Origin of the sequence: Pseudonocardia kujensis, from assembly GCF_021283305.1 — a bacterium.
GTDB classification, from domain to species: domain Bacteria; phylum Actinomycetota; class Actinomycetes; order Mycobacteriales; family Pseudonocardiaceae; genus Pseudonocardia; species Pseudonocardia kujensis.
Genome location: NZ_JAJSOK010000027.1, coordinates 1 through 56,296, shown reverse-complemented (window position 1 = coordinate 56,296; position 56,296 = coordinate 1). Strand labels below are relative to the sequence as shown.

The 56,296-nt window shown below is 72.1% G+C and carries 55 protein-coding genes (1 of these 55 cut by a window edge); 14 read left to right on the top strand and 41 right to left on the bottom strand.

Annotated elements, in window-relative coordinates:
- The 3 genes in view from LWC35_RS19945 to LWC35_RS19935 are tightly spaced (each overlapping or abutting the next) and all read right to left on the bottom strand, a layout consistent with a single transcriptional unit that may run on beyond the window.
- On the bottom strand, positions 1–178 hold the beginning of the coding sequence (locus tag LWC35_RS19945; protein WP_232871676.1) for a zinc-dependent alcohol dehydrogenase. It extends 998 nt beyond the left edge of the window; 178 of the gene's 1,176 nt are visible here — the first part of the coding sequence; the start codon lies at positions 176–178; its stop codon lies beyond the left edge, outside the window.
- Positions 175–657: a hypothetical protein gene (locus tag LWC35_RS19940; protein ID WP_232871675.1), complete on the bottom strand. Its 483-nt coding sequence runs from the start codon at positions 655–657 to the stop codon at positions 175–177. Before LWC35_RS19940 ends, LWC35_RS19945 begins: the two co-directional genes overlap by 4 nt.
- Entirely contained in the window at positions 654–830 is a 177-nt protein-coding gene (locus tag LWC35_RS19935) for a type 1 glutamine amidotransferase family protein (RefSeq protein WP_232871674.1), read from the bottom strand. The genes LWC35_RS19940 and LWC35_RS19935 overlap by 4 nt, the downstream gene beginning before the upstream one ends.
- Before the next feature lie 279 nt (positions 831–1,109).
- On the opposite strand from LWC35_RS19935, the gene LWC35_RS19930 reads away from it, so the two are divergent.
- On the top strand, positions 1,110–2,177 hold the full coding sequence (locus LWC35_RS19930; RefSeq protein WP_232871673.1) for a glycosyltransferase family 4 protein: 1,068 nt from the start codon (positions 1,110–1,112) through the stop codon (positions 2,175–2,177).
- A gap of 193 nt (positions 2,178–2,370) precedes the next feature.
- Here LWC35_RS19930 and LWC35_RS19925 read toward each other — a convergent pair whose 3' ends face one another.
- Positions 2,371–3,378 carry a LysR family transcriptional regulator gene (locus tag LWC35_RS19925; protein WP_232871672.1) on the bottom strand — a complete coding sequence of 336 codons (1,008 nt, stop codon included), beginning with the start codon at positions 3,376–3,378 and terminating at the stop codon, positions 2,371–2,373.
- Positions 3,379–3,582: 204 nt separating this feature from the next.
- On the opposite strand from LWC35_RS19925, the gene LWC35_RS19920 reads away from it, so the two are divergent.
- Positions 3,583–4,602, top strand: coding sequence for a helix-turn-helix transcriptional regulator (locus LWC35_RS19920; RefSeq protein ID WP_232871671.1), 1,020 nt, complete (start codon positions 3,583–3,585; stop codon positions 4,600–4,602).
- 474 nt (positions 4,603–5,076) lie between these two features.
- Positions 5,077–5,784, top strand: a complete 708-nt coding sequence (locus LWC35_RS19915) for a 4a-hydroxytetrahydrobiopterin dehydratase (protein ID WP_232871670.1) — start codon at positions 5,077–5,079, stop codon at positions 5,782–5,784.
- A gap of 31 nt (positions 5,785–5,815) precedes the next feature.
- On the opposite strand, the gene LWC35_RS19910 is transcribed toward LWC35_RS19915, so the two are convergent.
- The 11 genes from LWC35_RS19910 to LWC35_RS19860 all read right to left on the bottom strand — a co-directional run bounded on the left by LWC35_RS19910 (position 5,816) and on the right by LWC35_RS19860 (position 17,881).
- A complete protein-coding gene (locus tag LWC35_RS19910; RefSeq protein WP_232871669.1) occupies positions 5,816–7,534 on the bottom strand; it encodes an FAD-dependent oxidoreductase in 1,719 nt (572 codons plus the stop codon).
- Positions 7,531–7,803, bottom strand: coding sequence for a UBP-type zinc finger domain-containing protein (locus LWC35_RS19905; RefSeq protein ID WP_232871668.1), 273 nt, complete (start codon positions 7,801–7,803; stop codon positions 7,531–7,533). Before LWC35_RS19905 ends, LWC35_RS19910 begins: the two co-directional genes overlap by 4 nt.
- On the bottom strand, positions 7,800–8,264 hold the full coding sequence (gene trxA / locus LWC35_RS19900; RefSeq protein WP_232871667.1) for a thioredoxin: 465 nt from the start codon (positions 8,262–8,264) through the stop codon (positions 7,800–7,802). Before trxA ends, LWC35_RS19905 begins: the two co-directional genes overlap by 4 nt.
- Positions 8,261–10,885: an ATP-dependent chaperone ClpB gene (gene clpB, locus LWC35_RS19895; protein WP_232871666.1), complete on the bottom strand. Its 2,625-nt coding sequence runs from the start codon at positions 10,883–10,885 to the stop codon at positions 8,261–8,263. The genes trxA and clpB overlap by 4 nt, the downstream gene beginning before the upstream one ends.
- Complete coding sequence (locus tag LWC35_RS19890; RefSeq protein ID WP_232871665.1) at positions 10,876–11,268, bottom strand: chaperone modulator CbpM; 393 nt, start codon at positions 11,266–11,268, stop codon at positions 10,876–10,878. Before LWC35_RS19890 ends, clpB begins: the two co-directional genes overlap by 10 nt.
- On the bottom strand, positions 11,265–12,266 hold the full coding sequence (locus tag LWC35_RS19885; protein WP_232871664.1) for a DnaJ C-terminal domain-containing protein: 1,002 nt from the start codon (positions 12,264–12,266) through the stop codon (positions 11,265–11,267). The genes LWC35_RS19890 and LWC35_RS19885 overlap by 4 nt, the downstream gene beginning before the upstream one ends.
- A 3-nt stretch (positions 12,267–12,269) precedes the next feature.
- Complete coding sequence (locus tag LWC35_RS19880; RefSeq protein ID WP_232871663.1) at positions 12,270–12,863, bottom strand: nucleotide exchange factor GrpE; 594 nt, start codon at positions 12,861–12,863, stop codon at positions 12,270–12,272.
- A 9-nt stretch (positions 12,864–12,872) separates the two neighbouring features.
- Positions 12,873–14,756, bottom strand: a complete 1,884-nt coding sequence (gene dnaK / locus LWC35_RS19875) for a molecular chaperone DnaK (RefSeq protein ID WP_232871662.1) — start codon at positions 14,754–14,756, stop codon at positions 12,873–12,875.
- Position 14,757: 1 nt separating this feature from the next.
- On the bottom strand, positions 14,758–15,288 hold the full coding sequence (locus tag LWC35_RS19870; RefSeq protein WP_232871661.1) for a YflT domain-containing protein: 531 nt from the start codon (positions 15,286–15,288) through the stop codon (positions 14,758–14,760).
- Positions 15,289–15,497: 209 nt separating this feature from the next.
- Positions 15,498–16,496 (bottom strand): cytochrome d ubiquinol oxidase subunit II, encoded by a 999-nt coding sequence (locus LWC35_RS19865; RefSeq protein WP_232871660.1) that lies wholly within the window; start codon positions 16,494–16,496, stop codon positions 15,498–15,500.
- The gene (locus LWC35_RS19860) at positions 16,493–17,881 is read right to left on the bottom strand and encodes a cytochrome ubiquinol oxidase subunit I (protein ID WP_232871659.1); all 1,389 of its coding nucleotides are present in this window, start codon (positions 17,879–17,881) and stop codon (positions 16,493–16,495) included. Before LWC35_RS19860 ends, LWC35_RS19865 begins: the two co-directional genes overlap by 4 nt.
- Before the next feature lie 389 nt (positions 17,882–18,270).
- Here LWC35_RS19860 and LWC35_RS19855 point away from each other — a divergent pair, with 389 nt between their 5' ends.
- The gene (locus tag LWC35_RS19855) at positions 18,271–18,648 is read left to right on the top strand and encodes a DUF2267 domain-containing protein (RefSeq protein WP_232871658.1); all 378 of its coding nucleotides are present in this window, start codon (positions 18,271–18,273) and stop codon (positions 18,646–18,648) included.
- Positions 18,648–18,944 carry a DUF2795 domain-containing protein gene (locus LWC35_RS19850; RefSeq protein WP_232871657.1) on the top strand — a complete coding sequence of 99 codons (297 nt, stop codon included), beginning with the start codon at positions 18,648–18,650 and terminating at the stop codon, positions 18,942–18,944. The genes LWC35_RS19855 and LWC35_RS19850 overlap by 1 nt, the downstream gene beginning before the upstream one ends.
- A 40-nt stretch (positions 18,945–18,984) precedes the next feature.
- Here LWC35_RS19850 and LWC35_RS19845 read toward each other — a convergent pair whose 3' ends face one another.
- From LWC35_RS19845 to LWC35_RS19830, 4 genes are all read right to left on the bottom strand, one after another.
- Positions 18,985–19,224 carry a hypothetical protein gene (locus LWC35_RS19845; RefSeq protein ID WP_232871656.1) on the bottom strand — a complete coding sequence of 80 codons (240 nt, stop codon included), beginning with the start codon at positions 19,222–19,224 and terminating at the stop codon, positions 18,985–18,987.
- A gap of 97 nt (positions 19,225–19,321) precedes the next feature.
- On the bottom strand, positions 19,322–19,954 hold the full coding sequence (locus LWC35_RS19840) for a DUF1345 domain-containing protein (protein ID WP_232871655.1): 633 nt from the start codon (positions 19,952–19,954) through the stop codon (positions 19,322–19,324).
- A gap of 67 nt (positions 19,955–20,021) precedes the next feature.
- Positions 20,022–20,600 (bottom strand): type 1 glutamine amidotransferase domain-containing protein, encoded by a 579-nt coding sequence (locus tag LWC35_RS19835; protein WP_232871654.1) that lies wholly within the window; start codon positions 20,598–20,600, stop codon positions 20,022–20,024.
- 1 nt (position 20,601) lies between these two features.
- Entirely contained in the window at positions 20,602–21,756 is a 1,155-nt protein-coding gene (locus LWC35_RS19830; RefSeq protein ID WP_232871653.1) for a glutathione-independent formaldehyde dehydrogenase, read from the bottom strand.
- 282 nt (positions 21,757–22,038) lie between these two features.
- On the opposite strand from LWC35_RS19830, the gene LWC35_RS19825 reads away from it, so the two are divergent.
- Entirely contained in the window at positions 22,039–22,329 is a 291-nt protein-coding gene (locus LWC35_RS19825) for an ANTAR domain-containing protein (protein ID WP_232871652.1), read from the top strand.
- A 124-nt stretch (positions 22,330–22,453) separates the two neighbouring features.
- Here LWC35_RS19825 and LWC35_RS19820 read toward each other — a convergent pair whose 3' ends face one another.
- The 5 genes from LWC35_RS19820 to LWC35_RS19805 all read right to left on the bottom strand — a co-directional run bounded on the left by LWC35_RS19820 (position 22,454) and on the right by LWC35_RS19805 (position 27,518).
- Complete coding sequence (locus tag LWC35_RS19820; protein WP_308194604.1) at positions 22,454–24,052, bottom strand: amylo-alpha-1,6-glucosidase; 1,599 nt, start codon at positions 24,050–24,052, stop codon at positions 22,454–22,456.
- Positions 24,053–24,118: 66 nt separating this feature from the next.
- Positions 24,119–24,622, bottom strand: coding sequence for a glycogen debranching N-terminal domain-containing protein (locus LWC35_RS40365; RefSeq protein WP_308194603.1), 504 nt, complete (start codon positions 24,620–24,622; stop codon positions 24,119–24,121).
- A 294-nt stretch (positions 24,623–24,916) separates the two neighbouring features.
- Entirely contained in the window at positions 24,917–26,002 is a 1,086-nt protein-coding gene (locus LWC35_RS19815) for a VOC family protein (protein WP_232871651.1), read from the bottom strand.
- Between the two features lie 299 nt (positions 26,003–26,301).
- Entirely contained in the window at positions 26,302–27,072 is a 771-nt protein-coding gene (locus LWC35_RS19810; protein WP_232871650.1) for an SDR family NAD(P)-dependent oxidoreductase, read from the bottom strand.
- The gene (locus tag LWC35_RS19805) at positions 27,069–27,518 is read right to left on the bottom strand and encodes a tautomerase family protein (RefSeq protein WP_232871649.1); all 450 of its coding nucleotides are present in this window, start codon (positions 27,516–27,518) and stop codon (positions 27,069–27,071) included. Before LWC35_RS19805 ends, LWC35_RS19810 begins: the two co-directional genes overlap by 4 nt.
- A 179-nt stretch (positions 27,519–27,697) precedes the next feature.
- Between LWC35_RS19805 and LWC35_RS19800 the strand changes: the two genes are divergently transcribed.
- The 3 genes from LWC35_RS19800 to LWC35_RS19790 are packed head-to-tail and all read left to right on the top strand — an operon-like array spanning position 27,698 to position 31,079.
- On the top strand, positions 27,698–28,579 hold the full coding sequence (locus LWC35_RS19800; protein WP_232871648.1) for an acetaldehyde dehydrogenase (acetylating): 882 nt from the start codon (positions 27,698–27,700) through the stop codon (positions 28,577–28,579).
- Complete coding sequence (dmpG, locus tag LWC35_RS19795) at positions 28,576–29,625, top strand: 4-hydroxy-2-oxovalerate aldolase (RefSeq protein WP_232871647.1); 1,050 nt, start codon at positions 28,576–28,578, stop codon at positions 29,623–29,625. The genes LWC35_RS19800 and dmpG overlap by 4 nt, the downstream gene beginning before the upstream one ends.
- Positions 29,625–31,079, top strand: a complete 1,455-nt coding sequence (locus LWC35_RS19790) for an aldehyde dehydrogenase (RefSeq protein WP_232871646.1) — start codon at positions 29,625–29,627, stop codon at positions 31,077–31,079. Before dmpG ends, LWC35_RS19790 begins: the two co-directional genes overlap by 1 nt.
- A gap of 267 nt (positions 31,080–31,346) precedes the next feature.
- Here the strand turns inward: LWC35_RS19790 and LWC35_RS19785 are convergent, their stop codons facing one another.
- From LWC35_RS19785 to LWC35_RS19745, 9 genes are all read right to left on the bottom strand, one after another.
- The gene (locus tag LWC35_RS19785; protein WP_232871645.1) at positions 31,347–32,387 is read right to left on the bottom strand and encodes a 2Fe-2S iron-sulfur cluster-binding protein; all 1,041 of its coding nucleotides are present in this window, start codon (positions 32,385–32,387) and stop codon (positions 31,347–31,349) included.
- A 49-nt stretch (positions 32,388–32,436) separates the two neighbouring features.
- Positions 32,437–33,651 carry a cytochrome P450 gene (locus tag LWC35_RS40360; RefSeq protein ID WP_232871644.1) on the bottom strand — a complete coding sequence of 405 codons (1,215 nt, stop codon included), beginning with the start codon at positions 33,649–33,651 and terminating at the stop codon, positions 32,437–32,439.
- Between the two features lie 163 nt (positions 33,652–33,814).
- Entirely contained in the window at positions 33,815–35,077 is a 1,263-nt protein-coding gene (locus tag LWC35_RS19775) for an acyl-CoA dehydrogenase family protein (RefSeq protein ID WP_232871643.1), read from the bottom strand.
- Between the two features lie 181 nt (positions 35,078–35,258).
- Positions 35,259–35,456, bottom strand: a complete 198-nt coding sequence (locus tag LWC35_RS19770) for a tautomerase family protein (RefSeq protein WP_232871642.1) — start codon at positions 35,454–35,456, stop codon at positions 35,259–35,261.
- Position 35,457: 1 nt separating this feature from the next.
- The gene (locus LWC35_RS19765) at positions 35,458–36,255 is read right to left on the bottom strand and encodes a 2-keto-4-pentenoate hydratase (RefSeq protein WP_232871641.1); all 798 of its coding nucleotides are present in this window, start codon (positions 36,253–36,255) and stop codon (positions 35,458–35,460) included.
- A 4-nt stretch (positions 36,256–36,259) separates the two neighbouring features.
- Positions 36,260–37,054 carry a 2-keto-4-pentenoate hydratase gene (locus LWC35_RS19760; RefSeq protein WP_232871640.1) on the bottom strand — a complete coding sequence of 265 codons (795 nt, stop codon included), beginning with the start codon at positions 37,052–37,054 and terminating at the stop codon, positions 36,260–36,262.
- A gap of 44 nt (positions 37,055–37,098) precedes the next feature.
- The gene (locus LWC35_RS19755; RefSeq protein ID WP_232871639.1) at positions 37,099–37,914 is read right to left on the bottom strand and encodes an IclR family transcriptional regulator; all 816 of its coding nucleotides are present in this window, start codon (positions 37,912–37,914) and stop codon (positions 37,099–37,101) included.
- A gap of 167 nt (positions 37,915–38,081) precedes the next feature.
- Complete coding sequence (locus LWC35_RS19750) at positions 38,082–39,074, bottom strand: AraC family transcriptional regulator (protein ID WP_232871638.1); 993 nt, start codon at positions 39,072–39,074, stop codon at positions 38,082–38,084.
- 583 nt (positions 39,075–39,657) lie between these two features.
- A complete protein-coding gene (locus LWC35_RS19745) occupies positions 39,658–40,107 on the bottom strand; it encodes a GreA/GreB family elongation factor (RefSeq protein WP_232871637.1) in 450 nt (149 codons plus the stop codon).
- A gap of 913 nt (positions 40,108–41,020) precedes the next feature.
- Between LWC35_RS19745 and LWC35_RS19740 the strand changes: the two genes are divergently transcribed.
- From LWC35_RS19740 to LWC35_RS19730, 3 genes are all read left to right on the top strand, one after another.
- Positions 41,021–41,434 (top strand): hypothetical protein, encoded by a 414-nt coding sequence (locus LWC35_RS19740; protein ID WP_232871636.1) that lies wholly within the window; start codon positions 41,021–41,023, stop codon positions 41,432–41,434.
- A gap of 151 nt (positions 41,435–41,585) precedes the next feature.
- On the top strand, positions 41,586–42,032 hold the full coding sequence (locus LWC35_RS19735) for a DUF1931 family protein (protein ID WP_232871635.1): 447 nt from the start codon (positions 41,586–41,588) through the stop codon (positions 42,030–42,032).
- Complete coding sequence (locus tag LWC35_RS19730; protein ID WP_232871634.1) at positions 42,032–42,991, top strand: AraC-like ligand-binding domain-containing protein; 960 nt, start codon at positions 42,032–42,034, stop codon at positions 42,989–42,991. The genes LWC35_RS19735 and LWC35_RS19730 overlap by 1 nt, the downstream gene beginning before the upstream one ends.
- A 313-nt stretch (positions 42,992–43,304) precedes the next feature.
- Here LWC35_RS19730 and LWC35_RS19725 read toward each other — a convergent pair whose 3' ends face one another.
- Both LWC35_RS19725 and LWC35_RS19720 read right to left on the bottom strand, forming a co-directional pair.
- Positions 43,305–44,078 (bottom strand): SDR family oxidoreductase, encoded by a 774-nt coding sequence (locus tag LWC35_RS19725; protein ID WP_232871633.1) that lies wholly within the window; start codon positions 44,076–44,078, stop codon positions 43,305–43,307.
- Positions 44,075–45,091: a polysaccharide deacetylase family protein gene (locus LWC35_RS19720; protein ID WP_232871632.1), complete on the bottom strand. Its 1,017-nt coding sequence runs from the start codon at positions 45,089–45,091 to the stop codon at positions 44,075–44,077. The genes LWC35_RS19725 and LWC35_RS19720 overlap by 4 nt, the downstream gene beginning before the upstream one ends.
- 109 nt (positions 45,092–45,200) lie before the next feature.
- Here LWC35_RS19720 and LWC35_RS19715 point away from each other — a divergent pair, with 109 nt between their 5' ends.
- Entirely contained in the window at positions 45,201–46,400 is a 1,200-nt protein-coding gene (locus LWC35_RS19715; RefSeq protein ID WP_232871631.1) for a PucR family transcriptional regulator, read from the top strand.
- Here LWC35_RS19715 and LWC35_RS19710 read toward each other — a convergent pair.
- A complete protein-coding gene (locus tag LWC35_RS19710) occupies positions 46,387–47,376 on the bottom strand; it encodes an NADP-dependent oxidoreductase (RefSeq protein WP_232871630.1) in 990 nt (329 codons plus the stop codon). The genes LWC35_RS19715 and LWC35_RS19710 overlap by 14 nt on opposite strands.
- Positions 47,377–47,485: 109 nt before the next feature.
- On the opposite strand from LWC35_RS19710, the gene LWC35_RS19705 reads away from it, so the two are divergent.
- On the top strand, positions 47,486–49,096 hold the full coding sequence (locus LWC35_RS19705; RefSeq protein WP_232871629.1) for an AMP-dependent synthetase/ligase: 1,611 nt from the start codon (positions 47,486–47,488) through the stop codon (positions 49,094–49,096).
- A 133-nt stretch (positions 49,097–49,229) separates the two neighbouring features.
- Here LWC35_RS19705 and eutC read toward each other — a convergent pair whose 3' ends face one another.
- From eutC to LWC35_RS19680, 5 genes are read right to left on the bottom strand one after another with little or no spacing between them, the layout of a single operon-like run.
- Positions 49,230–49,991, bottom strand: a complete 762-nt coding sequence (eutC, locus tag LWC35_RS19700; protein WP_232871628.1) for an ethanolamine ammonia-lyase subunit EutC — start codon at positions 49,989–49,991, stop codon at positions 49,230–49,232.
- Complete coding sequence (locus LWC35_RS19695) at positions 49,988–51,403, bottom strand: ethanolamine ammonia-lyase subunit EutB (RefSeq protein ID WP_232871627.1); 1,416 nt, start codon at positions 51,401–51,403, stop codon at positions 49,988–49,990. Before LWC35_RS19695 ends, eutC begins: the two co-directional genes overlap by 4 nt.
- Positions 51,400–53,727, bottom strand: a complete 2,328-nt coding sequence (locus LWC35_RS19690; protein WP_232871626.1) for a penicillin acylase family protein — start codon at positions 53,725–53,727, stop codon at positions 51,400–51,402. The genes LWC35_RS19695 and LWC35_RS19690 overlap by 4 nt, the downstream gene beginning before the upstream one ends.
- Positions 53,724–54,749 carry an ABC transporter permease gene (locus LWC35_RS19685; RefSeq protein WP_232871625.1) on the bottom strand — a complete coding sequence of 342 codons (1,026 nt, stop codon included), beginning with the start codon at positions 54,747–54,749 and terminating at the stop codon, positions 53,724–53,726. The genes LWC35_RS19690 and LWC35_RS19685 overlap by 4 nt, the downstream gene beginning before the upstream one ends.
- Entirely contained in the window at positions 54,746–56,239 is a 1,494-nt protein-coding gene (locus LWC35_RS19680; RefSeq protein ID WP_232871624.1) for a sugar ABC transporter ATP-binding protein, read from the bottom strand. Before LWC35_RS19680 ends, LWC35_RS19685 begins: the two co-directional genes overlap by 4 nt.
- Positions 56,240–56,296 lie beyond the last annotated feature (57 nt).

Below are 56,296 nucleotides of genomic sequence, written 5' to 3'. Positions count from 1 at the left end.
GCCCGAGCACGTCCCCCGCGCGCATGGCCGGGATGTAGCCCCCCATCAGGTGCAGGTCCGAGCCGCAGGTCGCGCTCAGCCCCACCTCCACGATGACGTCGTGGCTGTTGAGGATCGTGGGCTCGGGGACGTCCTCGACGCCGATCTCGTTGACCCCGCGCCAGGTCACGGCCTTCATCGCACACCTGCCTTCGGTGCCACCCTGGTCCACATCTCGAGGAGCGTCCCGCCCGGAGTCGGCGTCCGCTCGCCGTGCGGGGCGGGATCGACCGCCAGCACCTCACCCACCTCGATGAGCTGCTTGGCCCGCCGGAGCGCGGAGCGCAGATCCGCCTGCGGGTCGCTGCCGCTCAGCCGGCTCGCCGCGGTGCCCGACGACTGCCGATCACGTCGCCGGGCCGCCACCTCCGTGCCCTTGCCGTCGGCGGCCGGGCGGACACGGATCTCGATCTGCTCGCCGAACTCGGCCAGGGGAGGCTTGGCGGTGTCGATCTCGGACGGCTCCCGGAACACGGTGACCACGAGCCACCCGGACGCCGGCTGAGCCGCGCCGGCCGGCCGGGCACTGGACGGGTCGAGGGCCGATCGCACCTGGCGGACGACGCTTCCACCGGCGCGGGCGGCGAGCGACGCCACGTTCCCGAGGGCGGCGGTCATGCCCGACCTCCCGCACCTGCGGGCTGCCGGGCGCCGGCGCACTCCTGCGCGATGCCCTCACAGCAGGCCGGCAGGTCGTCGGGCGAACGGCTCGTCGTGATGTTGCCGTCCGTGACGACCTGCTGGTCGACCTCCTCTGCCCCGGCGTCGCCCTCGTAGACCGCTGCTCTCACGCTGCCTCCCTCTTCGTGGCTGGGTGCCCTCCCGCTCAGGGCACCGGGGGACCCCATTGCACCGGGCGGAGCGTGGGCCGGGAAATCGGCAGACATGCCGATTCCGTGTGCGTCCTGAGCGAACGACTGCCCGGGCGGACGTGCCCGGAGTACAGCGACGACCGTCGCCGGAATGGGTCGCTCTGCCGATGGCCGGAACGGTCACCGAGCGTTGCCATGGAGACCGTATCCGCTCCGCCGCGAGCCACGGCCCGCGCCACTTCTCGAGGACGTACCTCCATGCGCATCGGTCTCATCGCCCCTCCGGGCGTCCCCGTCCCCCCTCTCGCCTACGGCGGCACGGAGTCGGTCATCGATCGGCTGGCCCGCGGACTGGTTCGCGCCGGTCACGAGGTGCTGCTCGCCGCCGCGGCCGACAGCGCCTGCCCGGTGCCACGGGTGGGAGGAACCGACGAGGCCGGGAAGGCGGGCCCCGTGTGCGCCGACACGGTGACCGAGCTGCGCCACGCCATCACGAGCTACGCCGCCATGAGCGACGTGGACGTCGTGCACGACCACACGTTGGCCGGCCCGCTGTACCGGCGTCCTCCGACCCGCACGCCCGTGGTGACCACCGCCCACGGCCCCTTCGACGCGACGTCGGGCCCGGTCTACCGCGCGATGCGCGGAGTCGCCGTGGTGGCCATCTCGCACCACCAGGCGGCCACCGCCGACGGGGTCCCGCTCGCCGGCGTGATCCACCACGGCCTGGACGTGGAGTCGGTCCCGGTGGGCCGCGGGGACGGCGGGTACGCGAGCTTCCCGGGGCGCATGTCCCCGGAGAAGGGACCTCGCGAGGCCGCCCTCGTGGCCCGGGCGGCGGGCGTCCCGCTGCGGATGGCCGCCAAGCTCCGGGAGCCGGGCGAGCGCGAGTACTTCGACGCGCAGGTCAAGCCGCTGCTGTGCTCGGACGTCGAGTTCCTCGGGGAACTGGGCTGCGCCGAGAGGCTGGAGCTCGTCGGGGGCTCGTTCGCCCTCGTGAACCCCATGCAGTGGGCGGAGCCGTTCGGTCTGGTGATGATCGAGGCACTGGCCACCGGTACCCCCGTCGTCGCCACGCCGGTCGGTTCCGCCCCCGAGATCGTGGACGAGGGGGTCACCGGTTTCCTGCGCTCGGGCGGCCTCCCGCTGGCCGCGGCGCTCCTGGACGCCTCGCGGCTCGACCGCGCGGCCTGCCGGGCGGTCGCTGCCCGCCGCTTCAGCACCGGGCGAATGGTCGCCGAGCACATCCGGCTCTACGAGGAACTCCTGCTCGGTCCGGCGCCCTGCTACCGGATGATCAGCAGGCCGTCGGTTCCCGCGGCCTGAGCGCCGAGGAGCCTCGCGGAGCACCCCGGCGCTCCGGGCACCCCGCGACGCGCTCGTCCGCCCGCGCATGCGCGACCATGCGGTGGCACCCCGTCGCGCCGCCCGCCCTCCTGTCAGGCCTGCCCGGCGGCCCCGCGTCTCCGGAGCACTCGTGGCCGGCCCCTGATCGGGTTCTCGCACGGCGACGAGGTCATCAGAACACGGCGTACGGCTGCGAGAAGGTGGCCGCGAAGCTGAGGCCGCCCCCGCCGCGGGGGCTGGGGCCCCCGCCCCCGCGGGGGCGACGAGGAGCCGAGACGAGGACCTCCGGGGCGTCGACCGCCGCGGCGAGGAAGTCGACGAGGCGGCGGACGGCCGGGCGGGCCGGCCGGCGCCAGACGACCTCGAGGTCGACGAACAACGGAGGATCGAGCGGCAGCACGACGATCCCGTTGACATCCATGTGCTCGGCGACCCCGAGGATCCCCGGGGCGACGCCGGACCCCGCTGCGACCGCTCGCACCATCGCCTCGGGACTGTTGATGAGGTTCGACTCGACGAGGACCTGTCCCGGCTGCGCTCCACTCGGCAGCAGATGGTCCACCGTGCGCTGCCAGATGCCGGCGAAGGGCGACCAGGGGAACATCACCACGGGTTCGTGATCGAGACTCTCCACCAGGATCTGCGTCCGGTCGGCGAGCGGGTGCCCCAGCGGCAGGACGACGCCGAACAGCACCGAACCGAGGACGACACCGTCGAGGTCACGGTGCTCCTGCGGCCGGAGCCAGACGACCGCCGCATCGGCCCGTGCCTGCCGGACCGCCTCGACGGCATCGTCCCCCGGACTGGACGTCACGAAGACCTCGACGCCCGGTATGGCGAGTCCCACCGCTCGTAGCGGGCCACCGAGGACCCGGTCGGCCATGGTGCAGACCCGCAAGGTCACCTGCTCCCGCCCCGAGGGCCTTGCGGATCGGACGTCCTCGCGGGCCCGGTCGACCTCGGCCAGGATCACTCGCGCCCGCTCCGCCAGGACGTGCCCCGCCGGCGTCAGCTCGGCCCCGCGAGGAGTGCGATCGAAGAGCGTGACGCGCAGGTCCCGCTCCAGCGCACGGATCTGCTGCGAGAGCGACGGGGCGGCGACGTGCAACCGGCGCGCCGCAGCGGAGAAGCGCCGCTCCTCGGCCACGGTGAGGAAGTACCTGAGCTGCCGCAGGTCCACAAGGCAGGCTACCGCCGGAGACAGGGTCCGCCGGGACGTGTAGAGCCGCGCCTCACGGGCATGTGGTTCTACGTCATTGCGCACGCGGTAGTCGGACGGCTTCCTAGGGTATGGATTGCCTCGGTGTCCTCCCCGCCCATTCGGCAGCCGTTCCGGTGATGGCCGGGCTCGGGCCCCTCAACGCAGAGTTCGTTTGGAGGACACATGTGCTCGCACCGGGCCGGTGAGCTGCTGCTGGCCGAGACCGCCGCCTCGTCCGCCACCACCTCCGAGCGCGCGCAGGCCATGCTCGAGGTCCTCCGCCGGCTCGTCCCGTTCGACGGTGCATGGCTGGCGCTCGCCGACCCGGTGGGCCACGGCTACCACTCCCTGGCCAGCGTCGACCTCGACGGCCCGACCGTGGAGTTCCTCTCCGGCCCGCTGAATGCGCGCGACATCGAAACGACCGGCACCAACCGGGCACGTCCGCCGTTGAGCCCCTCGGACCTGCCCTACCCGGCCCAGGAACTGCGGACCTGGGCCGAGTGCCTGATCCCGTCCGGGATCCACGAAGCACTGGCCCTCGGCCTTTTCGCACCATCGGGACGGCACGTCGGCTTCCTCGCGCTGCTCTCCGGCGACCGGCGCCCACCGTCCCCGCACCTGCGCCGCAGGCTCGGACGGCTCGGGCCGGTGCTCGCGCACGGCATCGACCCGATGCGTTCACTACTCACCGCCGCACGCCTGGTACGTGGCGCCACCGCCGGCGTGGTGCTCTGCACGGACGAAGGCTGCCAGGCGCTGCCGGGCCTTCCCGCGGACGAGCTGCTGACCCCGTCCTCCCCCGTCCTGGCCGCCGCCCGCGAACGGATCGGCGACGGGCACGTCTACTCCTCGTTCCTCTGGCCGATGGGTGGCCCCCACGCCCCCGGCGGACACGTGCGCGTGACCGCCCTGGCCGCACCCGAGGACACCCCCCCGAGGCTGACCGGTCTGGCCCTGCTGTCACCGGCGACCGAGCTCCGCGGGCTCACCCCACGGGAACTGGAAGTGCTCGGCCTCCTGGTCGAGGGGTGCTCCAACCAGGAGATCGCCCGCACGCTGGTGGTGGCGCCACGGACCGTGGCCGCCCATCTGGAGCACGTCCTCGGCAAGCTCGGGGCACCGACGAGGACACTCGCCGCGGTCCGCGCAGAACGAGACGGCCTCTACGTTCCGGCCCCTCTCGCCGGCGGGCATGCATGAGTCGGCGCCGCAGCACGGGCCCACCGGTGCCACCCTCCACACACCGGAGGACCGGACCGGCGGTGCAGGGCTCGTGGAAGTGGGAGTGCGGACGACATCGGCCGATCGACCGATGTCCACACCCCTGGACGGGCCCTAGCGTCGGAGCGGCGGTCGCACGACCGAATGCCTACGGCCGAATCCCTACGACCGGCGTTGGACGGCGCCTCCGGGAGCAGACATGGCCGACGTGACGGTTCACGCGGACCACGGCCGAGCGGGCCGGGCTGCCCCAGGAGACGGGGGAGCGCATCGAGTCGCGGAGCGGAACCGCCGCCGCACTGACGACGGTGCGGGGGCCGGTCAAGCTCGAGAAGCTCGACGACGTCCCGTCCCGGCGACCCCACGAGCACCGGGAGCTGGTCGGGCCGATGGCCTGAGCCCGCCGGCGCCGAGGCACCGGCGGAGACGCCGCACCCGATCGGGAGGAGCCCGATGATCCAGTACGCGACGTTCGTCCGAACCGTGGGAGAGCAGGCCGGCGCGGCCGACACCGAGGAGGCCCGGCGCGCGGTGGAGGCGGTCGTCGTCGCCGTGGCCGCGTCGCTGGAGGAGTCCGACCGCGACAGGTTGGCCGCGGTCCTGCCCGGCTCCCTCCAGGGCGCCGCCGTGATCCGGGGGCCGGCCCTGCACCCCGACAGCGGCGCCGCCCTGGTCTCCGCGGTGAGCACCAGGCTCGGATGCCCGGCCGAGCGGGCCCGCTTCTACACCCAGGCGGTCCTGTCCACGCTGGCCGGCTCCGAACCGGAACTGGCCGGCGTCCTCGCCCGGCGACTGCCGGACGGTGAGGAGCTGTTCTCACCCATCGACCAAGGGGTTCCGCCGCGCGGTTCCGGGGTGCCGACCGCGCTGACCCCGCGACTGCTCGAGCGGGAGGAGATCGACCGCGCGCTCGCTGCCCTGGAGGGCTGGGAGGGCGACGAACACCGCCTGCGCCGCACCGTCGTCCTCCCGCCCGAGCGCCAGCGGCCGCTGCGCGATGCCGTCGCCCGCGCCGAGCGCGACATGACCCACCACGCGCGCGTCGAGCAACTGCAGGACGCAGTCACCTTCGAGGTCTGGACGCATTCGCTCGACCGCGTGACCGACATGGACGTCGAGCTCGCCCGGCGGATCGACGCGGCGATCGCCGCGCTCGGCTGACCCGCCCGCCGACGGGTGGGGGGCTCGTCGGTCACCGGGCCTTGGCGAGGTGCTCGTGCACCATGCGGACCGCCATCGCGCCCTCCCCCGCCGCCGAGGCGACCCGCTTCACCGAGCCGCTGCGCACGTCACCGGCGGCGAAGACGCCGGGCAGGCTGGTCTCGAGCAGCAGCGGATCGAGCCCGCCGGACACCCCCCGCTGCGCCGGCCGGCGCGTTTCCGGCCCGGTCAGCACGTAGCCGCCGGAGTCCAGGGCGACCGAGTCCGGCAACCACGACGTACTGGGCTCGCCCCCGATGAACACCATGAGGTCGCGCGCGGGCAGACGCTGCTGCTCGCCGGTCACCGCGTCCGTCACGACGACGGCCTCGAGGCGGCCACCCTCGCCCTCCAGGTCCTTCACCGTGGTGTGCAGGTGCACCTCGATGCGCGGATCCTGGACGATCCGGTCGGCGAGGTAGCGCGACATGTTCTCGTCGAGTTCGTGTTCCCTGACCACGAGGTGGACCTCGGCCGCATGGCCGGCGAGGAAGACCGCGGCCTGGCCGGCCGAGTTGCCCCCACCCACGACGACCACCGGGTCTCCGACGCACTGCTGGGCTTCGAGGGGCGTGGCCGCGTAGTACACGCAGGTGTCCTCGAACTGCTCCAGTCCGGGAACCGGGAGCCGGCGGACGCGCACGCCGGACGCGACGATCACCGTGCGGGTGGCCAGCTCACCGCCGTCGGCGAACCGCAGCACGTGGTTCCCTTCCCGCTCCTCCAACCCCACCACCTCCGACGGGACGGACCGCCGCGCCCCGAACTTCTCCGCCTGCAACACGGCGCGCTCGGCCAGCTCGCCCCCGGAGATCCCGGAGGGGAAGCCGAGGTAGTTCTCGATGCACGAGGTCCGCGCCGCCTGCCCGCCCGGCGCGACGCCGTCGAGCAGCGCGGTGTCCAGGCCCTCCGAGGCGCCGTACACGGCCGCCGCGAGCCCGGCAGGGCCGGCCCCCACGACCACGAGATCGCAGATCTCCCGGCCGTCACCGATGTCGCGGAGTCCGAAAATCGGCGCAAGTTCGGTGGTCGCGGGGTTACGCAGCAGCCGGTCCCGGTACAGCACGATCGGCGTGTCGCCGGGACCGAGCCCGAGCGAGCGGAGCAGCTGCTCGGCCGTGGCGTCGGTCTCCAGGTCCAGGAACCGGTGCGGCAGCCGGTTGCGGGCGGCGAACTCGCGCAGCTGCCTGGTGGTGGCCGAGTACCTGGAGCCGATGATCCGGAACCCGATGCCCTCGCCCAGCGTCAGCCATCGTCGGACGAGGTAGGCCCGCAGCACGAGATCACCGAAGGCATGGTCCCGGGCCGCGAGGGCACGCAGCCGCTCGGCCGGAACCGCCAGGACCTCACCCGGGTCGACGACGACGTCGCTCAGGAAGGCCGGCTGCCGCGTGAGGACACCGAGCTCGCCGAGGAAGCGGCCGGGCCCGTGCAACCGCGCCACACGCTGGTCGGGCGTCCCGAGCGCTTCGACGACGGCGACCCGGCCGGAGAGCAGGACGTAGAAGGTGTCCTCCGCCTCGCCCTCGGCGACGAGCACGTCCCCGCGTGTCGTGGGCCGACGCTCCCCCCACGCCTCCAGCTCCCGGAGGCGCGTCTCCTCGAGGCGGGGGAAGGCCCCGGACACGTCCGGCGTCTCCCCGGGCGGCACGTCGGCCAGCAGTCGCTCGACGCCGGGGCTCTTCCGGTCGGCCGACTCTCGGGCGGTCACACCGGTGCCTCGTCGACGAAGCACCAGCGCCAGTCCTCGCCCGGCTCGAACGACCGGATGATCGGGTGGCCGACCAGGCCGGCGTGCCGGCGCGCATGCCTGCCCGGGGACTGGTCGCAACAGCCGACGTGCCCGCAGGTCAGACACAGCCGCAGATGGACCCAGGGGGATCCGATCCGCAGGCACTCCTCGCATCCCTCGGGCGTGCGGGGCTCGACGTCGTCGCGGACGAAGGCCAGGTGCGGGTCGAGCCCGACAGGAACGTTCATCGGTCGCCGGTTCCCTTCGAGAGCAGAGCCTGGTCCAGCCAGCTTCGCAACGCCGGTTCCGGAGCGGCTCCGGGCTGGCGGGCGAGTACCTCGCCGTCCCGCAGGACCATCAGCGTGGGGACGGCGCGCACCTCGAACCGCTGGGAGAGCCGGGGCGCCCGGTCGACGTCGACCTTGACCAGCTTGAGCTCACCGGCTCGCTCGGTGGCCAGCCGTTCGAGGACGGGACTCACCATCCGGCACGGGCCGCACCAGGTCGCCCACAGATCCACGAGTACCGGGACCGGGGCCCGCTCCGCGACCTCGGCGAAGTCGTCGTCGCCCGAGTCGGCGATCCAGGGCAGGAGCTGGTGGCAGTTGCCGCACTTCGGCACCGAGCCTGCGGACACCGGTACCCGGTTCCGCTTCCCGCAGTGCGGGCAGGCGATGGTGCTCGTCCGCGCCGTCGCCGAGGCGCTCACGCCTGCGCCCCGACGGGCTCGTGGGAGACGACGAGCTGGTCGTCGCCCACGTCGACCCGCACGGTGGACCCTTCGATGGCCCCGTCGCGCAGCAGCGCGCGGGCGACCTGGGTCTCGACCTCGCGGGCGATGAACCGGCGCAGCGGACGGGCCCCGTACACCGGGTCGTAGCCCTCGTGCGCGATGAAGCGACGGGCGCCCTCGCCGATCTCCATGGTGATGTTGCGCTCGGCGAGCCGCACGCGCAGGTCGGACAGCATGAGCTCGACGATGTTCTCGATCTCGCCCTGGCTCAGCGGCGTGAACAGCACGGTGTCGTCGACCCGGTTGAGGAACTCGGGCCGGAAGTGGGCCCGCAGCTCGGCCATCACGAGATCACGTGCCTCCGGCTTGAGCCGGCCGTCGTCGGTGACGCCGTCGAGCAGGTGCTGCGACCCGATGTTCGACGTCATGATGATGACGGTGTTGCGGAAGTCGACGGTGCGCCCCTGCGCGTCGGTGAGCCGACCGTCGTCGAGGACCTGCAGCAGGGTGTTGAAGACGTCCGGGTGCGCCTTCTCGATCTCGTCGAAGAGGACGACGGCGTACGGACGGCGGCGGACCGCCTCGGTGAGCTGGCCGCCCTCCTCGTAGCCGACGTAGCCGGGCGGGGCGCCGACCAGCCGGGACACGGTGTGCCGCTCCTGGTACTCGCTCATGTCGATCCGGACGATGTTGTCCTCGGAGTCGAACAGCGCCTCGGCCAGCGCCTTGGCCAGCTCCGTCTTCCCGACACCGGTCGGGCCGAGGAAGATGAACGAGCCGGTCGGCCGTCGCGGGTCCTTCACCCCGGACCTGGCCCGGATGATCGCGTCCGCGACCGCCTGCACGGCCTCGTCCTGGCCTACCACCCGCCGGTGCAGCACCTCGTCGAGGCGCAGCAGCTTCTCCCGCTCGCCCTCGGTGAGCCGGGCGACGGGGATGCCGGTCCACACCGAGACGATCTCTGCGATCTCCTCCGCCGTCACCACCTCGCGCAGCAGCCGGTGCTCGCCCTGCTTCTCGACGAGCCGGTGCTCCTCCGCCTCGAGCTTGCGCTCGAGGTCGGCCTGCTTCGTGAAGCGCAGCTCCGCGGCGCGGTTGAGGTCGTAGGCGCGCTCGGCCTCCTGGATGTCGTGGCGGACCTGTTCCAGCTCCGCCCGGAGCTCCTGAACCCGCTTGATCGCCTGCCGTTCGGCATTCCACTGGGCGCGCATGGCGTCGGCCTCGCCGCGCAGGTCGGCCAGCTCACGGCGGAGCTGGTCGAGCCGCGCACGGGATGCGGCGTCCTCCTCCTGGGCGAGCGCCGCCTCCTCGATCTCCAGCCGCATCACCTTGCGGGTGATCTCGTCGAGCTCGGCGGGCATGGAGTCGATCTCGGTGCGCAGCCGGGCGCACGCCTCGTCGACAAGGTCGATGGCCTTGTCGGGCAGGAAACGGTCGGTGAGGTAACGGTGGCTCAACGTGGCCGCCGCGATCAGCGCCCCGTCGAGGATCCGGACGCCGTGGAACACCTCGAACCGCTCGCGCAACCCGCGCAGGATGGACACCGAGTCCTCGACGGTGGGCTCGTCGACGAAGACGGGCTGGAACCTGCGCTCGAGCGCGGCGTCCTTCTCGACGTGCTGGCGGTACTCGGTGAGTGTGGTCGCACCGATCATGTGCAGCTCACCGCGGGCGAGCATCGGCTTGAGCATGTTGCCGGCATCCATCGATCCCTCGGACGCCCCTGCACCGACGACGTTGTGCAGCTCGTCGACGAACAGCAGGATCCGGCCCTCCGCCGCCTTGACCTCCGACAGCACCGCCTGCAGCCGTTCCTCGAACTCGCCGCGGTACTTCGCCCCGGCCACCAGCAGCCCCATGTCCAGGGCGAAGATGGTGCGTTCGCGCAGGCCTTCGGGAACGTCCCCGTCGACGATGCGCTGGGCCAGACCCTCGACGATGGCGGTCTTGCCGACTCCGGGCTCGCCGAGCAGCACGGGGTTGTTCTTCGACTTCCGGGACAGGATCTGGACGACCCGGCGGATCTCGGCGTCGCGGCCGATCACCGGGTCCAGCCGACCGGAGCGGGCCGACTCCACCAGGTCCATCCCGTACTTCGTCAAGGCCTCGTACGACCCTTCCGGAGTGGCGGAGGTGACGCGCTGGTTGCCGCGTACCTGCGTCAGCGCGGCGAGGAAGGCCTCGCGGGTGACGCCGTGCCGGGCGAGCACCCGGCCCGCACCGCCGGCGGACCCCTCGTCCGCCAGCGCCACGAGCAGGTGTTCGACCGACACGTACTCGTCCTTCATCCGCCGTGCCTCTCGGTCGGCGATGTCGAGCACGTTCGCCAGCCGCCGGGTGACCGCGACCTGGCCCGGTTGGGGCCCCGGCCGGGTCGTGCGGGGCTTGCGGCCGAGCTCTTCCTCCAGGTCGGAGCGCAGCGCCCGGACGTCGACGCCCATCTCCCCGAGCAGGCGGGGCACCAACCCCTCCGGTTGGTCGAGGAGGGCGGCCAGCAGGTGCTCGCTGTCGACCTCGGTGTGGCCCGCACGGATCGCCAGGTCCTGCGCGTCGGACAGTGCCTGCTGGGACTTCTGGGTCAGGCGGTTCAGGTCCATCGCTGACTCCTCTCCGGTCGGTCGACGGTCGGTCGCTGGGTGGTGGCGCGTCGCCGCACCGGTTCGGCGCGCCCGCGAACGCGCAGGGCCGTCTCGAGCTCGGTGATCCGGTCGAGGAGGTCGCACACGAGTCCGAGGGCGGCGTAGTTGAGCGGCAGGGCGGCGCGCAAGCGCTGCAACCGTGCGACGGCCGGTACCTGCGCCGGGCTGAACCAGAGGGATCCGTCGACGCGACGCCCGGCCGGGATCAGCCCCAGCGCCCAGAACCGCCGCACCAGTTCGGGGTGCAGGCCGCAACGCCGGGCGAACTCCTCCTCGTCGAGCAGGGCGGGTCTCGGACTCCGGACCAGCGGGTAGTGAAGCGGACGACTCTGTGGGTTCATCGGCGGCGCCTCGCGTCCTCGGTCGTGGCGCGGCGCGGATCGAACGTCGACGACGAGGCGAGTTCGGAGTACAGCTCGCGTTCGCGATCGCTGAGCCGTGCCGGCACCATGATCCTGATCTCGGCGAACAGGTCGCCCGGGTGCCCGGCCGGGTCCGGCATGCCCTGTCCACGCAGCCGGAGGCGTCGTCCCGACGAGGAGCCGGAAGGCACGGTCACCTTGGTCTCGCCCCCGGGCGCGGCAACCGGGACGGTCGCGCCGAGCGCCGCCTCCCACGGGGCGAGCTTCAGGTCGACGTGGATGTTCCGGCCCTCCAGGCGGAAGAGCGGGTGCGGCAACAGCCGCACCACCAGGTAGAGGTCTCCGGCCGAGCCGTCGCCGAGCCCCCGCCCTCCCTCGCCGGCCAGCCTGATCCGCCGGCCGTCGGTGACGCCGGGTGGGATGGTGACCGTGTAGCTGCGCGGGCCCTCCGGACCGTTGAGCGTGATCTCCTTGCGTCCACCGCGATAGGCCTCCTCCACGGTGAGGGGGAGCTCGGCCTCCTGATCCGCTCCCGCGGTGCGGGCCACCCGCGGGCCGCGGCCACGGCCCCGGCCACCGAACATGCCTCCCAGGAGGTCCTCGATGTCGATGCCGTCGAAGCCGTCGAAGCCCCCGCCGCCGAATCCCGCGCCGACGTCGGCGCCCTCCGTGGTCCAGGTCGCCCGGCGACCACGACCGGCCCGGCCACCGGATCCGCCCGCCCCGGCTCCGACGCGCTCCTCCCAGTCCTCGGGAACCCGCCGGAAGTCCTCCCCGAAACGGTCGTAGCGCTTGCGGAGCTCCGGGTCCGACAGCACGGAGTACGCCTCGTTGATCTCCTTGAACCGCTCCTCCGCCCCCGGATCCTTGTTCACGTCCGGATGGTTCTGCCGCGCCAACCGCCGGAACGCCTGCTGCATCTCGTCGGCGCCGGCGTCCCGGGACACCCCCAGGACCTCGTAGAAGTCGCGGGCCATCGGTCAGCTCCCCTGCCGCTGCGCCACGGTGACGGCAGCTGGCCGGAGCTGACGTCCCGGGGCGCCGTAGCCGGGCCGGACCACGGAGGCCACCGAACCGGGCGGGGTCCCGGCCCCGTCGGCGTCCACCACCCCCACCACCTCGTGCCGCGCCGGGTCGAACGGCACTCCGGGTTCGTCCTCCCGTCCGTAGCCGAGCCCCGAGACGACCGCGAGAGCCTGCTCACGGAGGGTGCGGATGCCCTCGACGATGGATTCGGGGTCCGCCGCGGCGTGTTCGAGCGCGCGGTCGATGGTGTCGAGCACCGGGAGGAACGCCGACGTGACCAGCTCCCGCTCGATCTCGCGCTCGCGTGCGACCTCCCGCGCGTAGCGCTTGCGCAGGTTGTCCAGGTCTGCCGCGGCGCGCCGCCAGCGGTCCTCGGCGGCGTCGAGCGCGCGCTGGGTGGGGCCTGCCGTCGCGCCGTCCGCCGACGGGGGCGCCGCCTCCCGCGGAGGTCCGCCCTCCGGGTGAGGCGGTGCCTCGGAGACCTCCGCGTCCGCAGCCGGTCCACCCTCCGGCCGGGCGAACGGCGTCTTCGGTCCGGGCTCTCCCATCGCCAGGGCTCACTTCCGGTCGAACTCGGCGTCGATGACGTCGTCGTCCGCGGCCGCCCCGTCGCCGTCGGTTGCCTCACCGGCGCCCGCGGCAGAGTTGGTCGCCGCCGCCTGGAGCCCGGCCACCACCTGCTGCAACTCGCCGGTCAGCTCGCGGACACGATCGAGCGGCGCCTGATCGGCGACCGCCTGCCGGGCCTCGGTCACCAGCATCTCGGCCCGAGCCCGCTCGTGCGCTGGTGCCGAGTCGCCCAGCTCGTCGAGTCGGCGTTGCACCTGGTAGGCGACGCTGTCCAACTGGTTGCGCGCGTCGACCTCCTGCCGGAGTTGCTGGTCCGAGGCCCTGTTCCGCTCGGCCTCCGTGACCATCCGCTCGACCTCGGCGCTGTCCAGGTTGGCGCTCTCCGAGATCGTGATGCCCTGCTCGGCGCCGGTGTCCTTGTCGCGGGCCGTCACGTTGACGATGCCGTTGGCGTCGATGTCGAAGATGACCTCGATCTGCGGCTCCCCGCGTGGCGCCGGTCGGATGCCGGTGAGCTGGAACCGCCCGAGCACCCGGTTGTCCGCCGCGCGCTCGCGCTCCCCCTGCAGCACGACGACGTCGACGGCAGGCTGGTTGTCCGCGGCCGTCGAGAAGACCTCGCTGCGCCGGACCGGGATCGTGGAGTTCCGTTCGACGATCTTGGTCATCAGCCCGCCCTGGGTCTCCACCCCCAGGGACAGCGGCGTGACGTCGAGCAGGAGGACGTCGGAGACCTCACCCTTGAGCACCCCCGCCTGGATCGCGGCGCCGACCGCCACGACCTCGTCGGGGTTGACGGTCATGTTCGGTTCCTTGCCACCGGTCAGCCGGCGCACGAGCGCCTGCACCGCCGGTATCCGGGTCGACCCGCCGACCAGGATGACCTCGTCGACGTCGTCCGCCCCCACCTTGGCGTCCGACATGGCCTGACGCACCGGCCCCATCGTCCGCTCCACGAGGTCCGCCGTGAGCTGCTCGAACTTCGAGCGCATCAGCGTCATCGTCAGGTGCTTCGGCCCGTTGGCGTCCGCGGTGACGAAGGGCAGGTTGACCTGGGTCTGGCTGACCGAGCTCAGCTCGACCTTCGCCTTCTCGGCGGCCTCGTACAGCCGCTGCAGCGCCTGCGGGTCCTTGCGCAGGTCGATGCCGTTCTCCTTCTGGAACTCCTCGGCGAGGTGGTCGACGATCCGCCGGTCGAAGTCGTCACCTCCGAGGTGGGTGTCACCGGCGGTGGCACGCACCTCGACGACGCCGTCGCCGACGTCGAGGACGCTGACGTCGAACGTCCCGCCGCCGAGGTCGAACACCAGCACCGTCTCGTGCTGGCCCTTCTCCATCCCGTAGGCGAGCGCCGCGGCGGTCGGCTCGTTGATGATCCGCAGGACCTCGAGGCCGGCGATCTTCCCCGCATCGCGGGTTGCGGTTCGCTGCGCGTCGTTGAAGTAGGCGGGGACGGTGATCACCGCCTCGGTGACCCGCTCGCCGAGGTGCCGTCCGGCGTCGTCGGCGAGTTTGCGCAGGATCAGCGCGGAGATCTCCTCGGGCGCATAGAGCTTGTCCCGCACCTTGACCCGGGCGAGCCCGTTCGCATCGGGAACCACGTCGTAGGTGACCTGACCGGCCTCCTCCTCGACCTCCTCGAACCTGCGGCCGACGAACCGCTTGACCGAGTAGATCGTCCCCTTGGGGTTGAGGATCGCCTGCCGGCGGGCCAACTGGCCGACCAGACGCTCCCCGTTCTCGGTGAACGCCACCACCGACGGCGTCGTGCGAGCCCCCTCGGCGTTGGGGACGACCGAGGCCTCACCGCCCTCCCATGCGGCGATGACCGAGTTCGTCGTCCCGAGATCGATACCCACCGCGCGCGCCATCTCAGACCCTCTCTGCAAGCAGCCGGGCGGCCTGGTCGGCCACCTCGTCGTCGACAACCAGTTCGAACCGCTGGGGACGCATGAAGGCCACCGACGCGAAGTCCCGGCGACCTCCCTGGAGCGCGTAGACGATCACCGCGATGATCGCTCCGATCACCGCTCCGATGAGGAGTCCGTAGAGGGCGAGCAGAAGCCCGCTCACCAACGGATCGGCCCAGCCGAAGAGTCCGAAGATCCAGCCGAGCAGCGCGCCCGGGACGGCACCGCTCACCGCACCCCGCCAGGCGGCAGTGGGATAGTCCAGCTTTCCGGTCACCTGCTCGACGGTCTGCAGGTCCTGGCCGACGATGGCGACCCGCTCGACCGGGAAGTCGAGGTCGGCGAGCCGGTCGACCGCACGCTCGGCGTCCGCGTAGTTGGTGTAGGAGGCGACGGTCCGCCGCGCCGAGCGGGGCGAGGCGCCGGGACTACCGGGAGACCACGGGTGGACAGCGGCACCTCCCCGGGAGCCGGTCGGGTCCTTCAGAGTCACGGATCGTTCCTCCTGCCGCAGAGAGGTCAACGGTGAGCCGCCGATCGCGCGGTGGCCACATCGAAGTCCGGCCGCACTGTGCCGTCCACGCTCGCCTGCCGCCCCGACGACGGCAATCGGTCGTTCTGCCAATGGGGTGGCACGCGGTGGGGCCGGACCATCGAACGTGCGCCCCGTGCGGTCCTCCGGTACGTCCCGGGGGCGTATCGCTACGGGGCTTTGCCCAGACGCCCGCGCTGCTGCAACGCGAACAGCAGCCCCATGGACGGCACCACGAGGACCAGCGCCGCGGCGGCGACCACGGTCAAGGCGGACAGCGTGGGAGTCGGGGCCGCGGCGGCAGCGATCGGGAGGTGGGTTCCCAGCAGGTAGGGGTACTGCGCGACCCCCCAACCCAGAATGATCGTGGCCGCGGCTCCCGCGGCGAGACCCTGCAGCACCCGCGGGGGCAGCCGCCATAGCAACAGGACGGTGACGAGCACGAGGCCGGCCGACAGCACGACCAGCGCCAGCCCCCGGGTGAGCAGCTCGTGGAAGAGCCGGGGCGCGTCGGCGCGGAGGATGCCGATCCCGGCCAGCGCCACGGCGCCGGCGCCCGCCGCGGCCAGCCGGGCCCGGCGGGCGAACCACCGGGCCAGTGTCGCATCGCCGCGGCGGCTCGCCTCAGCGGTCAGGAAGACACCGGCCACGAGAGCGGCCACGAGCACGGCGAGGACACCTCCGAGCAACGAGGTCGGGTTGACCCAGCTGTGCACCGGGTCCCCGTTGCCGGCGGACGGGACCCGCCCGGATGCGAGGGCACCCGCCACCGTCCCGAGGAAGAACGGCACCAGGATCGAGGACACCGCGAACGCAGCCCCGGCGACCCGCTGCTGGTCGGTCCGGACCATCACGGAGCGGAAGGCGAACCCGCAGCCGCGCACGACGACGCCCAGCGCGGCCAGCCCGAGCGGGATGTACAGCGTCGTCATGATCGCGGCGAACGCCTGCGGGAAGCCGGTCCAGAGCATGACCAGGCAGAAGATCAGCCACACGTGGTTGGCTTCCCACACGGGGGCCAGCGCCTCGTCCACCAGGTGGCGGGGACGCCGACCCCGCGCTGCACCGCCCGCGGTGAGGTCCCAGAAACCGGCACCGTAGTCGGCGCCGCCGAGGACGGCGTAGGCGAGGACGCCGAGGAACAACACAGCGGCCGCGAACGTGCTCACGACCGGCCGCCGATCGGGGCCCGACGCTCCGGGGTCCGCGAGGGGCCGTAGGGGACGGAGGAGACAGAGCCCTCGCCGGCCGGTTCGCCGTGTCCGGCCCAGCGCCGCCGCAGCAGCCGCAGTGCCATCACCGTGCCGTAGGCCACGGCGGCGTAGAGCGCCAGAGTGCCCACGAGCAACGGCCATGGGTTCCCGGCGGTGGTCACCGCGTCGCGGGTGAGGAGCAGACCCACGACCGTCCAGGGTTGCCGGCCCACCTCGGTGGTCACCCAGCCGGCCTCCAGGGCGATCACCGCCAGCACACCGGCGATCGCGGTCAGCCGCAGGAACCACCGGCTGGCCGGGGAGCTGCGCCGCCGCCACCACGACACGGCGAACCACAGCGACAGCGCCAGCAGCAGGAAGCCGATCCCGACCATGACGTCGAAGGACAGGTGGACCATCGACACGAGGTCGTCGCGGGGCCGCACGTCCACCGGGACCGCGTCCAGCCCTCTGATCACCGTCGACGGGGAGGAACCCGACAGGAGGGAGGCGGCCGCCGGAACGGGCAGCCCGTAACGCTGCTGCCCGTCGACCAGGACGCCGCCCAGCACCTCCGGAACGTGGCTGCCCGTACGTGGGAGGAGTTCGATCGCGGCGAACTTGGCCGGCTCCCGGTGGAACACCTCCCGGGCGGCGACGTCACCGACGAGGATCTGCAGCGGTGTCATCGCGGCGGCCACCGTGAACGGAATGATCAGGCCCAGCCGGTGGTAGCGGTCCCGTCGCCCGCGCAGCAGGCCGACGGCGTAGACGCCGGCGACCACGAAGCCGGCGACCATGTAGCCGGCCAGCAGCATGTGCAGCGCCTCGAACCAGAAGGCTCCGTTGAAGTAGACCTGCAGGGGATGCACCGCGGCCACCTGCCCGCTGCGCAGCACCACCCCCGCCGGCTCGTTCATCCAGCCGTTCGCGGCGACCACCGAGCACGTACCCCCGATCCCGGCCAGCGGGACCGGTACCCCGCTCCAGAAGTGCGTCCACCCGCGGAGCCGGCCCCACCCGTAGATGTAGATCGCCACGAAGATCGCCTCGAGGAAGAAGAAGAGTCCCTCGACCGCGAAGGGGATGCCGTACGCGGCCCCGAACCGGCCCATCAGCCCGGGCCACAGCAGTCCGAGTTCGAACGAGAGCACGGTCCCCGAGACGGCGCCGACGGCGAACAGGACCCCGGCCACCTGCGACCACCGACGGGCCAGCAGCAGCGCCACGTCGTCCCCTTGCCTGATGCCCCGGTACTCCGCAATCAGCATCAGCACCGTGAACGCCATCCCGAACGGCACCAGGATGATGTGGAAGCCGAGCGTGAACGCCATCTGCTCCCGGGCCGGCAGCAGTTGCATCGGCTCGCCCAAAGGATTCACCACCCACAGCCCGCGAGGTTCCGACGGCGGGTGCAGACCGCCCGTGACGCCAGCGGGAGCACGCGGCCACCTCCCCTCGTCGCACAGACTCAACCGCCGAGGTGGGTGGCACGGCATCACGGTGCGGAGCCGCTGAGGGATCGCCCGCTTGCGTCCCCGGCCGGCCGCCGGTCCTCCAGGGTCCTCGGGCCGGTGCCCGGCGTCGTCGGCAGAACTGCCCATCTTCGTCAGCGCCGGCAAGGCGGGCGCTGACGGAACCGGGACGGTGGAGCGGGGAGATATCGGCAGTTCTCCGGATGGACCCGCGCCTGGTCCGAGGCTTCGATGGGACCGGCAGCGGGGGCAATCGCATCCCACGAGGAGGGCATGTGCAGTACGAGGAGTTCATCGGAGCCGCTTCGGCCCGCACCGGGCGGCCGCCGGAGATCGCCGAATCGCTGACGCACGCGACGCTGCGGGTGCTGGCGGAGCGGCTCACCGGCGGGGAGGCCAAGGACCTCGCGTCGCAGCTGCCGAAGGAGCTGCAGCCCGACCTGATCCCGCCGACCCAGGAGGCGCAGCCGCTCGAGACGCAGGACTTCGTGCGCCGGGTGGCGGAGCAGGCGCGGGTCGACGAGGGCGAGGCCCGGAAGGCCGTGGCCGCGGTTCTCACGACGACACGGGAGGCCGTCAGCCCCGGCGAGTGGGAGGACGTCGCCTCGCAGATGGGGCGGGAGCTGGACGTCCTCATGGCCGGGGCGCGGTAGTGGCCGCCCCGTTGACCCCGGAGCAGGTCCTCGACTACCTGGCGGAGGTCGACTACCCGGCGGACAAGGACGCCCTCGTGAGCGCCGCCGAGCGGGCGGGGGCGCCCGACGAGGTGCTCCGGAGCCTGCGAGCCATCCCGCCGGTCGACTACCGCAGCCGCGCGGAGGTCGTGCGCTCGGTGCGAGTGGACCCGGCCCCCCGGCGCCCGTCCGGCCTGGCTGCCGAGCAGGCGCGCACCGACGCACCTCCGCGCGTCGCAGAGCACATGCGCACTCCGCGAGAGGACCGGGCGTGAGCCGGTTCCGGGCCGGAGGACCGGAACCCTGCGGGCGGAGTCAGGTGCGGGGCGCGAGTTCGTAGAACGGCCCCAGGTCGGTCCGACCGGTGTCGGGGACCTCGTGCAGGATCTTCGGCTCGCTGTGCAGGAGCCGATGAACGGCCGTGCGGGTCGCCTCCAGGCTCAACCCTGCCTGGCGGGCGATGTCCTGCAGATGGGGCGCACCCGCGCCGACCTCCCGCTCGGCAACGGCGCGGTACACGGCGGCATCCGCTCCTGACAGATCTTCTGCACGCATGCCCTCTCCTCCGGTCGGCCGCCGCGGCGGCGTCCAGCTCCACGACGATCGGTCGCGAGCGCCCCGTTTTGAAGCCGGATACCACCCCGGCGCAGTGTCACAGGTTGGTCAGCAGGCTGACGGCGACGGCGATCACCACCGTCCCGAACAGGTAGGACAGGAGCGCGTGCCCCAGACCCACCTTGCGCATCTGCGTGGTCTCCAGCCGGGTCTCGGAAACGGCGTAGGTCATACCGGTGGTGAACGCGACGTAGGCGAAATCGGCGTACACCGGCGGCTCGTCCTGGCCGAACTCGATGCCGCCGTCGTTGCCCGCGAAGTAGAGCCGTGCGTACTTGAGGGCGAAGACCGTGTTCACCAGCGCCCAGGACAGGATCGCGTCGACGACGGCGAGGACGACGACCGCGACCGCCACCGCGTCGTGCTGGCTGGCGCTGGCGACGGCCTGGAGAACTGCGACCAGGCTCGCCAAGGCCGCGACGAGAACCGCCGTGTCCGTGACGTGGGACCGCCCCTCTTCCTCCGCCAGGCGCTTGGTGCCCCGCTGGTCCTGCGGCCAGCTGATGCGGCTGACCCACACCAGTACGACCGACGCGGCAACGGCCCAGCCGACGAGGACCGCCAGCCGGGCCGGGCCGAGCAGGGCCACGGCGACCGCAGCCGCGGCGCCCGCGGCGAGCGACACCGCCAGGCGGCGCCAGGAGATGATCCGGCGTTCCGGCCCTCCCACCGCCCCGGCGGGGCTCGCCGCGGAAGCACCGCGACCACCCGGGCCGCCCCCACCCGACGCTCCCGGCTCAGGAGGACGAGTCACGCCCACCGGCCGACGCGCCCGCACCGGCGAACTCCTGGACGATGCGCTCGCAGAAGGCGGGCAGGTCGTCCGGCGAGCGGCTGGTCGTGATGTTGCCGTCGGTCACGACCTCCTCGTCGACCACCTCGGCGCCGGCGTTGCGCAGGTCGGTGCGCACGCTCGGCCAGGAGGTCAGCCGCCGGCCGCGGACGCGGTCGACCTCGACCAGGCTCCACGGTCCGTGGCAGATCGAGGCCACCGGCTTGCCGGAGTCCACGAAACTGCGGACGAAGCTCATCGCGGTCTGGTTCATCCGCAGCTGGTCCGGGTTCACCGTGCCCCCCGGCAGCACCAGGGCGTCGAAGTCGTCCGGTGACACATCCCCGACCAGCTTGTCGACGGTGAACGTGCCGGCGTCGTCGAGGTCGTGGTCGCGTGCCGCGATCTCGCCGTCGTGGATCGAGAGCAGCGTGGTCGCAGCCCCGGCCCGGTCGAGGGCCTGTCGCGGCTTCTCGAGCTCCACCCGCTCCACACCGTCGGCCGCGAGGACGGCGACCCGCCGTCCGTCCAGCTCGCCTGCCATGTCAGGCCCCCGCCATCGCCGGCTTGAGGACGACCTTGGTCCAGCCCTCGTCCCTGGCATCGAAGTGCTTGTACGCCTCCGGCGCCTCGCTCAGCGGCAACTCGTGGCTGACGATGAACGACGGCTCGGCCTTGCCCGCGGCGATCAGGTCGCGCAGCTGCCGGTTGTACCTCTTCACCGGCGCCTGGCCGCTGCCGATGTGCTGGCCCTTGAACCAGTACATGCCGTAGTCGAAGGCCACCTGGCCGTTCTTGGCCAGCTCGTCGGGACCCCCGGGGTCCTGCGGCACGAAGACGCCGATGGAGCCGATCCGGCCGGTGAAGCGCACCGACTTCACCAGCTTGTTCAGGGTGTCGTTCGGGTGCTCGTTGCCCTCGGGGTCGTGGGCCTGGTAGCCCACGCACTCGCAGCCGTTGTCCGCACCGAGACCCATCGTCTGCTCCAGCACGGCCTCCACCGGGTCGACCTTGGAGTCGTCGATCGGGATCGCGCCGATCGATTCGGCCAGCCGCAGCCGGTCGGGATGACGGTCGACGACCATCACCTTGCTGGCCCCGCGGATGGTGGCCGAGAGTGCGGCCATCAGCCCGACAGGGCCGGAGCCGTAGATCACCGTCTGGTCCCCGGGTGAGACGCCGGCCAGCTCGGTGGCGTGATAGCCGGTCGGCCAGATGTCGGCCAGCATCACGTAGTCGGAGGCCTTCTCGTCCGCGTCCTCCCCCAGACGCAGGCAGTTGAAGTCGCCCCAGGGCACCCGGAGCAGTTCGGCCTGGCCACCGGGCCACGGTCCCATGTCGGCGAACCCGTAGGCGGCGCCGGCCCACTCCTTGACCGGCTGGGCGGTCAGGCAGTAGTTCGTCAGGCCGCGCTCGCAGTTCTTGCAGTGCCCACAGGCCACGTTGAAGGGGAGGACGACACGCTCGCCCACCTGGACCTTGTCGACGCCGTCACCGACCTCGACGACCTCGCCCATGTTCTCGTGCCCGAACCATCGACCCTGCTCGAAGTCCGTCCGGCCCTCGTACATGTGCAGGTCGGAGCCGCAGATGTTGGTTGTGGTGATCCGCACGAGCACGTCCGTCGGTCGCTCGATACGGGCATCCGGAACATCCGTGACGCTGACCTTACGGGGTCCGTCATAGACGACTGCCTTCACGTTGCCTCCTCGTCGCTGTCGGTCCTTGGGCGGCGCCGAACATCGCCGCAGTGGCGACGCCGGGCGCTGATCCATCCGACCCCAGGCGCAGACGAAGCGGTATCGGCAGACATGCCTATTCCGGACCGCGGCGTCCGCGGATCGGTCGCTCTGCCGATGTCGGACGGCCGAACGCACCCGCACCCTGGACGTCCGAGGCACAGACGTTCACGGGAGACCGGCGACGACGGCGCACCGGCCGGTCCGCACACGTGGGCCTACGAGGAGGAGGACCAGGACTCGATGACCCTCAGCTTGCCAGCGGAGGCACCGGCCACGCCGGCGCAGCGCTCCGACGTCCGCATCGAGCTCGACCAGCTGCAGGCGCGGGCCAGGTCGGCGGAGGACAGGGCGGACAACCTGGAGCGCGCGCTGGCCACCAACCGACGGATCGGCATCGCGATCGGCATCCTGATGTGCCAGCGCCAGCTCACGGACGACCAGGCCATCGCGACCCTCAAGGCCGAGAGCCAGCACCGCAACATGAAGGTACGAGAGCTGGCCGAGACGGTGATCTCCACGGGGACGCTCTGAGAAGTCTTCGGCGTCGATCTCACGGCGGCCACGGTGCGGGCCCTGCGCGGCGGGGTACGCATTCCGCCCGCGATGACGGGAGCGACCTGAGCCGGCCCGGCGCCGACCGGGAGCCGACTCGGCGTCACGCAGGGAACGAGTCCTCCAGCAGACAGGGCTCGCAGCGCAGGTCGACGCCTGAGGGCACGCCCTCCACCAGCGTCTCGGCACCGGTCACCTCCACGCTGAGGCGGCCGGCCCCGAGGGCCACCCCCTCGACCCGCAGCGGGGCGAAGGCCCGGGGGAGCACGGGGTCGACCCACAGCCGCCCCCGGGGAAGCTCCGGGTCGAACCGCAGCAACGTCCGGACGAGCTGGACCGGGGTGGCCGAGGCCCACGCCTGCGGCGAGCAGGAGGTCGGGTAGGGCACCGGCTCGGGGAACTCACCGCGGTCGAAGCCGCAGAACAGTTCCGGCAGCCGGCCCCCGAAGTGCTCCGCCGCCTCGAGAAGCGCCTCCGCGATGCGCTGCGCCGACGCCACGAAGCCGTAGCGCATGAGCCCGGCGACGACGAAGGCGTTGTCGTGCGGCCAGACCGAGCCGTTGTGGTAGCTGACCGGGTCGTAGGCACCCATGGCGCTGCTGAGCGTGCGCACACCCCAGCCCGTGAACATCGCCGGGGAGACCAGGTGCTCGGCAACCAGGGGTGCCTTGTCGGCGTCCACGATGCCGCTCCACAGACAGTGACCCATGTTCGATGCGCAGGCGTCGACCGGGTTCTTGTCCCGGTCCAGGGCCAGGGCGTACCAGCCCCGCTCCGGTAGCCAGAACCGCTCGTTGAAGGCCGTCTTGAGTGCCGACGCCCGCTCGGACCAACGCCGCGCCCCCGCCTCGTCGTCCAGCCAACGGGCGAGCTCGGCGCGGGCGCGGAAGGCGTCGTAGGCGTAACCCTGGACCTCGCAGAGCGCGATCGGTGCCTCGGCCGGGCGGCCGTCGGCGAACGTGATCCCGTCCCAGGAGTCCTTCCAGCCCTGGTTCTGCAGCCCGCGGTCGGTCGCCCGGCGGTATTCGATGAACCCGTCCCCGTCGCGGTCGCCGTGGTGCTCCATCCACGCCAGCGCCCGGTCCGCGTGCGGCAGCAGCTCCTCGACCGACTGCCGCTCGCCGCCCCACCGGGCGAACTCCCCGAGCAGCACCACGAACAGCGGCGTGGCGTCCACCGTCCCGTAGTAGATGCTGCCGCCCCCCAGGGACAGACCGGAGTCCACGCCCGGTCGCACCTCGTGCAGGATCCGGCCGGGCTCCTCCTCGGTCACCGGGTCGATGGCGCGCCCCTGGTGGCGTGCGAGGGTCCTCAGGGTGCCGAGCGCCAGGCTCCGGTCGACCGGCAGCGCCATGTAGGCGGTCAGCAGCGAGTCCCGGCCGAACAACGCCATGAACCAGGGAGCTCCCGCGGCGACCGCGGCGAGTGCAGGGTCCTCGGGGTCGAAGATGCGCAACGCCCCCACGTCCTCCTGGCTGCGCCGCAACGTCCGCTGCAGGCTGTCGTTCCCGGCCGTGGCGATCGGGGTGGTCTCCCGCCATCGCTGCAACCGAAGGGCCGGCAGGGCTTCCCGTTCCGGCCGGTTCAGCGGGAAGGCGGCTTCGACCGCCTCGCCGTCCAGGACGGGCCGCACCAGCAGCGACGCCGACCACTGACCGCGCGCGGGGACGAGGGCGTCGTACCGGATGCTCCCCGCTCCCACACCGCCCCTGGACGCAACCACCGTGCCGCCGGGCGCCTCGACCATCGCCCCCCGATGGGTTCCCCGCTACTGCAGACCCAGGTAGAGGCGGTCGTCCTGGGCCTGCACCCGCGGCTCGCCGCGCGGGTGGACGCGCCCCTCCTTGACCTCGAAGAGGTCCGCGAAGTCCGCCTCGACGGCGACCGTGACGGTGCACGTCGTCGGCTCGGCCCCCGGGTTGCGCAGCACCAGGTCCTCCCGGAGCCCGTTGCCGATCCGCCGGTCACGCTGCACCAGGAGGTTGGTGTCGGTCCGGCCGAAACGGCGGGCGAGCCGGCCGAGGAAGGTCGCACGGTAGGGGTCGGGGGTCATCGCCACCAGCGGGTCGGGGATCTCGCCGTCGACCCGCAGGTCCCAGCGGGAAAGGATGCGGGTGTCACGGAAGAAGACGCCGCACGGCCCGGTGCCGCCGATGTCCCCGCCGGACGTGCAGATGCAGAAGGACGAACCTTCGACCAGGGTCACCGCGCCCGCGCCGACGCGTGCCGGTTCGTTCTCCGGATTCCACTTCTCCGGCAGTGAGGCGCCCATCGTCACCGCTCTCCGTCGTCCCTGCGCAGAGGGCCCACGTTCGTTCCGGCGGGCGACGACGGCAATCGGTCGTTCTGCCGATGGCGGCGGTCATGCTCGGACGAAGGGAGAGGCGGTCGGCACCGGCCGCGACGAGCCGAGAGACGATCGTGCCGTCCCGGGCGTCCTCCGAGCTGCGTGGTGTCGTGCCGGTGCACCCGGCCGGCGCGGCCGGCTCGACGTCCTCGGCGGGGCCGGTCGGCGCGGGTGACGGGCGCGGCCGAAGCACGCACCCGTCACCCGGCACGGGAGCTGCTAGTGCGCAGGCACGCCCGAGACGTGCGGCGACTGCTCGACGGCGTCCGGGACGGCGGCGGCAGCGGACTCCGCCTCGGGGGTGGGGTGCGGGCCGCCCGCGAACTGCACGATGTGGTCGGTGAGCGTGAGCTTGCTCGGCGTGCCGTAGGTGAAGTAGGTCTCGAAGGGCAGCTTCGCCCCGCCGATCGCCAGGCCGGTGTCGATGTCCGACATCTGCCAGGTGCGGGTCTCCCAGTCCGGCTCCAGCGACAGCACTCCGGTGTCGCCGAAGAGCTCGATCCGGTTGCCGCCGGGCTCGAAGACGTAGAGGAACGAGCCCTGGGTGATGCCGTGCTTGTCCGGACCGGTCTCGATCTGGATGTCGTAGTCGCGGAACATCTCCGCCGCGTCGATGTTGTGCTGCGGGATCCCGTAGTACATGGCGACGTGGTGCAGGCGGCCCCGCTCGCCGAGCGTGTCGCGCATGCAGGCGACCTCGTGGCCGAGGATGTTGGAGCTCATCCACGCGCCGATCTCGACCTGGCCGTCCACGACCCGCTCGGTGGTGCGGAAGCCGAGGTGACGCTCGAACGAGTCCCTGACCGGGCTGACGTCGCTGGCCATGAGGTTGATGTGGTCGATGCGCTTGACCGGGAGCCCCTGCAGCGGCTTCTTCGACGGACGGCTGAGGATCTTGCTCTGCAGCTCCGGCGGCGCCTGGTACTTCTCGGCCTCCCAGACCAGGGAGAGGTTGTGCCCGTCGGGCGACTGGAACTGCAGGGTCTTGCCGTAGCCGAACTCGTTCTCGGTCCAGGTGACGTCGGCGCCCGTGTCCTTCAGCGCCTTGGCGCGGCGGTCGAGCGCCTCGGGCGAGCTGGTGCGCAGCGCAGCGTGACCGAGGCCGGCCCGAGGAGCCTCGGTGATCTTGATGCTCCACTGGTAGGGGTCCTCGTACGCCCGCAGGTAGACCGACTGGCCCTCGCGGCGGGTCTCGTACATCCCGAGCAGCTTGGTGAAGAACCAGAGGGTGCCGTCGGGGTCCGGCGTGAACAGCTCGGTACGGGCGAGGTGGGCCACCTCGTGTCGGGGACTGGTCTCACTCATCGTTCTCTCCTCGGAACGTGGTGCGGTGCCGGGCACCGCCGTGGACGTGCCCGCTGAGCCGGAAGATCAGTTCCGACATGCCGGAAGCGGGCGGGCAGTGACGAGGTGGGCGCCGCGGGCCGTGCGGCGAAGCGGACACCCACCGAGCACCCCCGCGCCGATCGGGTGACCTCGTCGTCGGTGCTGCCATGCCGGTGAACGTCGCAGACCGCCTGCGGCCTGGCCACGCGCATCCGGCCACCGCGGACACCGACGTTCGCGGCGGCCGTCCCTTTCCGCACTCACGGAAGGGCAGCCCGTCAGAACAGGCCGCGCCGGGCGCCGCTGTCGAGAGCGAGGGTGGCACCGTGGAGGGCGACGGCCTCCGGGTCGAGCAGCAGCGCGACGGCCCACGCCACCTCGCCCACCGTCGTCAGGCGGTGCATCGGGGAATGCTCGCGGTACTCGTCGAGGACCTCCTCACGCGTGACGCCCCGGTGAGCGGCCGCGGCCTCGGCGAGGCCTCTCAGCCGCGCGGTGTCCAGCGGCCCGGGCGCGACGAGGTGCGCGGTCACCCCGCGCGGTCCGTAGTGGTCGGCGAGCTGACGCACGAGGTTGGCCAGCGCCGCGTTGGTCACTCCCGCACCGCACGCCTGCGGTTGGGGTTCGGAGCCGAAGTGCCCTCCCACCGCGACGATCCTGCTGCCGGGGCCGAGCAGGGGCTCGGTCGCCCGAACGACCCGCAGCAGGCCCCCCAGCTTCAGACCCACCAACGTCCCGAGGAGGCCGGGGTCGACCGAGGACAGCGGCCCGCTCACCGGGAGGCCGGCCGCCTGGACGACCATCCGCACCGGCTCGCCGACCCGCTCGCACGCCGCCGCGACCAGCGCCCCACAGCGGTCGTCGCCCACGTCGGCGGGGCACGGGAGCACCGCCGGATCGTCCGCGGCCAGCCCGGCAAGCCTGCCCTCGTCGCGCGCAACCGCCACGACCGCGAGCCCGGCCTTGCGGAGTCGGCGGAGGACGGCCCCGCCGACGGCCCCGGTCGCCCCGACGACGACGGCCTGCCCACCGGCGCCCGAAGAGCTCACTGCGGGGTCCCCGCAGCCGCTCGGGCAGCGATCTCGGAGGCGCGGGTCGTGAACGCCGGGACCCCGCCGATGCCCCAGTCCTGCGGGTCGACCTCGATGGCGCGGCCCCGGACGAGCTCGCGTCTCACACCGAGGTGGCTCACCACCAGGTCGGTGAACGCGGCCAGCAGGTTCTGTCGTTGGGCGAGCGGACGGCCCTTCAGCACGATGAACTCGAAGAACGGCGCGGTGAGATCGGTCGGGTCTTCGAGCGAGGCCTCCACGTCGTCGACGAACGCGCCCGCCACGAACGTCAGCGCCGGATCGTGGAAGCGGACGAAGACCCGCACCCGGTCCATGGGCGAGTCCAGCTCGTGCGCGTAGGTGGCGGCGCAGGCGGCCACCAGGGCGCGGATGTCGTCGGGCCGATGGCGGCCGTCGACCAGGTGCAGCGTCAGGATCGGCATGAGAGCGCAGTCTCGCCGCTGACGCCTCGACCGCGGGCCGTCGTCATCGATATCCGAACCCGGCGGCCGCACCCCCGGGCACTGTTCGACCATCCGGAAGGCCGGCCTGGCCGGCCCGTCCCGGCGCCTAGCTTCGCGGCATCGGGGCCCATCTGGGGTCCGGAACAGGAAAGGTGACGATGACTGCGCGAGTACAGGCAGCGATCGTCGGTTCCGGCAACATCGGAACCGACCTGCTCTACAAGCTTCAGCGCTCCGCGCTCGTGGAGCCCCGCTACATGATCGGCATCGACCCGGCCAGCGAGGGACTCGAGCGCGCGGGGGACCTGGGTCTGGAGACCTCGGCCGAGGGGGTCGACTGGCTGCTCTCGCGGCCGGAGCCCCCGCAGATCGTGTTCGAGGCGACATCGGCGAAGGTGCACGCCGCAGCCGCGCCACGCTACGCCGAGGCCGGGATCCGCGCGATCGACCTGACCCCTGCCTCCGTCGGCCCCTACGTCGTGCCCGCCGTCAACCTCGACGAGCACGTCGACGCTCCGAACGTGAACATGGTCAGCTGCGCCGGCCAGGCGACGATCCCGATCCTGTGGGCCGTCAACGAGGCCGCGGACGTCGCGTACGGCGAGATCGTCGCCGCCATCGCCAGTGCGAGCGCAGGCCCCGGCACCCGGCAGAACCTCAGCGAGTTCAGCGAGAAGACGGGCCGCGCACTGGCCCAGGTCGCCGGGGCCGACCGGGCGAAGGCCATCTCGGTGATCAACCCCGCCGAGCCGCCCATGATCATGCGGGACACCGTGTACGCGAAGGTCCGCAACCCCGACGCCACCCGCATCGAGCAGGCCGTCCGCGACATGGTCGCCAAGGTCCAGCAGTACGTCCCCGGCTACCGCCTTCGCTTCGTCGAGGTCGAGGGCGACCAGGCCACCGTCATGCTCGAGGTGGAGGGTGCGGGCGACTTCCTGCCCACGTACGCCGGGAATCTCGACATCATCACCGCCGCCGCCGTCCAGGTCGCCGAGGCGATGGCGCGCAAGACCCTCACGGACGGAGTCCCCGCATGAGCGACACCCAGCGCCCCAAGGTCACCCTCGTCGACACCAGCCTGCGCGACGGGATGAGCAGCGTCTCGCACAAGTTCACGCCCCAGCAGGTTGCGGAGATCTCCAGGGGCCTCGACAAGGCGGGCATCACCACGATCGAGGTCGCCCACGGCATCGGGCTCGGCGCGTCCTCGATCCAGTACGGGTTCGCCGCGGCCACCGACCCGGAGTACGTGCGGGCGGCCGTGGAGGCCACGAGCCAGGCAGACATCGCGGTGCTCTACGTGCCGGGCATCGCCACCCTCGCCGAGCTCGAGGCCGCGATCGACGCCGGCGCGAAGACCGTGCGCGTCGCGGTGCACTGCACCGAGGCCGACTGTGCCGAGCAGCCCGTCGTCTGGGCGCGCGAGCACGGTATGCGGGTGATGAGCTTCCTCATGATGAGCCACAAGCTCGAGCCGGGCGCCCTGGCCGAGCAGGCCGCGAAGCTCGACTCCTACGGCGCCCAGGTCATCTACGTGGTCGACTCCGCGGGGGCGATGGTCCCGAAGGCGGCCGGCGCCCGGGTCGCCGCCGTGCGGGAGGCGGTGAGCGCCGATCTGGGCTTCCACGCCCACAACAACCTCGGGGTCGGGATCGCCAATGCGCTGACGGCCGCCGAGGAGGGCGCGACCTTCATCGACGGCTCCCTGCGCGGCCTCGGCGCCTCCGCGGGCAACGCACAGACCGAGGTCCTCGCCGCCGCCTTCGAGCGCGCCGGATACGACACCGGCGTGGACCTGTTCCCGCTGATCGACACCGCCGAGCACGTCGTGGCGCCCCTCATGAAGGAGCCGCAGATCGTCGACGAGACCGCGCTCGTCCTCGGCTACGCCGGGGTGTACTCGACCTTCTTCCACCCCACCAAGCGGGCGGCGAAGAAGTACGGCGTCAAGGAGCGCGACATCCTGATGGAGCTCGGCAGGCGCGGTGTGATCGGGGGCCAGGAGGACATGATCATCGACGTGGCCGCCGAGCTGGCCGGTCTGGGCGAGCACGCGACGCTGCCCGAGAAGGTGGACGCCTGATGCCGGTACCTACGCGCGTCCGGCACCTGATCGGCGGGGAGTGGGTCGACTCCTCCGACGGTGGGACGTTCGAGACCCACGACCCTCACGACCAGTCCCTCCTGGGCACCGTCGCCCGCGGCACCGTCGAGGACGGCACGCGGGCCGTCACCGCTGCCCGCACGGCCTTCGACGAAGGCCCGTGGCCGTCGATGACGCCGAAGGAGCGGGCGCGGATCCTGCACGCCGTGGCCGATGCGGTCGACGCACATCGCGACGAGCTGGCGATGCTCGAGACCCGCGACGGCGGCAAGGTGCTCTCGCACATGCTCCACGCGGAGATTCCGCGGGTGGCGCACAACCTGCGGTTCTTCGCGGACTTCGCGGCGATGGCCTCGAACGAGGCCTACCCCGACGGGCCGTTGCTGTCCTACGTCCTGACCCCACCAGCGGGTGTCGTCTCCGCGATCAGCCCGTGGAACGCGCCGCTGATGCTCGCGTCCTGGAAGTTCGCCCCGGCGCTGGCCTTCGGCAACACCGTGGTGCTCAAGCCCGCCCCGCAGACCCCCCTGTCCGCTGCGCGGTTCGCCGAGCTCGCGCTCGAGGCGGGGCTCCCGGAGGGCGTGCTCAACGTCGTGCAGGGCTTCGGCGGGGACGAGGTGGCGGGCCCCCTCACCTCCGACCCCCGCGTCGACCGGATCACCTTCACCGGCTCGACCGCGACCGGGCGCAAGGTCATGGCGGCGGCGGCGCAGAACCTCACCCCGGTCTCGGCCGAGCTGGGGGGCAAATCCGCCAACGTCGTGTTCGACGACGCGGATCTCGAGGTCGCGACGGACGTGGCGATCAAGGGCGTCTTCGCCGGTAGCGGCCAGGTCTGCCTCGCGGGCACCCGGCTGCTCGTCCAGCGGGGCATCCTCGACGACTTCCTCGCCCGGTTCACGGAGAAGGCCCGAGCTCTCACCGTCGGCGATCCCAAGGCCGAGGGCACACGCATGGGCCCGCTGATCGAGGGACCACACCTGGACAAGGTCCACGGCTACGTGGAGCTCGCCCAGACCGAGGGCGGCAAGGTCCTCACCGGTGGTACCCGGCTCGGGGGTGACCTCGCGAGCGGCTTCTACTACCCGCCGACGATCATCACCGGTTTGACCAACCAGGCCCGCACGGCGCGCGAGGAGATCTTCGGCCCGGTCCAGACGGTGATCCCGTTCGACACCGAGGACGAGGCCCTCGCCATCGCCAACGACAGCCCGTACGGACTGGCCGGGATCCTCTGCACCCAGAACCTCGACCGCGCCCATCGGCTGGCCTCGAGATGGCAGGCCGGCATGGTGTGGATCAACTGCTTCTTCGAGCGCGACCTGCGGCTGCCCTTCGGCGGCGAAGGGCAGAGCGGCGTCGGCCGCGAGGGCGGTACCTACTCGCGGGAGTTCTTCACCAACCCGCGGGCGGTCACCCTGCGCATGCACTGACGGGGCCGAGGGGCCCGGCCCGTCGCTGCCCCTCGCCCGGTTCTCGCGGTCGCTGCGACACCTCGAACATGAGGAGTTGCAGCGACCGCGGCCGTTGTGGGGCGGGATGTGGGTCGGGGGGGTCGGCTCGGGAAGCAGTCGTGTCGCCGCCCGGGACGGGAACGTCATCCCGCCTGCGTCGACTACCGTCCGCCTGACGATCCACGGTGTGGCAACGACCCCTGGAATCCGCCGTGGTCGATCGCGGGGTGTGGCAGGAGGACGTGTTCAGGAGGCCGCGGCGTCGGCGTCGGGCAAGGGAGGCGCGACGGTGAACTCCTCCTTGAAGATGAGGCGCGGGGACATGCGCCTGCGCTTGAGGGCCTTCACCGCCGCGGTCACCATCGCCGGCGGGCCGCACAGGTAGGCGCTCATCCCCTTGCAGGAGGCGAAATCGGCCACCACGGCGTCGGTCACCATGCCGGTCGCGCCGCCCCAGTCCTGCTCGCTGAGCACCGGCCGGTAGTGGACGTGCTCGTGGCGGGCGTCGAGCTCCCGGAAGAACTCGACGTCGTAGAGGTCGACCTCGCGCCGGCCACCGTGGTAGACGTACAGCTCCGGCGCCAGGTCCTCGGCGAGTGCGTGCTGCACGATCGACTTCAGCGGGGCGAGCCCCGTGCCGCCCCCGATGAGGATCACCGGACCCTCGACCTTGTCGACGAGGTGGAACTGGCCGAGGGGGCCGCGCAGGGATATCCGGTCCCCCACCGCCAGCGAGCGGAAGATCCAGCCCTCCGTGGCGGCACCGCCCTCGGTCAGCTTGATGTGGAACTCCAGCAGGCGGGCCTCCGACGGCGGATTCGCCATCGAGTACTGCCGGGCGAGCGCCGTTCCGGGTATCAGCAGCTCCGCGTACTGGCCCGCGTTGAAGTGCATCTCCTCGTCGAGCGCGACGACCAGCCGCCGGGTCGCGGCGGCGATGTCGTCGAGCACGACGACGGTCCCCTCGTGATCGCGCAACGGGTGGTGGGGAACCCGGTCGTCGACGGCGCCCAGTGGCTCGACCACGAGGTCCGAGCGGGGGGTGACCCGGCAGGCCAGGACCAGCCCCGAGTCGCGTTCCTCCGAGGTCAGGGTGTACTCGGGTGAGTCGCGGTGGTCCACCTGACCGCAGAGGACCTTGAGCTTGCAGGTGCCACAGGTGCCCTGGGTGCACGAGTGGGGCAACCATTGGTTCGCGCGCAAGGCGCCGTCGAGGACCGACTGGTCCTCTCCGACCGCGATGTCCACGTTCTTGCCCGTGACCCGAACCGTGTACTTGTCCGCCATCTTCGAACGACTCCGCTCCAGCTCCGTTGCACCCGCAGTGGGCGGGCTCCTAGACCTCCCACTTCACGAACAGCTGCTTGGGTCCGCGGAAGCCCCAGCCCCAGAAGTCGACCTCGTGGTCGGTGTCGCGCTCGAGGTTGGGGATGGACTCGAAGAGCTCCTCGAGTGCGATGCGGACGACGGCGTTGGCGAAGTAGGTACCGGCGCACGCGTGCTTGCCGCCGCCGAAGGTCATCGTCGGCTTGACCGGTCGGTCCATGTCGTACCGGCTCGGCGCGTCATAGGCGTGCTCGTCGTGGTTCGCCGAGCCGTAGGTGAGCATCACGATCGAGCCCTCCGGCAGGTCCACGCCGCCGACCGTGACGTCCCGCGCGGCCCGCTTGACGACCGCGGACCAGATCGGGGCGACCCAGCGCATGCCCTCGGCGACCGCACGCGGGATCAGCTCCGGGTCGTCGACGACGCGCTCCAGCTGCTCGGGCCTGCTGAACAGACCGGCCAGGGTGGTGGCCATCGCGTGCCCGGGCTCCTGCATCGCCCCGAGCAGGAAGACGTAGAGGTTGGGGTAGATGACGTCCCGGCTGCGGGTCTGCCCCTCGGGCATGCCGTCGTGGAGCCAGTGCGAGATCGCGGTGTGGTCGGGCTCGGTGATCCACTTGTCGATCTTCGGGTCGACGTGGGCGATGATCTCCGCCTTGGCCTCGTCACCCGGCCGGAAGCCCTCGGGGTTGGCGAACTCGCCGTTCTCGTCCACCGCGGCGTTGGTGAAGGACACGCTGAGCTTGTGGAACCACTCGCGCAGCTTGTCCGTACTGACGTCGTCGAGGCCGAGCAGGTCGCCGAGCGCGCGGACGCTGACGGGCTCGCAGTAGGCCGCGACGATGTCGGCGTGGCCGTCGTTCTCGAAGGCGGCGATCCGCTCGCGGGCGAAGGGCCGCACCAGGTCGTCGATGTACTTGTCCACCGCCGTGGGCTGCAGGTGGGGCTCGACCATGTCGCGGAGCTCGCGGTGCTCCTCACCGTTGGTGTTGAGCAGCGCGCCCGGCCCGAACGTCCGGCCGCCCGCCGCGGAGATCACCGCCGGCCAGTTCTCGTCGTCGCGGGAGATCTGCTCGCACAGCTCACGGGTGGAGACCAGGTGCATCCCCAGCGCGGGCACGAACGCCACCGGAGCCTCCTTCCGCAGCCGCTCGTAGAACGGGTACGGGTCGGCTTCGAGCTCCTCGATGGTGATGTCGTTGACGAAGTCCGGAGTGATGGTCACGGTGCTCCTCGTTCGGGTCGGGCCTGCCGACGTTGGCTGGCGCTCGTGCACTGGCTGTAGGTTCGACGTGCGCGATCGGCGTCACAACGCGTGTTCCGGCATGGTGGACAACGAGCCCTCCCGAGGGACCCTTGTACGGGTTGCCCACCGGACGGCCCGGAGATCACCCCGTGATGTCGCGGCCGAGGATCTGCCGCGCGATGACCCACTTCTGGATCTCGTTGGCGCCCTCGTAGATCTCGCCGATCTTGCAGTCCCGGTAGATCGCCTCCACCGGGCCGGGAGCGTCGTCGGCGCCCCGCTGCGTGGTGAAGCCGAAGCCGCCGAACACCTGCACGGCGTCTCGGGCGATGTCAGCCGACAGCCGGGTGCCGATCAGCTTGGCCATCGCGGCCTCGGGCTCCGGGAACGGGATGCCGGAGTCCAGCCGCAAGGCCGCCTTCAGGTACAGGTCTCGGGCCACCTCGAGCTCGGTCGCACGGTCCGCCATGAGGAACTGCCAGTGCTGCCTGCCCCCGAGCGGTCCGCCGAACGCCTCCCGGGTGCGCAGGTGCTCGACCATGTGGTCGAAGGCCGCCTGAGCCATACCGACACCGGCCGCGGCGATCCCGATCCGGCCGTACGTCAGGGTCTGCAGGGCGATCTTCAGCCCGCCACCCTCGACACCGAGCACGGCCTCCGGGCCGAGCCGAACATCGTCGAGCACGACGTCGGCGGTGATCTGGCCACGGTTGCCCAGCTTGCGGTCCGGCGTGCCGATGCTGAGACCCGGAGCAGTACTGGGCACGACGAACGTGGTCAGCCGCTCGCCGGTACGGGCCAGCACCACGATCACCCCTGCCACGACGGAGTTGGTGATCCAGCGCTTGCGGCCGTTGAGGACCCATTCCTCCCCGTCCCGCACCGCGACGGTCTGCACCGCAGCCGGAGACAGATCACTGGAGGCGCCGGGCTCGCTGGTCGCGAAGGCCCCGACGATCTCGCCGGCGACGATCGGCTGCAGCCAGCGTTCACGCTGCTCGGGGCTGCCCTGGTTGAGCGCGTTGCCGGCGAGGATGCAGTGCACGTCGAAGATCGCGGCGACGCTGTTGGAGTAGTAGGCGAGCTCCTCGACCGCCACCGCGGTGGCCGCGGCCGGGTGGACGAACCCGTCGCCGCCGACGTCGGTGCCGAACGGGATCCTGAAGACACCGCGCTCGGCGAGGGCGTCGAAGACGTCGCGCGGGAACCCGTCGGTGCGTTCGTCGCCGTTCGCGATCCGCGCGGCCACCGGCGCCACGGTCTCGCTCGCGGCCTTGCGAACGCGGGCCCGGACCGCGCGGATCTCCTCGGGGGCCCACAGATCGTGGTAGAGCCGATCCGCCACGCGCTCCGGCCCCGCAGGCCGCTCGCTCGTCCTGGTGCTCTGGTCGTCGACTGCGGTCACGTGAGCTCTCCTGCTCGCCACTGACATCGGCCTGTCGCGGCGGTTGCGCACGCGACCCCCACAGCCAGCCCGACATCGGCAGGGGAGACAACCCGCTGTCCGCAGAAGGGAACAGGAAGGGCGACGGCACGGGTCGTGTCCAGGGTTGCGGAACACCGCCCGGGCCGTCGCCGGTGCAGTCCTACTGCGCGGCGCGGCGCTCGGCGATCGTCACATCACCGGCGGCCCAGTGCGTGGGCGGGCACTCGCGGACGACGACCCTGATCGAGTTCACCGGTGCGTCGACCGCGCGGTGCGCAGCCTCGGTGAGCTCCCTGATCAGCGCGCGGAGCTGTTCGGGGGAGCGTCCCTCCGCGAGGGTGACGTCGATGAACGGCATCTCAGCCTCCAGCGAGGGTGATCGATCCGAGGTGGGTGAAGTGTGCGGCCACCCGCGATCCGGGGGCCACGGGTACCGCGTCGGTCATCCCACCGGTCAGCACGGTCCAGCCCGCCTCGATGGCCAGGCCGCGCTCAGCGAGGGTGTTGGCGGCGAAGGCGAGCGCCTCGCCCGGGTGCCCGAGCACCGCGGCACCGGTGGCGCTGTCCATGACCTGGCCGTCGACCTCCAGGAGGCAGGCCTCCAGCGCCAGGTCGAGGCTCTCCGGCGGCAGTCCGACCGCGCCGGTGACGTAGACGCCGGACGAGTTGTTGTCGGCCACCGCGTCGGCCAGGGTGAACGTGAATCCCGAGTACCGGCTGTCGATGATCTCGATCCCCGCGTACACGTGCCCCACGGCGGCCATCGCCGACGTCGCCGTCACGCCCGGCCCGGCCAGCCGGCGCTTCATCACGAAGACGATCTCCGGTTCGGCCCGCGGGTGGATGAGCCGGGACCGAGGAACCGGGTCGCCTGCGGGAAGCGCCATGGCGTCGGTCAGCCATGCCACCGAGGGGGCATCCACCCCCATCTGGCGTTGCTTGGCGCGGGAGGTCAGCCCCAGTTTGAGCCCGGTCACGGTCTCGCCCCGCGCGACCCTGCGGGCCAGGGCGTCGTCCTGGGCGGCGTAGGCGGTCGCCAGGTCGAGCCCGGGCCATTCGGCCTGGATGGATCCGCGGGCGGAGGTCGTGTCCTCGGCCTCGAGCAGGATGGTTGCGACCCGTCCGGCCGACCACTCCTGGTCCGTGCTGCTGCTCATTGCGCTAGTCCTCCTCGGGGCCCAGCAGGGCGGTGACCGTGCCGAGGCCGGCGATCGTGGTGACGGCGGTGTCGCCGGGGGCCAGGGGAACCGCCTTGGTCATCGACCCGGGCAACACGACGTGACCCGGTTCGAGCGTCACCCCGAGTGCCCCCACGGTGTTGGCCAGCCAGACCAGCGAGTTGAGCGGTGACCCCAGCACCGCCCCGCCCGCCCCGGTCTCCACCAGCTCTCCGTTGCGGTGCAGCGTGCATCCGACCAGGCGCAGGTCCAGCTCGGCCAAGGGGACGGGACGGCTGCCGAGGATCACGCCGCCGGAGGAGGCGTTGTCCGCGACAGTGTCGACGATGGAGATCTTCCAGTCGCTGATGCGCGAGTCGACGATCTCGAGTGCCGGCAGGACGAACTCGACAGCGCGCACCGCGTCCGCGACCGTCACACCGGGGCCCTTGAGCGGCCGTCCCAGGACGAAGGCGACCTCGGGCTCGATCCGCGGCTGCAGGTAGGTCGCGCTCGGAACGGGCTCGTTCTCCAGATGGAACATCGACTGCGTCAGGTGCCCGAAATCCGGCTGGCCCACGTTCATCTGACGCTGGATCGCCCGCGAGGCCAGCCCGACCTTGTGCCCGCGGACCGAGTCGCTGCGGCGCGTCCACTCCTCGACCTGTGCCTGCTGGATCGCGTACGCGTCGGTCAGGGTGGCGTCGGGGTGATCGGCGATCACGGGGTGGGTGGGCGAGCCCGCCTCGTACGCGGCGAGCAGTCTCGTGGCCGTCTCGGCCACATCGTCGACGTTCATCAACCGTCCTCGGGTCGGCGTTCAAGGAGTGGGAGGACCGGGGCTCACGAGCCGACGGCAACCGCCGGTGTCGTGGGGTCGTCACGGACCACGGACAGGCGAGGCGTGGGGCCGGTGGCCGCCGCGACGCGGCGCGAGACCTCCGAGGCCGCGGCGATCACGGCACGCTTGAACTCGTTCCGCGCCGGGGCGAAGCGGCTGGCTGGAACGGTCATGCTGACCGCCGCCACGACCCCGCCGAGGTCGTCGCGGACCGGGGCCGCCACGCAGTGCACCTCCTGGACCGCCTCCGCCTGGTCGAAGGCGCACCCACCGCGTCGCACGGCCTCCAGCTCGCGCTCCAGGGCGCGAGGGTTGGTGATCGTGCTCGGGGTCAGCCTGCGCAGCGGCTTGTCGGTGACGAACCGACGGACCTCCTCGGGATCCCGGTTGGCCAACAGGACCTTGCCGACCGCGCTGCAGTGGGCGTCGAGTTGAGCGCCGATCCGTGCCCCGACGACGTTGATGACGTGATTACCGACGATCTTGTCGACGTACAGCACCTTGTGGCGCTCCATCACAGCCAGGTGGCTGGTTTCGCCGTAGCGTTCCACGAGATCCTGGAGCACCGGCGCGGCTGCGGACCGGACGTCGACCGTCCCGCGGAGAGTTTCGCTCAGCTCGACGATCCGCCAGCCGATGCGGTACCGGCCTCGCGTGCGGCACTGCAGCAGCCCCGTCTCCACCAGGCTGGAGAGCAGGGCGTGGGCACTCGAACGGGGGACCCCGATGGCCTCCGCGACCTCGGAGACGCCCCACTCCGGGCGATCGATCGTGAAGAGATCGAGAACGGGCCCGATCTTCTGGACAGTCTGCAGCATTCCGGCTGTCCTTCCTGCGATCCAACGACGGTGTTGTCACGTGCGAGACGGCCGCGGACCTGCGTCCTGCGGTCGTGATCGCCTCGTCGAGGCTATGAAGCAGGTCACCGGTCCGCGATCCGGCACGCGCACGGGCGCTGTCCAGAAGGCGCACGAGCGCCGCGGGCTCAGCGCCCGGTGCCAAGCGCCTCCGACGGCGTCTGGCCGTAGGCCGCGCGGTGCCGGGCGGCGAAGCGACCCAGATGGGTGAAGCCCCACCGATGGGCGATCTCCGCGACGGAGCTCTGATCGGGGTCGGCGTTGATGAGCTCGGTGTGCGCGCGGCGCAACCGGAGCTCACGGAGATGCTCCATCGGCGTCCGTTGGAGGTGCTGTCGGAAGCCGACCTGCAAGCCTCGGACACTCGACCCCACCGCGGCCGCCACCTCGGTGATCGTCAGCGGCTCGGCGACGTGCTCCTCCATGTAGGCCTTCGCGCGGCGCAGCACCGCGGGCACTGCGGCCTCGCTCGGCTTCTCCAGGACGTCCACGAGGTAGGGGTGCTCGACGGCGTGCAGGAATCCGACCAGGAGGCTCTGGGTCAGCGGGCGCATGACCAGTTCGTTGTTGAGCAGGGCCAACCCGTCGTCGGGCGCCGCGAACAGCTCGGCGACGGATCGAGCCACGGCCCACCACGCCGAGCCTCGGCCTGCCCTGAGGTCGAGGGAGGACGCCAGGTCGACCGGGCCTCGGATCCTTCTGCCGACGAGGTCGGCGAGCTGGGCCTCGAGCGCTGTACGGTCCAGCTTGAGCCCGAGGAGCGGACGGTCCCGCCCGAAGCCCTGCATGGCCGTGGCGCCGTAGGGCCGGAATACGACGGCCCGCCCGGACGACGCCACGACGTGGTCGGGCCCCGACCAGCTGTCCACGGACCCCACGAGCGGGATGTTGACCTCGTAGGCCGTCTCCTGGTCCCCGGTCTCGATCCGTACCGGTTCCGAGTAGCTGAGCAGCCCGACCGTCACCGCGCCGTGGGAGACGGCACACAAGGACATGTCGAAGGGGCGCGTGTCGTCGAGGGGAACGAGGCGATGAGGGAAGTAGACGGACGTCCCGAACCGCTGGGCGTCGTCGACCGCGGTGCATCGCACCGCGACGGCCTCGCCCGTCGCCTGATCCATTGTCGACCTCCGCTGACGGCGGACCACCCAAGGTTACCAACGGTCCGGAACAACACGCCTGCATGCTCGGCCGCTCCGAGTACCTGGCTCACCACGGGCCCGTTTCGCGCAGAGGTACGCCGCGACGCGGACGAACGAGCTCGCGGTGGCCGGACGCGCCGCAGAGGTGATGGGGCCGGACCACGGGCCGACGCCGGCCGGCCGAGTTCCGGACGGCGTCGCGGGCAGCGAAGATCGAGGCACCGTCGGCGGTCTGGTGCGTGCGAGCCGACGTAGGTCAGCCGGTCCACAACGGACGACAGCGTCGACGCCACCACGAACGTCGGCATCAGGCTCACCCAGTTCCCAGCTGCACTGCCTCCCCGGACGGCACTCTTCTACGCGACCCTCAGCCGGCCCCCGGGCCCTGTCCCGAATATCCGAACGGCGACGCGCCGGGTGGCCCGAGGATCCGGTAGATCGGAAAAGGCCGTGTCGGTGCACGTGGCCGGCCAGGCATCCCCACGCAGAGGTCGGTCGGCCGCCCCCGGCGCTGGGTGCCGCCGCGGTGCACGACACCTGCCAGATTCGCGCAGACAGCCGACTACACGGGTCGGCGCACCCGTTCGACACGTGCCCGCAGGCTCCCCTCGGGGGCGGTCCACTCGATCTCCTCCCCCGGCCGGGCCCCGAGCAGTGCTCGTCCGAGAGGGCTCTCGGGCGTGACCGCCGGGACGTCCTCGTCGGGAAACCGGGTGACCTGCACGGCCTCCCGGGACCCGTCCGGGTAGCGGAGCGTCACCACGCTGTACGAGCCGACCCGCTCGGACAGGTCCCCGTCCGGCCGACCCGTCTTCGAGAGGTAGTGCACGAGATCGCGAATGCGCCGCTCGATCCAGTCGATCTCGTCACGGAGCTCGGTGATGGAGCCGTGCTCGCCGAAGTCGTGTGGCTGGTGGTCGTCGGCCACGAGGCTCTCCCGGAGCTCGCGACGGCGGGTCCGCAGCAGCTCCAGTTCCTCGAGAAGGGCGTGACGCTCGTCGTGCGCGGCCATTGTCATATCCCACGCTGGCACGCGGCAGCGCGGGCCGGGCCCGGCCCACGAGGGCGGACTCGGACCGCGCGTTCCTCCCGGGAGGGTCAGAACGGCTGGCCGCGACCGGAGGAGAGTGCGGTGGAGACGTGCGGTGCGGAGGTCGCCGACCCGTCCCCGGTGAGGGAGGTCCGTGGCTCGGCGGCGGCCTGGTCCTGCTCCTCGGCGGGCTCCCCGCCCGGACGGGAGTGCTGTCGCGGCTGGGCGATCTGCCCGGCGATGTCAAGATCAGCAGCGGCAGCACCCGGCTCTGCATCCCGGCCACTCGATGCCCTGACGACCTGCATGCCCAGCGGCAGGGCAGGCCGGCCAAGGCCGTGGGGGCGGTTGCGACGTCGGGCCGAGTCCGATCAGTCGATTTCAGCCCGCCGGACCGGGGATCCACGCGGTTGACACGGCCGAGACTGGAGGTCCCTGACGTCACCGGGAGGGCTCATGACCACGACCTCGAAGCTCGCGGCCCCTTCGCCACCCTGGCTGCACCAGCACGGCCACGAACTGCAGGCCTTCGGCACGGTCCGGCACGTCCCCGTCGCCCTTCGAGTGGATCACGTTCGTCGCGGTGTCCGACGACCGGGGCGCGGCGCCGGAGGAGGCCGTCGCCTCCCGGCCGCTGCGCGTGGCTCGAGCACCGGCGGGCGAAGTGTCGCGACCGGGCCGTCACCGCCGCCGGGGAGGGCGGCGAGGCCGACGCCATCCCCACGCCGAGGGGACCCGCACCACCCCATTCCCGATCCCGGCCGTGCCCACGCTGCTGGTGCTGCGCGGCGGGGAGGTCGCCGCCCGGTGGGCGGGGCCGCTCCCGTGGCGGTGTTACGGCGCTGGCCGGACGACGCCCCGCCGAACCGAAACCCTCCGAAGAGAAGGAGCCGTCATGAAGGGACACGACCTCGCCTGGCAGCTGCCGTTGCGGCTGACCGCAGGCACGTACGTCCTGGACTCGGGCCTGCACAAGCGGGATCCCGACGAGGAGACGGCGAAGTACCTGCACGGTTTCGCCAGCGGGGCCTACCCGTTCCTGGACGCCGTCGAGCCGGTCACCTTCGCCAAGTCGCTGGCTACGGCCGAGATGCTGATCGGGGCCGCGCTCGTCGTCCCGCTCGTCCCGGCACGACTGGCAGGCCTCGGGCTGCTCGGGTTCGGGGCCGGGCTGCTCGGCCTGTACGCGCGGACACCGGGGATGCGCAGGCCCGGCACGGTCTTCCCCACGCAGGACGGCATCGCGCTGGCCAAGGACTCCTGGCTGGTGGCCATCGGGGCGGCGCTGGCACTGGGAGACCGCCGGTGACCGCCCCCCAGCCGGTGGTCACCGGTCCGCACGTGGCGTGGATCCGGGACGGATCGATCGAGCGGGTGGCGTCCGCGGTCGGCGGCGGAGCGATGCGGTCCGCCTGGTGCACGAGCATCTGGCGCAGGTGGGATGGCGAGGAGGCGCGGGGATGGCAGGCCCGTCGAGCGTTCCGGTGTTCGGGCGGTTCTTCCGCTCGGTGGCGCAGCTCAAGGTGGACGAGAACGACGTGAAGCAGTTCCGCGCGTTCGTCGACGAGATGGTCGACGACATCGCCATCGCGGGCCGGAACTCCGTCAGGTGGAGCGATCGGGACGTCGTCGCTCCGATGGACCTGCCGATCACGAAGGGGTTTCGGGAGCGGATGCGCGAGTTCACCAAGCTGGACGTCGACGTCCGCGCCGTGCTGGCGGAGGGCGTGCGCCGACCGCCTGCCGGCATGACCTTCTCCGAGGAGACCGAGGAAGTGCTGCCGGAGCTGTTCGGCGGCCTGAGCATCGCCTTCGCCCGGACCTTCGGCATCGGTGACCCCGAGGTCGTCGACCCGTCCACGGAACACCGGAACCCCGTCACCGACCTCCTACGGCAGGTGTCCTGATGACTACTCCCCGGTTCGCCGACGTCCATGTGGCCGACATCGGCCGGGCAGACGCCCAGCTCCCGCAGACCGTGCACCTCGATCATGTCCCGACGGCGCCGTTCGCATTCCACACCCACCGAGTCACGCGTGGCCCGCTGGTCGTCGAGGAGACCCGCGGCAGCGACGGAATCCACCTGCGGCTGCCCGATCGGCCGAGCTACCAGGTCGGGCTGCCGCTGCGCGGGCCGCTGCACGCCGACCACCGCGGCAAGGAGCTGGACCTGGGTCCGGGCCGTGCCGCCGTCTTCACCCCGTGGCCGGAGACCACGGTGATCACCGGCGACCGCTTCGACATGCTGCTGGTCGACGTCGGGTCGGCCGCGTTGGAGGACATGCTGGAGACGTTGCTCGGCCGGACCGTGCCCCGCCCCCTGCGGCTGCTCACCTCGATGACCGTGAGCTCCGCGGCAGGCCGGACGTGGGCGGGCACGGTGCGGCTGGTCGCCGAAGCCACCACCGACACATCCTCGGTGCTGGACAACCCGATGAGCGCCGAGCCGCTGCAGGACGCTCTGCTGGTTCGGCTGCTGCTCGCGGCCGACCACCCGCACCGCGACGCGCTCGACGAACGCGTACCCACGTGGGGTCCCCGGGCCGTGCGCCGATGTGTCGACTACGTCGAGGCCCATCCGGAGCGCCCGCTGACGCTGACGGGCCTCGCCGAGGATGCCGGGCTGAGTGTCCGAGCCCTCGAAGGATGTTGGCTGCGGCATCGGGACGTGCCCCCCGGGCACGACGTCGGCCGGGTCCGGCTCGGGCGGGCACACCGTGATCTGCAGTTCTACCGGCCTGGAGAGATCACGGTGACCGCGGTCGCGAGATCGTGGGGATTCCGGCCGCAGCCGTTCGTGGCGGCCTACGGAGCGCGTTTCGGCTGCTCCCCGGGGCAGACGCTGCATGGTCCCGCCTTCGCCTGACGATCAGGCCCGGTCCTGCTCGGGACGGGCCTGGAGCAACGGGGCGTCGGCCCGCTCGGGGCGGTCCTCCCACCAGCTGCGCAGCCGGCCGCCGTCGGGCACCGGGACCGAGCGGCGGTGTCCGTTGGTCAGGTTCGCGGTCGTCGCCGATCTGCGCTGTGCTCGATCGCCGGGTTCCCCCTGGTCACTCGGCTGAAGCGGCGCGGACGCCGGGAGGAGACCGACGCCTGGGTCCCGTCGCTTCCCGGGCCGTTTTCGGCTGTGCGCCGCCGCGGTGGATCGTGGCGAAGCGGCACCGGCCGGCTGCGTCGGGTCATGCGCTGCACCCCGCGATGCCGCCGTCCACAGGCAGGACGACGCCGGTAAGATAGGACCCGGCCGGCGAGGCGAGGTATCGGACCGCGCCGACGATGTCGTCCGCAGTACCGAGCCGTCGGAGCGGGATGGCCTTCTCGATCAGCGCCCGCCCGGAGTCGGATGCGAGGGCAGCGGCCGTCATGTCGCTCGGGAACGCGCCCGGCGCGACCGCGTTGACGAGCACGCCGTCCTGTGCGAGGACCGCGGCGAGGTGGCGGGTCATCATGTGCACAGCAGCCTTGGAGGCTGAGTAGGAGTAGTTCTCGAACACCGGTACTCGGAGCCCGTCGACCGACCCGACGTTCACCACCCGTGCCGGACGTCCGGCCGTCGCCGCCCGGCGCAGCGCGGGCAGCAGCGCCGTGGTGAGTTCGAACAGACCGACCACATTGGTACTCAGCACGCGGTCCCAACCCTTGCGGGGGAAGGCGTCGAGCGGGGCCCCCCATGTCACGCCTGCGTTGTTGACCAGCACGTCCAGGGATCCGTCGAACTCCGCGTTCACGCCTTCGACCACGGCCCTGACTCCTTCGGGGGTGCCCACGTCCGCGGGCACCGCGGGACAGCCGAGTTTCTCGCTCGCAGTCCGGCAGGCCTCGGGCTTGCGGGAGGTCACCAGGACCCGGGCCCCGGCCTCGACCAGACCTTCGGCGACCATCGCGCCGATCCCCCGGGTTCCACCGGTGACGAGGACCGTCCGGCCGTCGACGTCGAACAGGTCCTTCGTCACCGGTCCACCGGCGGGTTCCAGTCCAGGTCGCCGGCCACCGGCTCGGAACCGACGGCCAGCGCTGCGGCGACGAGCGCCGGACCGAGCAGGTCGGACTCGTCCATTCCCTCGACGGGACAACAGCGCTGCACCTCGTTGAGGATCCGCGGGGGCGTGTCGACGATGTCGATCCCGGCGTGCTCGGCCCACTTCTGTGTGGAGTTGCGGAAGTACCGGGTCATGGTCGGGGGCACGATCTGGTTGGCCGGGTCGCTCATCGCCTCCTCGAGGGTGACGAACTGGACACCGGCGGCCGCGTAGGCGGCGAGGACCTCGGCGTAGGCGTCGGCGGCGATCGGGGTGCCGTGGATGAGCGCGATGTGTGGAGGCTGCCGGCCGAACACCTCCTGGGCGGCGGCGGCCTGGTTGCGGAGTGCGTCGACCGCCGTCTCGGCGAAGCACCGCCGCACCCAGGCCGCGGCCTCGGCGTCGCCGGAGACCAGGGTTCGCAGGTAGGCCACGAGGAACTGCACGTCGTAGAACCAGTGGGTGATCGGCGCGGGCAGCAGGCCGCGACGGACGAGGTGGGTCTGCACCTGGTCGGTCTTGTCCCGCGCGTCGCCCCACATGTCGAAGGCGTAGCGGAAGTACCGGGTGGGGGCCTTCGCCAACCAGGGTTCCAGCAGCTCGACGTTGCGGTCGAGGTCGGCGATGTACGTCGCGGCATCGGTCCAGTTCAAGCTGGCGTGGGAGTGGGTGTGCGCTGCGACGTGGTGGCCGCGTTCGGTCCAGCGGTCGAGGGCCGAGAGCCACTCCGGATGGTCCTCCACCGGAGAGGTCGACGTGAAGGCGTACACCTCCGGGACCCCGTACTGCTCGAACGCATCGCACATGCGGCCGAGCACGATGTCGGGGTCGTAGCCGGGAGGGAAGCCGGCCCCTTTCCACATGAACGGGTCGTCGAGCGTGACGGCGAGCCGGAGTGGCTCCTGCGCGCGTCCGCTCTCGTCGATGAGCGCGGTGGTCTCGGTCATGGGTCGAGCGTGGGGGACGCCACACGGACCGCGCGACGCGCCCGGCCCACACCGCCCGGTGTGGTCGCGACACACCCGACCGGACCGCGAGCGACCCTACGATGCGCCCATGCCGAACTCCGTGACCGGGGCCACGTCGACGACGCCGTCGCACCCACCCGTCGCGGAGTTCGTCACCTGGCTCGACCAGCGCGTCGCCCGCATCGTCGACGACATGTTCGCCGCGGTCGTCGCCGCCACGCCCTCCGTGGTGCGCGACGATGCGGACGAGCGCCTGCTCCGCGAGGCACTGGACTCCCACATGCCGCTGCTGCGGGAGGCCGCTCAGGCGGCGACGCCCCGGGTGGGCGTGCAACTGGGCCGGCCCGCGGAGCGCTGGGCCCGCCGTCTCGCCCGGGCCGAGACCGACCTGGCCGACCTGGTCCTCGCCTACGATGCCGCGGCCGACGTCCTCTTCTCGGCGTTCGCGGCGCACCTGCGTGAGACACGCGTGTCCGACGCCCGCCGGGCGGAGGCCCTCGAGACCGTCTTCGACCGGCTCTTCCGCTACCTGCGCGCCGCCTGCGCCGCCGCGACGGCGGCGTACGTCCAGGAAGGCGACCTGCTACGCCAGCGCGACGCCTCGGACCTGCGGTCCATGATGTCAGAGGTGCTGGCGGGGACCGCGGACATCGCATCCGCCGAGGCGCGCCTCGGTTACCGCTTCGCGGACACCCATACCGCCTTCGTCGTCTGGGGCGCGCACGCCACCTCGGCCGAGCTCGACCGAGCCGTCGCCCGGCTCCGCGCCGTCGCCCGTCCGCGCCAGCTCGTCGCGGTTCCGGACGGCCCCACGGCTGTCCACGGCTGGTTCTCGGGAGGTGAGGTCGACGGTTGGGCGTCCGGCACGTCCGGGCTGCGCCTCGCGCTCGGCAGCCCGCACCAGGGCCTCGCCGGACTGCGGGCCTCGCACCAGGAGGCCGCGGAGGCCTGGCGGCTCGCGACGCGCTGGGTCGACGGTCCGTTGGTCCGGTTCGACGAGGTGGTGGTGCTGGCACTCGCCGACGGCACCCCCGGACTCGCCGTGCCCTGGGCCACCGCCCGGCTCGGCGCCCTCGCCGACCCCGCGCACTCCGACCTGCTGCGCACCCTCGCGATCTGGCTGGCCGAGCTGGGCAGCCCGACCCGCGCCGCGCGGCGGCTCACCGTGCATCCCAACACGGTCGTGAAACGGTTGGAACGGATCGCGACGCTGCTCCCGGTCCCGCTGGATCCGAGGTCGGCGGTGCTCCGGGTCGCGGTCGAGCTCGCACCGCTCACCCGAGGCTGACCACCAGCTTCCCGACGTGCCCACCGTCGAACGACCCGACGAACGTCGGGACGACGGTGTCGAAGCCCTCCACCACGGTCTCGAAAGCTCGTAGCCGGCCGGCCTCGAGGTGTTCACCGAGCTCGGCCTCGCAGCGCGCCGCGCGGTGGGTGTGGTCGACCACCACGAAGCCCTCCGCCCGGATGCGCTTGGTCACCAGCAGGCCGAAGTTGCGCGGGCCCGGAGGCCGGACGACGTCGTTGTAGCCGGAGATCAGCCCGCACAACGCGATCCGGCCCCCGTTGTTCATCCGGTCGAGGACGGCTTCCATCAGCGGGCCGCCGACGTTCTCGAACACCGCGTCGATCCCGTCCGGGGTCGCGTCGCGGAGCTGGTCCGCCCAGTCGTCGGCCCGATGGTCCACGACAGCGTCGACACCGAGCTCGTCGGCGAGCAACGCACACTTGCGCGGCCCGCCCGCACTCGCGACGACGCGCGCCCCGGCGAGTCGGGCCAGTTGGACTGCGGCCGAACCGACTGCGCCCGCGGCGGCGGAGACGAACACCGTCTCCCCGGCCCGCGGCGAACAGATGTCGCCCATGCCCACCCACGCGGTCAGCCCCGTCATGCCGAGGATGCCGAGCCGGGCGGTCGTCGCGTCCGGCAGCCGGTCCCATCCCTTCAGGTCCTCGATCAGCACCTCCTCCTGCCAGCCGGTGAACCCGCGGACCACGTCACCGGGAACGAACTCCGGGTGCCGAGACTCCTCGACCACGGCGATGCCCAGGGAGCGGACGACCTCGCCGACACCCATCGGCGGGAGGTAGCTCGGGCGGTCGTCGAGCCAGCCGCGGATGGCCGGATCGATGCTGATGTGTCGAGTCCGTGCCCGTACGCCGCCCTCCGGGCAGGGCTGGCGGGGGACCTCGACCTGCTCGAAGTCGGAGACCCTGACTCGACCATGGGGCCGCTGGGCGAGAACGACGGAATGAGGCACCTTCCCAATCTGAAGGCGATGCCCACGCCCGACCATGGCGTCAGGCACCACCGTGCGGTGGTGGAAAGGCACATGGCCGGTGGATCCCGACCGACTTAGCGTCCCGGAGATGCCGGACACCGTGGTCTCAGTCTTCGACGCACACGTCACCGCCCACCCCCACGCGATCGCCCTCAGCTCGGGCGACGGCACGGTGCGCTGGACCCGGCGCGAGTTGGCGCAGAAGGCGGCGCGCCTGGCCTCGGCGTTCAGCGCCCTCGGGGTCCGTCCCGGGGACAGCGTCGCGCTCCTGATCGGGAACCGGCCGGAGTGGCAGCTCAGCGACCTCGCGGCTCTCCTGGTGGGCGCGACACCGTTCTCCTTGTACATCACCGCGCCCCCGGCGGAGTCCGCCGAACTGGTCACCCGGGCACGCGCCCGTCTCATCGTCGCCGATCCCGAGCTGCTGCAGGACGACCACGTCCCCACCGGCGTCCCGGTCGTCACCGTCGACGAGCTGGACCGGCTGCAGACCGATGCCTCGTTCGTGGCCCACGCGCCGGAGCCGGACGACGTCGCGACCCTCATCTTCACCTCCGGGACGACCGGCAAGCCCAAGGGCGTGGAGCTCACGCACGCTGCGATCGTCTTCCAGCTCCGCGCCCTGGACTCGATCGTCCGCCTGGACGGCGGCGCAACGGTGTCCTACCTCCCGCACGCGCACATCGTCGACCGGGTGGTCGGCCACTACGCCGGGCTGATCGGCGGGACGAGCGTCACGACCGTGGCCGACCCCACGACGCTGTTCGACGTCCTCCAGCGCGTGCAACCCCGCCTGTTCACCTCCGTCCCCCGGATCTGGCAGCGCATCGAACGGCTCATGCGAGGCATGCTCCGCGACGGTGCCACGCACGAGCAGGTGGCCTCCCGGTTCGGGCTCGACGGCGCGCACTGGCTGATCACGGGATCGGCGCCGCTGCCGGCCTCGACACACGAGTTCTTCGCCTCGGTCGGTCTCCCCCTGCACGACCTCTGGGGCCTGAGCGAGACCACTGCCGTCGCGACCTACACCGGACCCGACGACGCCTTCCGGACCAGGGTCGGGACGGTCGGTCGTCCGCTTCCCGGTACCGCCGTCCGGCTGGCAGGCGACGGCGAGATCCTGGTTCGGGGCCCGCACCTCGCCCGCGGCTACCTCGACGATCCACGGGCGACAGCGGCGTCCTTCGTCGACGGTTGGTTCCACACCGGCGACCTCGGGGAGTGGCGAGGCGAGTTCCTCACGGTCACCGGCCGGAAGAAGGACCTCATCATCACCGCGGGCGGCGAGAACATCTCGCCCAGCCGGATCGAGGACGTCGTCGCGCAGTCACCCCTGGTCGACCAAGTCCTCGTCATCGGCGACGGAAGGCCCTTCCTCGTCGCCCTCGTGGTTCCCGACTTCGCAGAGCTCGCCCTTCGCGGCCTCCACGGCGACCCCGAGGAGCTCGTCGCCGACCCGCGGACCCGCACACTCCTCGAGACAGCGCTCGATACCGCGAACGAGAAGCTCGGCAAGGCCGAGAAGGTTCGTGCCCATGCCGTCCTGGCACGGCCCTGGACCAGCGACTCCGGAGAGCTCACCCCGACCCACAAGCTACGCCGGGGGACGGTCGAGGAGAGCAATCGTGCCGTCATCGAAGAGCTCTACGCCGGTACCCGTCCGCGCGACCGGCACGCCGACAGCACACCTGCAGGCTGACCACGTGCGGAACGTGGCCGGAGCTGCTCGTGGACTTGCTGCAGGCGGAGCGCTCCATGCAGCCGCGGAGCGCAGGCTCCGGCAGGCGCCCTCCGTATCGTCGACCGTCAGGGCCGGAGCGAGTGGTCCCGGGTCACCGGATCTCCTTCGGAGGCGATCTGTCGAGACCAGCGGTGGGTGGCTTCGCGCCCTGGTCCTTGAGCGCGACGCCGGAGGCGCCGAGCGCCCGGGCCGAGACCAGCAGGCCGGCGAGGGTGTCGGCTGCCTGCGCGTAGTCGGTGCCGTGCGGCGGGCGGATGTTGGAGACGCAGTTGCGCTCGCTGTCCGCGCGGCCCGGGCGCGGGGCCCAGGTGAGGTACGCACCGAGGGAGTCCGCGGCGGTGAGGCCGGGGCGTTCGCCGATCAGCACCACCACCGCGCGCACCCCGAGCCGCGCCCCGATCTCGTCGCCCAGCGCCACCCGCGCCTGCCGCGCGACGACGGGGGGCGCGATCGACCACCCCGGCAGCCGCTCGCGCAGCGCCGCGAGCGTGCCCGGGCCGTGCTCCTGCAGGGCGCGCGGGGACAGCCCGTCGCCGAGCACCACGGCCAGGTCGGCGCTGGTGGACGGCAGCGCGGTCCCCTCCGCCAACCGCCGTCCGAGATCCGGTCGCTGCAGGTAGACGGCCCGGTCCGGGGCGGCGGAGCGGACCTCCAGCGCCTCGCCGAGGGCCTCCCGGAGCGCCGCGGTGTCCAACGGCGCGTGCACGGCGTCCCGTGCGGCGGCGTGCGCGACGCGGAAGGCCAGCTCCCGGCTGGTGGGCAAGGCGTCGCCCGCCCGGCCGAGCGCCACCCGGGCCTGGGTGGCCTCGCGCAGCACGGCGAAGGCGTCCCGCGGCGCAGGCTGCCCGGTCACAGCTCGGCCGCCGCGAGCAGGGTCCGCGCGGGGCGCGGGTCGGCGGTGACGTCCCGGACGCGGCCGCTGTCGTCGAGCAGGTCCATGCGGAGGAGCCACTCCTCGAACTCCGGTGCCGGGCGCAGGCCCAGCACCTGCCGGACGGTGAGCACGTCGGAGAAGGACAGCGACTGGTAGTGCAGCATCACGTCGTCCGCGCCCGGCACGGTGATCAGGAAGGCGCAGCCCGCGGCGCCGAGCAGGAGCATCAGCGAGTCGGTGTCGTCCCCGTCGACCTCGGCGTGGTTGGTGTAACAGACGTCCACGCCCATCGGCAGGCCGAGCAGCTTGCCACAGAAGTGGTCCTCCAGCCCGGCCCGCAGCACTTGCTTGCCGTCGTAGAGGTACTCCGGTCCGATGAAGCCGACGACCGTGTTGACCAGCAGCGGATCGAACGCCCTGGCCACCGCGTAGGCCCTGGCCTCGAGGGTCTGCTGGTCCACCGGGACCCCGTCGATCCCGCGGTGGGCGTCCGCGGACAGCGCCGCGCCCTGGCCCGTCTCGAAGTACATGACGTTGCGTCCGACGGTGCCCCGGCCGAGCGCGACCGCGGCGGCCTGGGCCTCGACCAGCAGGTCCAGGGTGACGCCGAAGCCGCGGTTGCCCGCCTGGGTGCCCGCGATGGACTGGAAGACGAGGTCGACCGGCGCGCCCTGCTCGAGCACCTGCAAGGTGGTGGTGACGTGCGCGAGCACGCAGGACTGGGTGGGGATCGCGTATCGGGTGATCGTCTCGTCCAGCAGCTCCAGCAGCGCCGTGGTGCGGGTGGGCGAGTCCGTCGCCGGGTTGATCCCGATCACCGCGTCGCCGCTGCCGTGCAGCAGCCCGTCCACGACGGACGCCATGACCCCCCGGGGATCGTCCGTGGGATGGTTGGGCTGCAGCCGCGCGGCGAGTCGGCCGGGCAGGCCGATCGTGCTCCGCAGGCCGGTGACCACCCGGGCCCGCCGCCCGACGGCGACCAGGTCGGCGTTGCGCATCAGCTTCGCCGTCGCGGCGACCATCTCCGGGGTGAGGCCGCGCGCCAACCCGGTGATCGCCGCCTCGTCACCCTGCGCGGCCCAGCCGAGCAGCCGGTCCCGGAACCCGCCGACCGTGAGGGAGGCGACGGGAGCGAAGGCGGCGCGGTCGTGGGTGTCCAGGATGAGCCGGGTGACGTCGTCCTCGTCATAGCCGACGACCTGCTCCTCCAGGAACGTCGCCAGCGGCAGGTCGGCGAGCACGCTCTGGGCCGCCACCCGCTCGGCGGCCGAGTCCGCCGCGCACCCGGCGAGGACGTCCCCGGAACGCGCCGGGGTGGCCTTCGCCAGAAGCTCGGCGAGCGAGCCGAACTCGAAGGTGCGGCCGCCGACCGTCCCCCGGCGGACCGTCACGACGCCCTCGCCGGCCGCAGCACGATCCGGGTCCCGACGTGGTCCTCGACGGCCTTGCGGCTGTAGAGCAGCGGGAAGCTCTCGCCCGCCGCCCACATCGCGAACAGGTCCGTGTAGTGCGGCGACCGTGGATCTCCGGACTGGCCGGGGGAGTTGACCACGCGGCAAGCGTCCCAGGCGCCGACGTCGAGCACCATGCGGAAGGTGGAGCCCACGGTCTGCCGGAAGTCCGGCCCGTACCCGGCGTTCCCGACGGTGTCGGCGCTGCCCGCTCGCGGGGCTCGGTCGGTGCCCGCCCACCCCGCAGGCACGTCCGGCACCCCGGCCAGCCCGACGTTGACCAGCCGGGCGTGGTGCAGCGCGCCCCAGGTCCACCCGCTCCGGTCGGGCCCGAGCAGCTCCGCGATCTCGGCGAGCGCCGCGTGCAGCGTCTCGTCGACGCCGGCGGCCAGCCGTGCCGCCTCGGTGGGTTCGTCGAGCGCGTAGCCCGTGAGCATGCGCAGGTCGCCGCGCAGGTCGGAGTCCATGGACTCGTCGCGCAGCACGGTGCGGCGGGCGGTCTCCCGGCCCGCGGGGTCCACCTTCTCGCGGTCCAGCAGGTCCTCCAGCAGCCACGGCCGGAGGTGCCGGCGCAGCCACACCTCGAAGACCAGCGCCTCGAAGGACCCGATCGCCTCGTCGCCGTCCCAGGCGACGAGCCGGGCCAGCACCTCCCGATCCCGCACCCCTTCGGCGGGCACCGCGGCCAGCGCGGCGCAGATCCGCAGGGCGTGGACGCTCAGCGAGTCGCCCTGCATCCGCAGGCTGTCCTCGACGGACACCGCGTCCGCCGCGTCGAGCCAGTCGGCGAGCCGCTCGTAGCGGGCAGGCGAGTACCAGTCGTGGGTGATCGGCAGGGCCGGATCGTGGTCCGCGGGCAGGTTGCGCTCGTTGGCGGTGGCGAACCAGCCGCGTTCCGGATTCCGGACGGACGGCAGGTCGGGCAGGGTGGCGAACCCGTCCCACTCGTAGCGGCCGTCCCCGGGGACGGGCAGCCCGCCGTCCCAGCCCGCGCGCCGGGGGACGAGCGCCGCAGCCTGCCAGCCGATGTCGCCGTCCACCGTGGCGTAGACCTGGTTCACCCCCGGGGCTCCCCACCGGCCGAGGGCCTCGACGAACTCCTCCGCCGTGCCGGCCCGCTGGTACTCCAGGCTGGCCAGATAGGGCGTCATGCCCGGTTCGAGCCACACCGCCCGGACGGCGACGGCGCGGGTGGCGTCCTGCCACACCACCGGCCCGTGCCGGGTGAACCGCAGCTCCACCGGGACCGGCTCGGCGCCCGCCACCGCCACGGTCTCGGTGACCGTGGTGAACCGCTCCCAGCCGTCCCGGTAGCGGTAGCGGTCGGGGTCCTCCGGGTCCAGCTCGTAGAGGTAGAGGTCCTCGTGGTCGGCGGGCCAGATCGTCAGGCCGAACGCGACGCGCTCGTTGTGTCCGATGGAGACACCCGGCAGGCCCGGCTCCCCGGCACCGATCACACTGAGCCCCGGCGCCTCCAGGTGCGCGAGGTACCGCAGCGAGGGCAGCGTGACGGCGCGGTGCGGGTCGTTGGCCAGCAGGGGACGGCCGGTCGCGGTCCGCTCCGCCGCGACGACCCAGTTGTTGCTGCCGCTGATTCCCTCCCGCCAGTCCCCGGGCCCGGGGACGCCGGACAGGTCCACCGGCGCGAAGGCGAGCCGGTAGACCGCGAGCACGTCGTCGGTGAGCAGGTCCAGGTCCGTGCCCTCGGGCACCTCGACAGGGACGGCGACCTGCCGGTCGTGGCGCACCTGTTCGACGACTGCGCCGGCGTCCCGCAGCGTCTCGGCCCGGGCCAGCTCCTTCTCCACGTTGTAGAACAACCCGTGGGTCCGGAACCGCACCACGTCCTCCGCCTCCCAGAACGCGGGCCGGTGGCCGTGCGCCGCGAATTCGGGCGGGAGGTGCTCCGGGTGCTCCAGCACCCACCGCACGTACGCGTTGATCCCCTGGGTGAACCGGGTGACGATGCGCCGCGCGGCCGTGCCGTAGGCCAGCCACTCCGAGCGCATGTCGCCGCGGTAGCGGAACAAGCGGTTCGCCCGGTCCTGCTCCACGAACGCCGGCCCGAACGCCTCCGCCAACAGGCCGTTGCCCCGCCGCCGCCACAGGTCGATCTGGAAGAGCCGGTCGCGGGCGGCGTTGAAGCCCTGGGCCAGGTACACGTCGTCGGCCGACGCCGCGTACAGGTGGGGCACGCCCCAGGTGTCGACGAGGATCTCGACCTCGGCGCCCAGCCCGGCGACCTCGTAGTGCTGCTCGCTCATGCGCCGCGCCGCCTCCTCACCAGGGCGTCCACTGCCACCGCGGCGACGACGATGCAGCCCTTGGCGATGAGCTGCCAGTTCTGCGACACGTTGAGGCTGTAGAACACGTTCGTCAGGGTCGCCAGGATGAGCAGACCGACGGCCGAGCGCCAGATCGCGCCCTCCCCGCCGCGCAGCGACGTACCGCCGACGACCACGATCGCGATGGCGTCGAGCGCCATTGCGCCGCCGACGTCCGCCTGCCCCACGCCCAGCCGCGAGGCGTCCATCATCCCGGCCAGCGCCGAGAGCACGCCGGTGAGGACGTAGACGCTCGCGTTCAGGCCCTTGACCCGCAGCCCGGTGAGCCACGCCGCCTCGTAGTTGCCGCCCACGGCGGCGATGTTGCGCCCGTAGGTGGTCTTGGCCAGCAGGAATCCCGCGACGACGAACACGATCACCAGGATCCAGATCGGCAGCCGGACGCCCGCGATGGTCGACAGTGCCAGGTCCTGGAACTCCGGCACCGAGTTCACGATGAACGGCGACGAGTTCGAGTAGATGTAGGCGATGCCGCTGACCACCGATGACGTTCCGAGTGTGGCCACGAAGGGGTTGATCCCCAGCCGCGCCACGACCAGGCCGTTGACGAGCCCGACGATCACGCCCGCCGCGAGCGCCCCGAGCCCGGCGACGACGATCGAGCCGGTGGCCAGGGTGAGCCCGGCGAACAGGGTGGCGCCCAGGGCGTACGTGGCGCCGACGGACAGGTCGAACCCGCCGCTGATGATCACGAACGTCATGCCGATCGCGATCAGCCCCACGGCCGAGTTCTGGGTGAGGATGTTGCCGATGTTCGCCCCGCGCAGGAAGCCCGGGTACAGCACGCTGGCAGCGATCACCAGCAGCACCAGCACCCCGACCATGCTGTAGCGGGAGGCGAAGCGGCTGAACGAGAACCGGCTCGCCGCCACTCCGTCGGACACTCGCGCCACCGCGGGCGCGGTCCGAGCCTCCTCCTCGGTCCCCGTGGTCCCGCTCATGCCGCATCACCCTCTCCGAACCCGTACCGCACGATCTCCTCCACCGACACCTCGGTGTCCCGGGTGGACAGCTCACGGACGATCTCGCCGTGCGCCACCACGAGGAGGCGGTCGCAGATGGCGAGCACCTCCTCCAGCTCCGACGAGGTGACGACGATCGTCGCCCCGTCCTCGGCCAGGCGCACCAGCGACGCCAGCACCTCCGCCTTGGCCCCCACGTCGATGCCCCGGGTGGGCTCGTCGACGAGGAACACCCGCGGGCGGTGACCCGCCCACTTGGCCAGCAGCACCTTCTGCTGGTTGCCGCCGGACAGCGTGCGCACCGGCTCCTGCACCCGCCTGCGGTCGAAGCCGAAGAACGTCGCGTCCCGCACGGCGTCCTCCCGCTCGCGGCGCGGGGACAGCAGGCCCCGGCCCGGACCGCGCCGGCCCAACCAGTAGTTGGCGGTCGCGTCCATCTCCATGACCAGCGCGTGCCGCCGACTCTCGGGGACCATGACGATCCCCTCGGCCACCGCGGCGCGCATGGACCGCGGCCACGGGCGCTCCTCACCGCCGAGTCGCAGACCGCCGGTCGAGCGGCGCTCCAGGCCGCACAGCGACCGGAAGAACGTCGTCCGGCCGGAGCCGACCAGTCCCCACAGCCCGACGATCTCGCCGGCCCGGGCGGTCAACGCCATGCCGTTGAGCACCCCGGGCAGCGTCACGTCCCGCACGGCGAGGGACTCCTCGCCGAGTGGCGGGAACTCCGTGCGCCTCTCGATCACCACCGCGCGGCCGACCATCCGCTGCACGATCGACTGCTTCGACGGCCACTCCGCGCGCGGGGCCGAGACCACGACGCGGCTGTCCCGCATGACCGTGATCCGGTCGCTGAGCAGCAGCACCTCGTCCAGGTTGTGGCTCACGAAGACGACAGTCGTGCCGTTGTCCCGCAGCCGGTTCAGGATCCGGTAGAGCACCTCGCGCTCGTGCTCGGCCAGTGCGGCGCTGGGTTCGTCCAGCATCAGCACCCGGGACTGCGCCTGGACCCCGCGCATGATCTCGACGATCTGCCGCTGCGAGACCGACAGGTCGCGGGCCGGGGTGTCCGGGTCGATGTGCACGTCGAACTCGGCGCACAGCTCGAGATACCGGCGGCGCATCGCGGCGTCCAGGACGGCTCCGCCGCGGGAGCGCATCTGGCCCAGGAAGACGTTCTGCGCGGCGGTGAACGCCGGCACCATCGTCAGCTCCTGGTAGACGGCGACGAGCCCGTGCCTGCGCGAGTCCCGGGGACCGGCCGAGGTGAGCTCGTCGCCGAAGATCCGCACGACGCCCTCGTCGGGGGCGAGCCGCCCGGAGATCATGCCGAGCAGGGTGGACTTGCCCGCGCCGTTCTCGCCGACCAGGGCGTGGATCGTGCCGGGCTCCACCACCAGGTCGGCGCCGTGGACCGCGTACTTTCCCGCGAACCTCTTGGACGCGCCGACGCACTCGATCGCGGGCACGGGCCCCGCCATCAGTACTCGGCCTTGTACTGGCCGACGTTCTGCGGGGTCACGAAC

Bases quoted from the DNA above. Each gene is read 5' to 3' on its own strand.
- LWC35_RS19940 (WP_232871675.1), bottom strand. From the start codon at position 657: ATGACCGCCGCCCTCGGGAACGTGGCGTCGCTCGCCGCCCGCGCCGGT.
- LWC35_RS19930 (WP_232871673.1), top strand. From the start codon at position 1,110: ATGCGCATCGGTCTCATCGCCCCTCCGGGCGTCCCCGTCCCCCCTCTC.
- LWC35_RS19920 (WP_232871671.1), top strand. From the start codon at position 3,583: ATGTGCTCGCACCGGGCCGGTGAGCTGCTGCTGGCCGAGACCGCCGCC.
- LWC35_RS19915 (WP_232871670.1), top strand. From the start codon at position 5,077: ATGATCCAGTACGCGACGTTCGTCCGAACCGTGGGAGAGCAGGCCGGC.
- LWC35_RS19905 (WP_232871668.1), bottom strand. From the start codon at position 7,803: ATGAACGTTCCTGTCGGGCTCGACCCGCACCTGGCCTTCGTCCGCGAC.
- clpB (WP_232871666.1), bottom strand. From the start codon at position 10,885: ATGGACCTGAACCGCCTGACCCAGAAGTCCCAGCAGGCACTGTCCGAC.
- LWC35_RS19890 (WP_232871665.1), bottom strand. From the start codon at position 11,268: ATGAACCCACAGAGTCGTCCGCTTCACTACCCGCTGGTCCGGAGTCCG.
- LWC35_RS19885 (WP_232871664.1), bottom strand. From the start codon at position 12,266: ATGGCCCGCGACTTCTACGAGGTCCTGGGGGTGTCCCGGGACGCCGGC.
- LWC35_RS19880 (WP_232871663.1), bottom strand. From the start codon at position 12,863: ATGGGAGAGCCCGGACCGAAGACGCCGTTCGCCCGGCCGGAGGGTGGA.
- dnaK (WP_232871662.1), bottom strand. From the start codon at position 14,756: ATGGCGCGCGCGGTGGGTATCGATCTCGGGACGACGAACTCGGTCATC.
- LWC35_RS19860 (WP_232871659.1), bottom strand. From the start codon at position 17,881: ATGCAACTGCTGCCGGCCCGGGAGCAGATGGCGTTCACGCTCGGCTTC.
- LWC35_RS19845 (WP_232871656.1), bottom strand. From the start codon at position 19,224: ATGCGTGCAGAAGATCTGTCAGGAGCGGATGCCGCCGTGTACCGCGCC.
- LWC35_RS19835 (WP_232871654.1), bottom strand. From the start codon at position 20,600: ATGGCAGGCGAGCTGGACGGACGGCGGGTCGCCGTCCTCGCGGCCGAC.
- LWC35_RS19825 (WP_232871652.1), top strand. From the start codon at position 22,039: ATGACCCTCAGCTTGCCAGCGGAGGCACCGGCCACGCCGGCGCAGCGC.
- LWC35_RS40365 (WP_308194603.1), bottom strand. From the start codon at position 24,622: ATGGGCGCCTCACTGCCGGAGAAGTGGAATCCGGAGAACGAACCGGCA.
- LWC35_RS19815 (WP_232871651.1), bottom strand. From the start codon at position 26,002: ATGAGTGAGACCAGTCCCCGACACGAGGTGGCCCACCTCGCCCGTACC.
- LWC35_RS19805 (WP_232871649.1), bottom strand. From the start codon at position 27,518: ATGCCGATCCTGACGCTGCACCTGGTCGACGGCCGCCATCGGCCCGAC.
- LWC35_RS19800 (WP_232871648.1), top strand. From the start codon at position 27,698: ATGACTGCGCGAGTACAGGCAGCGATCGTCGGTTCCGGCAACATCGGA.
- dmpG (WP_232871647.1), top strand. From the start codon at position 28,576: ATGAGCGACACCCAGCGCCCCAAGGTCACCCTCGTCGACACCAGCCTG.
- LWC35_RS19790 (WP_232871646.1), top strand. From the start codon at position 29,625: ATGCCGGTACCTACGCGCGTCCGGCACCTGATCGGCGGGGAGTGGGTC.
- LWC35_RS19785 (WP_232871645.1), bottom strand. From the start codon at position 32,387: ATGGCGGACAAGTACACGGTTCGGGTCACGGGCAAGAACGTGGACATC.
- LWC35_RS19770 (WP_232871642.1), bottom strand. From the start codon at position 35,456: ATGCCGTTCATCGACGTCACCCTCGCGGAGGGACGCTCCCCCGAACAG.
- LWC35_RS19765 (WP_232871641.1), bottom strand. From the start codon at position 36,255: ATGAGCAGCAGCACGGACCAGGAGTGGTCGGCCGGACGGGTCGCAACC.
- LWC35_RS19760 (WP_232871640.1), bottom strand. From the start codon at position 37,054: ATGAACGTCGACGATGTGGCCGAGACGGCCACGAGACTGCTCGCCGCG.
- LWC35_RS19755 (WP_232871639.1), bottom strand. From the start codon at position 37,914: ATGCTGCAGACTGTCCAGAAGATCGGGCCCGTTCTCGATCTCTTCACG.
- LWC35_RS19750 (WP_232871638.1), bottom strand. From the start codon at position 39,074: ATGGATCAGGCGACGGGCGAGGCCGTCGCGGTGCGATGCACCGCGGTC.
- LWC35_RS19745 (WP_232871637.1), bottom strand. From the start codon at position 40,107: ATGGCCGCGCACGACGAGCGTCACGCCCTTCTCGAGGAACTGGAGCTG.
- LWC35_RS19740 (WP_232871636.1), top strand. From the start codon at position 41,021: ATGAAGGGACACGACCTCGCCTGGCAGCTGCCGTTGCGGCTGACCGCA.
- LWC35_RS19735 (WP_232871635.1), top strand. From the start codon at position 41,586: ATGGCAGGCCCGTCGAGCGTTCCGGTGTTCGGGCGGTTCTTCCGCTCG.
- LWC35_RS19730 (WP_232871634.1), top strand. From the start codon at position 42,032: ATGACTACTCCCCGGTTCGCCGACGTCCATGTGGCCGACATCGGCCGG.
- LWC35_RS19720 (WP_232871632.1), bottom strand. From the start codon at position 45,091: ATGACCGAGACCACCGCGCTCATCGACGAGAGCGGACGCGCGCAGGAG.
- LWC35_RS19715 (WP_232871631.1), top strand. From the start codon at position 45,201: ATGCCGAACTCCGTGACCGGGGCCACGTCGACGACGCCGTCGCACCCA.
- LWC35_RS19705 (WP_232871629.1), top strand. From the start codon at position 47,486: ATGCCGGACACCGTGGTCTCAGTCTTCGACGCACACGTCACCGCCCAC.
- LWC35_RS19690 (WP_232871626.1), bottom strand. From the start codon at position 53,727: ATGAGCGAGCAGCACTACGAGGTCGCCGGGCTGGGCGCCGAGGTCGAG.
- LWC35_RS19685 (WP_232871625.1), bottom strand. From the start codon at position 54,749: ATGAGCGGGACCACGGGGACCGAGGAGGAGGCTCGGACCGCGCCCGCG.